The sequence below is a fragment of the Bradyrhizobium stylosanthis genome (assembly GCF_001641335.1).
Classification (GTDB): domain Bacteria; phylum Pseudomonadota; class Alphaproteobacteria; order Rhizobiales; family Xanthobacteraceae; genus Bradyrhizobium; species Bradyrhizobium stylosanthis.
On record NZ_LVEM01000005.1, the window covers coordinates 340,382 to 396,640 of the forward strand.

Annotated in this window: 53 protein-coding genes, 1 tRNA gene and 1 other RNA gene (2 of these 55 only partly in view); 21 read left to right on the top strand and 34 right to left on the bottom strand. The window is 65.5% G+C overall.

Going from position 1 to position 56,259, the window contains the following annotated elements; all coding sequences use genetic code 11:
- Positions 1-1,717, top strand: the 3' portion of a protein-coding gene (locus A7X65_RS32870; protein ID WP_063693141.1) for a CHAT domain-containing tetratricopeptide repeat protein. It extends 872 nt beyond the left edge of the window; 1,717 of the gene's 2,589 nt are visible here — the last part of the coding sequence; its start codon lies off the left edge, out of view; its stop codon occupies positions 1,715-1,717.
- A gap of 284 nt (positions 1,718-2,001) precedes the next feature.
- The gene (locus A7X65_RS32875; protein WP_063693143.1) at positions 2,002-3,618 is read left to right on the top strand and encodes a phosphoenolpyruvate carboxykinase; all 1,617 of its coding nucleotides are present in this window, start codon (positions 2,002-2,004) and stop codon (positions 3,616-3,618) included.
- 66 nt (positions 3,619-3,684) lie between these two features.
- Here A7X65_RS32875 and A7X65_RS32880 read toward each other — a convergent pair whose 3' ends face one another.
- The 3 genes from A7X65_RS32880 to A7X65_RS32890 are packed head-to-tail and all read right to left on the bottom strand — an operon-like array spanning position 3,685 to position 5,371.
- Positions 3,685-4,479, bottom strand: a complete 795-nt coding sequence (locus tag A7X65_RS32880) for a sulfite exporter TauE/SafE family protein (protein WP_063693849.1) — start codon at positions 4,477-4,479, stop codon at positions 3,685-3,687.
- A gap of 12 nt (positions 4,480-4,491) precedes the next feature.
- Positions 4,492-5,022: a rhodanese family protein gene (locus A7X65_RS32885; RefSeq protein ID WP_063693850.1), complete on the bottom strand. Its 531-nt coding sequence runs from the start codon at positions 5,020-5,022 to the stop codon at positions 4,492-4,494.
- Positions 5,023-5,044: 22 nt separating this feature from the next.
- A complete protein-coding gene (locus A7X65_RS32890; RefSeq protein WP_063693146.1) occupies positions 5,045-5,371 on the bottom strand; it encodes an ArsR/SmtB family transcription factor in 327 nt (108 codons plus the stop codon).
- Between the two features lie 81 nt (positions 5,372-5,452).
- Here A7X65_RS32890 and A7X65_RS32895 point away from each other — a divergent pair, with 81 nt between their 5' ends.
- Positions 5,453-6,352 carry an MBL fold metallo-hydrolase gene (locus tag A7X65_RS32895; RefSeq protein WP_063693148.1) on the top strand — a complete coding sequence of 300 codons (900 nt, stop codon included), beginning with the start codon at positions 5,453-5,455 and terminating at the stop codon, positions 6,350-6,352.
- A gap of 40 nt (positions 6,353-6,392) precedes the next feature.
- Here the strand turns inward: A7X65_RS32895 and A7X65_RS32900 are convergent, their stop codons facing one another.
- The 3 genes from A7X65_RS32900 to A7X65_RS32910 all read right to left on the bottom strand — a co-directional run bounded on the left by A7X65_RS32900 (position 6,393) and on the right by A7X65_RS32910 (position 10,168).
- Positions 6,393-7,208, bottom strand: a complete 816-nt coding sequence (locus tag A7X65_RS32900; RefSeq protein WP_063693150.1) for an acyl-CoA thioesterase — start codon at positions 7,206-7,208, stop codon at positions 6,393-6,395.
- A 4-nt stretch (positions 7,209-7,212) separates the two neighbouring features.
- Entirely contained in the window at positions 7,213-7,554 is a 342-nt protein-coding gene (locus A7X65_RS32905; protein ID WP_063693152.1) for a hypothetical protein, read from the bottom strand.
- 97 nt (positions 7,555-7,651) lie between these two features.
- Complete coding sequence (locus A7X65_RS32910; RefSeq protein ID WP_063693153.1) at positions 7,652-10,168, bottom strand: glycogen/starch/alpha-glucan phosphorylase; 2,517 nt, start codon at positions 10,166-10,168, stop codon at positions 7,652-7,654.
- A gap of 220 nt (positions 10,169-10,388) precedes the next feature.
- Between A7X65_RS32910 and A7X65_RS32915 the strand changes: the two genes are divergently transcribed.
- On the top strand, positions 10,389-10,619 hold the full coding sequence (locus A7X65_RS32915) for a hypothetical protein (RefSeq protein WP_063693155.1): 231 nt from the start codon (positions 10,389-10,391) through the stop codon (positions 10,617-10,619).
- A 72-nt stretch (positions 10,620-10,691) separates the two neighbouring features.
- Here A7X65_RS32915 and A7X65_RS32920 read toward each other — a convergent pair whose 3' ends face one another.
- A complete protein-coding gene (locus tag A7X65_RS32920; RefSeq protein WP_063693157.1) occupies positions 10,692-10,982 on the bottom strand; it encodes a GIY-YIG nuclease family protein in 291 nt (96 codons plus the stop codon).
- A 205-nt stretch (positions 10,983-11,187) separates the two neighbouring features.
- On the opposite strand from A7X65_RS32920, the gene A7X65_RS32925 reads away from it, so the two are divergent.
- On the top strand, positions 11,188-11,619 hold the full coding sequence (locus tag A7X65_RS32925; protein WP_063693159.1) for a hypothetical protein: 432 nt from the start codon (positions 11,188-11,190) through the stop codon (positions 11,617-11,619).
- Positions 11,620-11,746: 127 nt separating this feature from the next.
- Here the strand turns inward: A7X65_RS32925 and A7X65_RS32930 are convergent, their stop codons facing one another.
- Positions 11,747-12,523 (bottom strand): DUF2865 domain-containing protein, encoded by a 777-nt coding sequence (locus A7X65_RS32930; RefSeq protein WP_063693162.1) that lies wholly within the window; start codon positions 12,521-12,523, stop codon positions 11,747-11,749.
- Positions 12,524-12,769: 246 nt separating this feature from the next.
- A complete protein-coding gene (pyrE, locus tag A7X65_RS32935) occupies positions 12,770-13,333 on the bottom strand; it encodes an orotate phosphoribosyltransferase (protein WP_063693164.1) in 564 nt (187 codons plus the stop codon).
- A gap of 204 nt (positions 13,334-13,537) precedes the next feature.
- Here pyrE and A7X65_RS32940 point away from each other — a divergent pair, with 204 nt between their 5' ends.
- Positions 13,538-14,164, top strand: a complete 627-nt coding sequence (locus A7X65_RS32940; protein WP_063693166.1) for a glutathione S-transferase family protein — start codon at positions 13,538-13,540, stop codon at positions 14,162-14,164.
- Between the two features lie 166 nt (positions 14,165-14,330).
- Here the strand turns inward: A7X65_RS32940 and A7X65_RS32945 are convergent, their stop codons facing one another.
- From A7X65_RS32945 to A7X65_RS32955, 3 genes are all read right to left on the bottom strand, one after another.
- A complete protein-coding gene (locus tag A7X65_RS32945) occupies positions 14,331-14,966 on the bottom strand; it encodes a LysE family translocator (protein WP_063693169.1) in 636 nt (211 codons plus the stop codon).
- A 256-nt stretch (positions 14,967-15,222) separates the two neighbouring features.
- Positions 15,223-18,303 (bottom strand): DNA polymerase I, encoded by a 3,081-nt coding sequence (polA, locus tag A7X65_RS32950; RefSeq protein WP_063693171.1) that lies wholly within the window; start codon positions 18,301-18,303, stop codon positions 15,223-15,225.
- Positions 18,304-18,522: 219 nt separating this feature from the next.
- Positions 18,523-19,590, bottom strand: a complete 1,068-nt coding sequence (locus tag A7X65_RS32955) for an acyltransferase family protein (RefSeq protein ID WP_063693173.1) — start codon at positions 19,588-19,590, stop codon at positions 18,523-18,525.
- A 194-nt stretch (positions 19,591-19,784) separates the two neighbouring features.
- On the opposite strand from A7X65_RS32955, the gene A7X65_RS32960 reads away from it, so the two are divergent.
- The 4 genes from A7X65_RS32960 (at position 19,785) to A7X65_RS32975 (ending at position 26,046) form a co-directional block, all read left to right on the top strand.
- A complete protein-coding gene (locus tag A7X65_RS32960; RefSeq protein ID WP_063693175.1) occupies positions 19,785-21,095 on the top strand; it encodes a UDP-glucose dehydrogenase family protein in 1,311 nt (436 codons plus the stop codon).
- A 131-nt stretch (positions 21,096-21,226) separates the two neighbouring features.
- Positions 21,227-23,701, top strand: coding sequence for an ATP-dependent helicase HrpB (gene hrpB / locus A7X65_RS32965; protein WP_063693176.1), 2,475 nt, complete (start codon positions 21,227-21,229; stop codon positions 23,699-23,701).
- A 127-nt stretch (positions 23,702-23,828) separates the two neighbouring features.
- Entirely contained in the window at positions 23,829-24,341 is a 513-nt protein-coding gene (locus A7X65_RS32970; RefSeq protein WP_063693178.1) for a TIGR02281 family clan AA aspartic protease, read from the top strand.
- 205 nt (positions 24,342-24,546) lie between these two features.
- Positions 24,547-26,046: a phosphomannomutase/phosphoglucomutase gene (locus A7X65_RS32975; protein ID WP_063693180.1), complete on the top strand. Its 1,500-nt coding sequence runs from the start codon at positions 24,547-24,549 to the stop codon at positions 26,044-26,046.
- A 184-nt stretch (positions 26,047-26,230) separates the two neighbouring features.
- Here the strand turns inward: A7X65_RS32975 and A7X65_RS32980 are convergent, their stop codons facing one another.
- The 9 genes from A7X65_RS32980 to A7X65_RS33020 form a co-directional block, all read right to left on the bottom strand.
- Positions 26,231-26,740, bottom strand: coding sequence for an Lrp/AsnC family transcriptional regulator (locus A7X65_RS32980; RefSeq protein ID WP_063693182.1), 510 nt, complete (start codon positions 26,738-26,740; stop codon positions 26,231-26,233).
- 97 nt (positions 26,741-26,837) lie between these two features.
- The gene (locus A7X65_RS32985) at positions 26,838-27,761 is read right to left on the bottom strand and encodes a sugar kinase (protein WP_063693183.1); all 924 of its coding nucleotides are present in this window, start codon (positions 27,759-27,761) and stop codon (positions 26,838-26,840) included.
- Between the two features lie 6 nt (positions 27,762-27,767).
- On the bottom strand, positions 27,768-28,706 hold the full coding sequence (gene nudC / locus A7X65_RS32990; RefSeq protein WP_063693185.1) for an NAD(+) diphosphatase: 939 nt from the start codon (positions 28,704-28,706) through the stop codon (positions 27,768-27,770).
- Positions 28,707-28,719: 13 nt separating this feature from the next.
- Positions 28,720-29,139 carry an HIT domain-containing protein gene (locus A7X65_RS32995; protein WP_063693187.1) on the bottom strand — a complete coding sequence of 140 codons (420 nt, stop codon included), beginning with the start codon at positions 29,137-29,139 and terminating at the stop codon, positions 28,720-28,722.
- Between the two features lie 273 nt (positions 29,140-29,412).
- Positions 29,413-30,540: a muconate cycloisomerase family protein gene (locus A7X65_RS33000; RefSeq protein WP_063693190.1), complete on the bottom strand. Its 1,128-nt coding sequence runs from the start codon at positions 30,538-30,540 to the stop codon at positions 29,413-29,415.
- Positions 30,537-31,292, bottom strand: coding sequence for an SDR family NAD(P)-dependent oxidoreductase (locus tag A7X65_RS33005; RefSeq protein ID WP_063693192.1), 756 nt, complete (start codon positions 31,290-31,292; stop codon positions 30,537-30,539). The genes A7X65_RS33000 and A7X65_RS33005 overlap by 4 nt, the downstream gene beginning before the upstream one ends.
- Positions 31,292-32,086 carry an amino acid ABC transporter ATP-binding protein gene (locus A7X65_RS33010; protein ID WP_063693195.1) on the bottom strand — a complete coding sequence of 265 codons (795 nt, stop codon included), beginning with the start codon at positions 32,084-32,086 and terminating at the stop codon, positions 31,292-31,294. Before A7X65_RS33010 ends, A7X65_RS33005 begins: the two co-directional genes overlap by 1 nt.
- Positions 32,083-32,745 (bottom strand): amino acid ABC transporter permease, encoded by a 663-nt coding sequence (locus tag A7X65_RS33015; protein WP_063693198.1) that lies wholly within the window; start codon positions 32,743-32,745, stop codon positions 32,083-32,085. The genes A7X65_RS33010 and A7X65_RS33015 overlap by 4 nt, the downstream gene beginning before the upstream one ends.
- 144 nt (positions 32,746-32,889) lie before the next feature.
- A complete protein-coding gene (locus A7X65_RS33020) occupies positions 32,890-33,738 on the bottom strand; it encodes a transporter substrate-binding domain-containing protein (RefSeq protein WP_063693201.1) in 849 nt (282 codons plus the stop codon).
- 183 nt (positions 33,739-33,921) lie between these two features.
- Between A7X65_RS33020 and ffs the strand changes: the two genes are divergently transcribed.
- From ffs to A7X65_RS33045, 5 genes are all read left to right on the top strand, one after another.
- Positions 33,922-34,018: signal recognition particle sRNA small type (gene ffs / locus A7X65_RS33025), an RNA gene on the top strand.
- A 94-nt stretch (positions 34,019-34,112) separates the two neighbouring features.
- Positions 34,113-35,951 carry a DNA polymerase III subunit gamma/tau gene (locus A7X65_RS33030; protein ID WP_063693204.1) on the top strand — a complete coding sequence of 613 codons (1,839 nt, stop codon included), beginning with the start codon at positions 34,113-34,115 and terminating at the stop codon, positions 35,949-35,951.
- Between the two features lie 112 nt (positions 35,952-36,063).
- Positions 36,064-36,393 carry a YbaB/EbfC family nucleoid-associated protein gene (locus tag A7X65_RS33035; protein WP_063693207.1) on the top strand — a complete coding sequence of 110 codons (330 nt, stop codon included), beginning with the start codon at positions 36,064-36,066 and terminating at the stop codon, positions 36,391-36,393.
- Position 36,394: 1 nt separating this feature from the next.
- Positions 36,395-36,997 (top strand): recombination mediator RecR, encoded by a 603-nt coding sequence (gene recR / locus A7X65_RS33040; RefSeq protein ID WP_027561562.1) that lies wholly within the window; start codon positions 36,395-36,397, stop codon positions 36,995-36,997.
- Positions 36,998-37,023: 26 nt separating this feature from the next.
- On the top strand, positions 37,024-37,461 hold the full coding sequence (locus tag A7X65_RS33045) for a hypothetical protein (RefSeq protein ID WP_063693210.1): 438 nt from the start codon (positions 37,024-37,026) through the stop codon (positions 37,459-37,461).
- 130 nt (positions 37,462-37,591) lie between these two features.
- Here A7X65_RS33045 and A7X65_RS33050 read toward each other — a convergent pair whose 3' ends face one another.
- Together A7X65_RS33050 and A7X65_RS33055 are read right to left on the bottom strand one after the other, a co-directional pair.
- Positions 37,592-38,956 (bottom strand): AmpG family muropeptide MFS transporter, encoded by a 1,365-nt coding sequence (locus A7X65_RS33050; RefSeq protein ID WP_063693213.1) that lies wholly within the window; start codon positions 38,954-38,956, stop codon positions 37,592-37,594.
- A gap of 177 nt (positions 38,957-39,133) precedes the next feature.
- Positions 39,134-40,333 carry a DNA recombination protein RmuC gene (locus tag A7X65_RS33055; protein ID WP_063693215.1) on the bottom strand — a complete coding sequence of 400 codons (1,200 nt, stop codon included), beginning with the start codon at positions 40,331-40,333 and terminating at the stop codon, positions 39,134-39,136.
- 171 nt (positions 40,334-40,504) lie between these two features.
- Here A7X65_RS33055 and def point away from each other — a divergent pair, with 171 nt between their 5' ends.
- The 3 genes from def to truA all read left to right on the top strand — a co-directional run bounded on the left by def (position 40,505) and on the right by truA (position 42,835).
- Positions 40,505-41,029 (top strand): peptide deformylase, encoded by a 525-nt coding sequence (def, locus tag A7X65_RS33060; protein WP_063693218.1) that lies wholly within the window; start codon positions 40,505-40,507, stop codon positions 41,027-41,029.
- 138 nt (positions 41,030-41,167) lie between these two features.
- Positions 41,168-42,091, top strand: a complete 924-nt coding sequence (fmt, locus tag A7X65_RS33065) for a methionyl-tRNA formyltransferase (RefSeq protein ID WP_063693221.1) — start codon at positions 41,168-41,170, stop codon at positions 42,089-42,091.
- A 6-nt stretch (positions 42,092-42,097) separates the two neighbouring features.
- A complete protein-coding gene (gene truA / locus A7X65_RS33070; RefSeq protein ID WP_063693224.1) occupies positions 42,098-42,835 on the top strand; it encodes a tRNA pseudouridine(38-40) synthase TruA in 738 nt (245 codons plus the stop codon).
- 138 nt (positions 42,836-42,973) lie between these two features.
- Here the strand turns inward: truA and dapE are convergent, their stop codons facing one another.
- From dapE to rpmH, 11 genes are all read right to left on the bottom strand, one after another.
- Positions 42,974-44,140, bottom strand: coding sequence for a succinyl-diaminopimelate desuccinylase (gene dapE, locus A7X65_RS33075; RefSeq protein WP_063693227.1), 1,167 nt, complete (start codon positions 44,138-44,140; stop codon positions 42,974-42,976).
- Positions 44,137-44,790: a DUF805 domain-containing protein gene (locus A7X65_RS33080; protein ID WP_063693230.1), complete on the bottom strand. Its 654-nt coding sequence runs from the start codon at positions 44,788-44,790 to the stop codon at positions 44,137-44,139. Before A7X65_RS33080 ends, dapE begins: the two co-directional genes overlap by 4 nt.
- A 240-nt stretch (positions 44,791-45,030) precedes the next feature.
- Positions 45,031-45,876, bottom strand: a complete 846-nt coding sequence (gene dapD / locus A7X65_RS33085) for a 2,3,4,5-tetrahydropyridine-2,6-dicarboxylate N-succinyltransferase (protein ID WP_018646792.1) — start codon at positions 45,874-45,876, stop codon at positions 45,031-45,033.
- Between the two features lie 228 nt (positions 45,877-46,104).
- Positions 46,105-46,797, bottom strand: a complete 693-nt coding sequence (locus A7X65_RS33090; protein WP_063693232.1) for a pyrimidine 5'-nucleotidase — start codon at positions 46,795-46,797, stop codon at positions 46,105-46,107.
- Positions 46,798-46,991: 194 nt separating this feature from the next.
- The gene (locus tag A7X65_RS33095) at positions 46,992-47,978 is read right to left on the bottom strand and encodes a DUF1036 domain-containing protein (RefSeq protein ID WP_063693235.1); all 987 of its coding nucleotides are present in this window, start codon (positions 47,976-47,978) and stop codon (positions 46,992-46,994) included.
- Between the two features lie 182 nt (positions 47,979-48,160).
- Positions 48,161-49,048, bottom strand: a complete 888-nt coding sequence (gene argB, locus A7X65_RS33100) for an acetylglutamate kinase (protein ID WP_063693238.1) — start codon at positions 49,046-49,048, stop codon at positions 48,161-48,163.
- 239 nt (positions 49,049-49,287) lie between these two features.
- Positions 49,288-49,656, bottom strand: coding sequence for a DUF423 domain-containing protein (locus tag A7X65_RS33105; protein WP_063693240.1), 369 nt, complete (start codon positions 49,654-49,656; stop codon positions 49,288-49,290).
- A complete protein-coding gene (yihA, locus tag A7X65_RS33110) occupies positions 49,656-50,309 on the bottom strand; it encodes a ribosome biogenesis GTP-binding protein YihA/YsxC (RefSeq protein WP_063693244.1) in 654 nt (217 codons plus the stop codon). Before yihA ends, A7X65_RS33105 begins: the two co-directional genes overlap by 1 nt.
- A 167-nt stretch (positions 50,310-50,476) precedes the next feature.
- A complete protein-coding gene (gene yidC / locus A7X65_RS33115; RefSeq protein ID WP_063693247.1) occupies positions 50,477-52,339 on the bottom strand; it encodes a membrane protein insertase YidC in 1,863 nt (620 codons plus the stop codon).
- Positions 52,340-52,355: 16 nt separating this feature from the next.
- A complete protein-coding gene (gene rnpA, locus A7X65_RS33120) occupies positions 52,356-52,766 on the bottom strand; it encodes a ribonuclease P protein component (RefSeq protein ID WP_063693249.1) in 411 nt (136 codons plus the stop codon).
- A gap of 27 nt (positions 52,767-52,793) precedes the next feature.
- Positions 52,794-52,928 carry a 50S ribosomal protein L34 gene (rpmH, locus tag A7X65_RS33125; RefSeq protein ID WP_008542748.1) on the bottom strand — a complete coding sequence of 45 codons (135 nt, stop codon included), beginning with the start codon at positions 52,926-52,928 and terminating at the stop codon, positions 52,794-52,796.
- A 347-nt stretch (positions 52,929-53,275) separates the two neighbouring features.
- Here rpmH and A7X65_RS33130 point away from each other — a divergent pair, with 347 nt between their 5' ends.
- From A7X65_RS33130 to A7X65_RS33140, 3 genes are all read left to right on the top strand, one after another.
- Positions 53,276-54,775 carry a sensor histidine kinase gene (locus tag A7X65_RS33130; protein WP_208608635.1) on the top strand — a complete coding sequence of 500 codons (1,500 nt, stop codon included), beginning with the start codon at positions 53,276-53,278 and terminating at the stop codon, positions 54,773-54,775.
- Between the two features lie 320 nt (positions 54,776-55,095).
- Positions 55,096-55,172: transfer RNA gene (locus A7X65_RS33135), tRNA-Arg, on the top strand.
- Positions 55,173-55,434: 262 nt separating this feature from the next.
- A protein-coding gene (locus tag A7X65_RS33140) for an ABC transporter substrate-binding protein (RefSeq protein ID WP_208608640.1) crosses the window boundary here: on the top strand, positions 55,435-56,259 show its 5' portion. The gene runs 381 nt beyond the window's last position; 825 of the gene's 1,206 nt are visible here — the first part of the coding sequence; its start codon is at positions 55,435-55,437; its stop codon lies off the right edge, out of view.

Consider the following 56,259-nt stretch of genomic DNA (forward strand, 5'->3'; position numbering starts at 1 on the left):
CTCCGGCCGCACCGCCGACGCGCTGCCGCTGGCGGACAAGACGCTTGCCAGCGGCCGCGCGCAGTTGCGCATCGTGCTGCCGATCCTGTTCTCCGCACGGCAGCAGCATTTGCTGTCCGACGACAAGGCGCTCGACAATGCGCTGGCCGCGATCCAGCGCGGCACGCAATCCTCCGCGGCATCGGCCGTCAACAAGCTCGCGGTGCGGCTCGCCGCCGGCAGCGACCGGCTCGCCGAGCTCGTACGCAGGGATCAGGATCTCGGAGCCGAAGCCGAGGCGCTCGACAAGGCGATCATCGCGGCGGTGTCCAAGCAGGCCGGGCAGCGCGACGCCGCGGGCGAGCAGCGCAGCCGCGCGCGGATCGCAGCGATCGGAAACGAGCGTGTCGGCTTGCAGAAGACGCTCGCCGTCGAGTTTCCCGATTATGCCTCGCTCTCCAACCCGCTGCCGCTGGCGGTGAAGGACATCCAGCCGCTGCTGTCGGCCGATGAGGCGATGACGGTCTATGCGGTCGTCGACAACAAGAGCTACGTCATCGCAATCACGCGCGAGGGCGCCGACTGGAAAGAGGTTCCGCTCGGTGCGGACGCGTTGACGCAGAAGGTGACGGCGTTCCGCAAGGGATTGGATGTCGGCAAGGCACGCGACGCCTCCGGCAAATCCGGATTGTTCGATCTCGCGCTCGCCAACGAACTCTATATTGCGCTGCTCGGCCCGGTCGAGGCGCTGACGAAGGACAAGCGCAATCTGCTGGTGGTGCCGTCGGCAGCGCTGACTGCATTGCCGTTTCATCTTCTCGTCACGGAGACGCCGCAAGCTGCGATCCCCGACACGCTCGAAGGCTATCGCAGCGCCGCCTGGCTGCTCCGCCGTCAGGCCGTTTCGGTGCTGCCCTCGGTGATCAGCCTGAAATCGCTGCGCGCGTTCGCGCGCCGGGATCAGGGCCTGAAGCCGATGACCGGTTTTGGCGATCCGGTGTTCAACCCGGCGCTGGAAGCGCCTGCCGATCGTCGTGCTGCAGGCGGCAAGATCGCCGCACGCAATATCGCGACGATCGCCTATAGCGACTTCTGGCGCGGTGCCGGCGTCGATCGCGCGCAGCTTGCGAAGGCGCTGCCGCAACTGCCTGACACCGCCGACGAGCTCAACGCGGTGGCGAAGGATGTCGGCGCGGGCGAGGTCGATATCCATCTCGGCCGCGATGCCAGCGAAACGACGCTCAAGCGTGCAGCGCTTGCTCAATACAGCATCATCTATTTCGCCACGCACGGCCTCGTTGCGGGCGACGTCAAAGGATTGGGCGAGCCGTCGCTTGCGCTCTCCATTCCCGATCAGCCTTCCGAGATCGACGACGGTCTTCTGACCGCGAGCGAGGTCGCGCAGCTCAAGCTCAATGCGGATTGGGTCGTGCTGTCGGCCTGCAACACCATCGCCGGCGACAAGCCGGGTGCGGAGGCGCTGTCGGGCCTCGCACGTTCGTTCTTCTATGCGGGCGCCCGTGCGCTGCTGGTCTCGCATTGGGCAGTGGATTCGGAAGCTGCCACCCGCCTGACCACATCGACTTTCGCTCTGCTCAAAAACGAACCAAAAATCGGTCGTGCCGAAGCTTTGCGCCGCGCGATGTTAACGTATGTCGATGACACCTCGTCGCCGCGCAACGCTTACCCTGCGATGTGGGGCCCGTTCGCGCTGATCGGCGAAGGAGAGGTACGATAGCCCGCCGCACGGATTGTGCGTCGCAATAACCTTGGGAAACGCAGAATTGCGCATTTGGTTGCGCGATCATTTGTATTTTTTCGATGTGCCCGCTCAAGGCTGACATGCGCGACGTTTGGCGCGGTCCTTGAATAAACCAAATCCTGCGGGATCAGCTTGGCAACGCCAGCGTTCACCATTATTAGGTCGTCCAGCCGAGGCCGGACGGCCTGCAATTCACGGTGACTGCGATGGCGCCCAAGCTTGGCCGCGCTGAGTGTCGCGGGTTCTAGGAGGATTTTTTCGTGCAAGAGACGGGCGTGCGCAACGGTGCCTTCGGCGCCGACAAATTCGGCTTAAAGAATCTCAAGCAGGTTCACTGGAACCTGGGTGCGCCGCAACTCTATCAATACTCGCTGTCCGCAGGCGAGGCGGTGCTGTCCGCAGACGGCGCGCTCTGCGCCGACACCGGTGAGTTCACCGGCCGCAGCCCCAAGGACAAGTTCACGGTGCGTGACGCCACCACCGACAAGAAGATGTGGTGGGCCGGCAACCAGTCGATCACCGCGGAGCAGTTCGAGACGCTCTACCAGGACTTCCTCAAGCACGCCGAAGGCAAGCGCCTGTTCGCGCAGGACCTCTATGGCGGCGCCGATCCGGCCTACCGGATCAAGACGCGCGTCTTCACCGAACTCGCCTGGCACTCGCTGTTCATCCGTACGCTGCTGATTCGTCCTGAGGCGATCGAGCTATCGACCTTCGTGCCGGAGCTCACCATCATCGACATGCCGAGCTTCCGCGCCGATCCGAAGCGCCATGGCTGCAAGTCCGAGAACGTCGTCGCGATCGACTTCGCCCGCAAGATCGTGCTGATCGGCGGCTCCTACTATGCCGGCGAGATGAAGAAGTCGGTCTTCACCACGCTGAACTACTATCTGCCCGAGCGCGGCGTGATGCCGATGCACTGCTCGGCCAATGTCGGCGCCAAGGGCGATGCCGCGATCTTCTTCGGCCTGTCCGGCACCGGCAAGACCACGCTGTCGGCCGACCCGAACCGCACGCTGATCGGCGATGACGAGCACGGCTGGGGCCCGAACGGCGTCTTCAATTTCGAAGGCGGCTGCTACGCCAAGTGCATCAAGCTCTCGCAGGAAGCCGAGCCCGAGATCTATGCGGCCTCGACCCGCTTCGGCGCGGTGCTCGAGAACTGCGTGCTCGACGAAGACACCCGCGTCGTCGATTTCGACGACGGCTCCAAGACCGAGAACACGCGCTCGGCCTATCCGCTCGACTTCATCCCGAACGCCTCGCGTACCGGCCGCGCGCCGCAGCCGAAGAACGTGGTGATGCTCGCCGCCGACGCCTTCGGCGTGCTGCCGCCGATCGCAAAGCTCTCGCCCGCGCAGGCGATGTATCACTTCCTGTCCGGCTACACCGCCAAGGTCGCCGGTACCGAGCGCGGTCTCGGCAACGAGCCGCAGCCGGAGTTCTCGACCTGCTTCGGCTCGCCCTTCCTGCCGCTCGACCCCAGCGTCTACGGCAACATGCTGCGCGACCTCATCGCCCAGCACAATGTCGATTGTTGGCTGGTCAACACCGGCTGGACCGGCGGCAAGTACGGCGTCGGCTCGCGCATGCCGATCAAGGTGACCCGCGCGCTGCTCACCGCAGCGCTCGACGGTTCGCTCCGCAACGTCGAATTCCGCACCGACAAATATTTCGGCTTCGCGGTCCCGACCGCGCTGCCGGGCGTGCCGGCCGAGATCCTCAACCCGGTCAACACCTGGAAGGACAAGGACGAGTTCGACAAGACCGCCCGCGCGCTCGTCGGCATGTTCCAGAAGAACTTTGCCAAGTTCGAAGCCCAGGTCGACGCCGAGGTGCGTGCGGCTGCTCCGGACGTGAAGCTGGCGGCGGAGTAAGGTCGCATCGCATCGCTTGAATACGGAAGGGCGGCTCATCGAGCCGCCCTTTTTCGCAGGCGCCGGCTACAGATAAGGCAGCGCGCCGCGAACGCAGACATAGCCGCCGGCAGCGATGACGACGATCGAAAAGACCGACTGCAGCACCTTGCCCTGCGGGCCGATGATCCTGCCTATCGCCATCCCGGTCAGGCCGCCGAGCAGCCCGCCGGCGATAAACAGGCTGGCCAGCCGCCAATCGATCAGACCTGACATCGCATAACTTGCGGCGGTCGACGCGCCGAAGGCGACGACCGCCACGAGCGACGTTCCGATGGCGTAGATCAGGGGCATGCCGGTCGCGAGCATCAGGCCGGGAACGATCAGGAAGCCGCCGCCGATGCCGAAGAAGCCGGCGAGCAACCCAACGGCGACACCCATGCCGGCAAGCATCGGCAGCAGCCGTGATGCAGTCGCCGGCGTCAGACGGACGGATGGATCGCCTCCGCCGGCGCGCCTCTTCAGCATCAGGGCGCCGATGCCGATCATCAGCATCCCGAACAGCACGAGCAGTTTCCCGCCGTCGAGCTGCTTGGCGAAGTGAGAACCGATGAATGTACCGCCGACGCCGGCGACCGCGAACACCAGGGCGCAGGGCCAGCGAACGTTGCCGGCCCTCCAATGCGCGATCATGTTGGCGAAGGCGCTGATCGCCACCGCTACCGCGCTGGTGCCGATTGCCACATGCGGCGAGGCAACGCCGACGCCATAGACGAGGAGCGGCACCGCAAGGATGGAGCCGCCGCCGCCAACAAGCGCCAGAACGAATCCGACGGCGGCGCCGGACAGCATTGTTGCCATGTCGGGGGCGGTAACAAGCATCACAGGCACTCCTCAGGCTGCGGCCCGGGGGGCGAGGCGATTCCATGGCGCGAAGGCAAGAAGCCGCGCCATCATGCAGGAGCCGCTGACACCGGAAAAAACCAGTCCGGCGCCGACGGAGGCCGCCAGCGCGTAGAACGCCGGATGCGCGAACAGGCCGAGCGCGGTGCCTGCGATCACGAGGGAACCTGCGGTGATCTGGACCTGCCGCATGATTTCGATCGGCTGGCTCCGGTTGTCGACCACCGGCAGCCCGGCGCTTCGCCAGGCATCGATCCCGCCGTCGAGGATGTAGGCTTCGCAATCCGAGCTCCGGGCAAGGCGATCGGCATTGCTGTGCGTGCGGTTGCCGCTGCGGCAATGGAAGATCACGGCCTTTGCGTTCGGCGCGATCTCGACCTTCTCCAGCCGCGACAGCGGCGCGTGTACGGCGGCTGCAATCCTGCTGCGCGCATGCTCGTCAGCCTCCCTGATGTCGACGAGGACGGCGCCGGCCTCGATCAGGTCCTTTGCCTTTGCGGGAGAGATGCGGGGAAGCGACATGTTGAACTCCACTGTTGTCAATTCAGCTTGAAGGCGTGCGGCAGTACAGGCGGTGCAGTTCCGCCATCAGTTGTTCGATGCGGGGGTCGGCGATGCGGTACCAGAGGGTCTGGCTGTCGCGGCGGAAGGTCACGATGTTCTCATCGCGCATCTTCGCCAGGTGCTGCGACAGCGCCGATTGGCTGAGGCCGACGGCATCGACCAGCGTACCCACCGTCATCTCGCTGGCCTCGACCAGTTTGCAGAGGATCATCAGCCGCCGTTCGTTGCCGAGCGCGCGCAAGACGTCGGCGACCTCCATTGCATTGGCTGCAAAGTCCTGAAGGTTCATCGTCCTGGAGCGTGGCATCGGCGCCTCTTAAATTAGATATTGCTAATTTAGCAATCTCTAATATTATGTCAAGAGCAATCCCATTCAGGAGCTTGAACCATGACCAGAGCGCCTCTCCCCGCCATCCAGGCTTTCTTTGACCCGCCGACCAACACGATCAGCTATCTGGTCGTCGATCCCGTGACGCGCCGTGCCGCTGTGATCGATCCGGTCCTGGATTTCGACCACCGCGATGGCACGGTCGACGTGCGTTCGGTGGATGCCATTCTCGCTGCCGCGCAAGAGCAGGGTGTGACGATCGAATGGGCGCTGGAGACCCACGCGCATGCCGACCATCTCTCCGGCGCGCCGTACATCAAGTCCAGGACCGGCGCGGCGATCGGAATTGGCGAGCATATCCGAGACGTGCAGCGGATCTTTCGCCCGGTGTTCAATGCCGACGATCTACGCACGGACGGCAGCGATTTCGACCACCTGTTTGCCGATGGCGAGACCTTCCGGATCGGCGAGCTGACGGTTGAAGTCATGCACACGCCCGGACACACGCCGGCGGACATCGCGTACAGGGTCGGCAATGCCGTCTTCGTCGGCGACACTCTCTTCATGCCGGACTACGGCACCGCGCGCGCCGACTTTCCCGGCGGCGACGCCGCGCAGCTCTATCGTTCGATCCAGCGTCTGCTCGCATTGCCGCCGGAGACGCAGCTCTATATGTGCCACGACTACAAGGCGCCGGGTCGCGATCACTACGCCTGGCAAACCACGGTGCGTGAGCAGCGCGAGGGCAATGTCCACCTGAAGGGCGGGGTTACCGAGGCCGAGTACGTGGCTAAGCGCAAGGCGCGCGATGCGACGCTTTCGGCGCCGACGCTGCTCTTGCCGTCAATCCAGGTGAACATCCGTGCCGGCCGGTTTCCAAAAGCCCAGCAGAATGGCGTTCATTACCTGCTGTTGCCGGTTCGCCCGAAGACTCCGGCGGCCTCGGCCGTCCTGGGGTGACGGACCGTCATCGCGCCTGCGCGCGCGTGCGACGCGAAGTTCACGCCTTGAAATACGCGATCTGCGTCGTGGTCGCGAGCAGCCGGCCGTTCGGCGACCACAGCTCGGCGTTCTGGTCGGCGTAGCTCTTGTGCATGATCTTGGAATCCGCCGTCGCCAGCACGCGGGTGATGTCCTCGGCCGCGAGCTCTGCGCTGTCGGTGTGGAAATAGGTCGTCAGCGACACCGTGCCGAACGGCACCAGCTCGCGCCGCGCGTGGAAGATGCGGCCGAAGAAGGCGTCCGACATCGACATCAGCGAGGGCATGTCGAGCTTGCGCGGCTCGCGGTCGCTGATCCAGAGCTTCGAATAGGTGCTGTCGAGCTCGGCCTGCGGCGAGCCGATCCGCATCTCGCCCTCGACGAAGCGGAATTCATACTGGTTGGCCCAGGACGCCTTGATCTTCGGGAACGGCAGCGTCTGCTCGAACGGTTTGGCGTCGGGGGCCTTCGCCACCCGGTGCTCCCAGGACGGCTTGCGCTCGGCGAACACGGCGGTGGCGAGCGTTGCGACTTCGCCGCCGCCCTGGCTGAGCTCGACGCTCCAGTGCTGGCTGGAGCGGTTGGCCTTCACCAGCCGCACGTCGAGATCGAACGGCCCCTTCGCGATCGGCGCGCAGTAATTCACGGTCAGGGCGAGCGGATCGCCGGCGGCCTGCGGATGCTCGATCAGCGCGCGCAGGATCGTCGCGGCCGTGGCGCCGCCGAAGGGGCCGACAAAGGCCCAGTAATCGTCGCTGGTGTGCCCCTGCCAGCTGGCGTCACCCGCGGTGATGCGGGTCGCGTCGTCGAACGGGTGCGGGAGCTTGGCGTGCATGACATCAGACCCTTACTGCGCTTCCGTCCCAGCGGCGAAACTCCATCGTCTCGTCAACGGGACCATATTTTTGCGAATCCGCAAGATCGTCTGCCGGGTCGTCCGTGACCCAGACCTCTGCCGCCGCGCCATTGATGAGCTTCATTGCGATGACGCTCTTGCCGCTGGTTAGATCCGCGACGAAGTCGGCGATGGCGGGCTCCTCGTCCTTCCCGGAAAGGCTGGCGAGGATGCTGCCATGCGTGTGCCAGGGGAAACCGTCGAACCCCAACGTCCAATCCCCGTCGGGACAAATGACGAGCAATCGAAGCTGCCCATCCGGGCTGACATACTCGCCGACAGGCACGATCCACTCCGGCCAGGAAAATCCGACGCCGTAATATGACGCCTATCCTGCCAAATCAATGACCTCGCAGGTAACGCCGATTTCACGGTGCGGAAAATCAGCCGGCGACGTCGCGCAGGTTCGGCAGCAGCGGCGTGGTCGGGTTGACCGGGACGTTCCAGATCTCCTCGGCATATTCGCGGATGGTGCGGTCGGAGGAGAACCAGGCCATGCGCGCGACATTGAGGATGGAGGCGCGCGTCCAGGCCGGTGCGACCTGCCAGCGTGCATCGACGCTGCGCTGGGCTTCGTAATAGGAATCGAAGTCGGCGCTGACCATGTAATGGTCGAGATAGCGCAGCGCGTGCGCGATGGATTCGAAGCGGCCGGGATCTCCGGGCGAAAACTCGCCGGTGCCGATCGCATTGATGGCGCGCTGCAGCTTCGGCGAGTTGCGGATGATGTCGGAAGCGTCCAGTCCCTGCTTGCGGCGGATCATCACGTCGCCGGCCTCCATGCCGAAGATCGCGATGTTCTCAGCTCCGACATGGTCGCGGATCTCGATATTGGCGCCGTCGAGCGTGCCGATGGTGATGGCGCCGTTCAGCGCCAGCTTCATGTTTCCGGTGCCGGAGGCTTCCATGCCGGCGGTGGAGATCTGCTCGGACAAATCGGCCGCGGGGATGATCACTTCCGCGAGGCTGACATTGTAGTCGGGCAGGAAAGCGACCTTCAGCTTGCCGCCGATCGCGGGATCGTTGTTGACGACCTCGGCGACGTCGTTGATCAGCTTGATGATCAGCTTGGCGTATTTGTAGCTCGCCGCCGCCTTGCCGGCGAAGATCTTCACCCGCGGCACCCAATTGCCGTTGGGGTCGTCCTTGATCGCCTGGTACAGCGCGACGGTCTCGATGACGTTGAGGAGCTGGCGCTTGTATTCGTGGATGCGCTTGATCTGTACGTCGAACAGCGCAGTCGGGTCGACCTTGATGCCGAGCCGCTCGCCGATCAGGCGAGCCAGCGCGGTCTTGTTGTGAAGCTTGACGCTGCGGAACTTTTTCTGGAATTCGACGTCGCTGGCGCGCGCCTCGATCAGCGAGAGCTGGGTCGGGTCGTCGAGCACGGCGTCGCCGCAGGTCTCGCGCAACAGGTCGGTGAGCTTGGGGTTCGCCAGCATCAGCCAGCGGCGGAAGGTGATGCCGTTGGTCTTGTTGGTGATGCGCCCGGGGTAGAGATGGTTGAGGTCGTGGAACACGGTCTCGCGCATCAGGTCTGAATGCATCGCCGAGACGCCGTTGATACGATGCGAGCCGACGAAGGCGAGCTGGCCCATGCGCACGCGGCGGCCGCTCTTCTCGTCGATCAGCGAAACCGAGGCGCGGAAGTCGATGTCGCCGGGGGCGCGCGCTTCGGCGAGCGCCAGATGCTGCACGTTGATGCGGTAGATGATCTCGAGATGCCGCGGCAGGAGGCGCTCGAACAATTCGACGGGCCAGGTCTCCAGCGCTTCGGGCAGCAGCGTGTGGTTGGTGTAGGACAGCGTGGCGACGGTGATCTTCCAGGCCTCGTCCCAGCGGAAATTGTGCAGGTCGACGAGGATCCGCATCAGCTCGGTGACGGCAAGGCTCGGATGGGTGTCGTTGAGCTGCACCGCGACCTTGGACGACAGGCTGCGCAGCTGGCCGTCGGAGGCGAGATGCCGCTTGACCAGGTCCTGCAGCGAAGCCGACACGAAGAAATATTCCTGCCGCAGCCGCAGCTCGCGGCCCGCCGGGCTCTCGTCGTTCGGATAGAGGAATTTGCAGATCGCTTCCGCGCGCGCCTGCTCGGAGCTGGCGCTGACGTAGTCGCCCCGGTTGAAGGCATCGAGCTTGAGCGGATCGGGCGAGCGCGCCGACCACAGCCGCAGCGCGTTGACGTGCTGGCCGCGCCAGCCGACGATCGGCGTGTCATAGGCGATCGCCTGCACGGTCTCGGCCGGATGCCAGATCGCGCGGTCGCGGCCCTTGTCGTCGACATGCTCGACGCCGCCGCCGAAATTGATGTCGTAGATCACTTCCGGCCGCTGCAATTCCCAGGGATTGCCGAAGCTCAGCCATTCGTCGGGATATTCCTGCTGCCAGCCTTGATTGATGATCTGGCGGAACAGGCCGTAATCGTAGCGGATGCCGTAGCCGATCGCGGGGATCGACAGCGTCGCCATGCTCTCCATGAAGCAGGCGGCAAGCCGTCCGAGGCCGCCATTGCCGAGCGCCGCATCCGGCTCGCATTTGCGCAGCTCCGGCAGCGAGACGCCGAGATCGCCGAGTGCGACCTCGAAGATCTTGAGCAGGCCCATGTTGTTCAGCGCGTCGGTGAAGAGACGGCCGATCAGGAATTCGAGCGAGAGATAATAGACGCGCTTGCGTCCGGCATCGTAGCTGCGCTTCTCGGCCGAGAGCCAGCGATGCACGATACGGTCGCGCAGCGCGAGCGCGGCGGCCTGGTACCAGTCGTGCTTCGTCGCCATGCCGGCGTCCTTGCCGATGGCAAGGCGCAGCTTCGCCAGGATCGCGCCCTTGATCTCGGCCAGCGCGAGCTCATCGATGGGCTGGCCGGGAGCGGGAAAATTTGGCTGGAACGATTGATCTTGCAAGGCCGTCACTTCCTGGTCGAAACGAACACCACAACCCACGCGTCTTGTAACCCTAAGCGTCCTGCCGCTGCACCGGAACCATCGCTGGCGCGGCCGTGCACTGCGCTGGCGTAAATTTATGCAAGGAATGGGCCGTTTGGGAACCCGGAAGGGCACGGAGTAACGCAGGTTTCGTGCTAGACTGGACGAAGATTCAGCCATCAGTGTGGAGGACGGGCCCATGAGACTGCTGATCGAAATCGCTGCCGCGGCGCTTCTCGTCATCTGCATCGCCACCTCGAGCGCCGCCTTCGCCGCCGGCAAGGGCCGCAGCGCCGATGGCCTGACCTGCGGCTTCAGCCTTCCCCAGAACGCATCTCCCGCCCAGCGCTGCGCCGCGATCAAGCGCCAATGCGGCGGCAAGTTTTTCGCGAATGCGTGCGGGGACAGGCTGGTGTCGGCGGCGAGTTGAGGGGGGTGGGAGAAAGCGAAACTCTCACCCCATCGTCGTCCTGGCGAAAGCCAGGACCCATTACCCCGACGGCTAGATTAGGCCCGACCGGTCATTCCAGTCAGGGTTTTCCTCTTCGATCAGCTTGATCTTCCAGTCGCGCTTCCAGAACTTGAGCTGCTTCTCGCGCGCGATGGCCTCCTGCGGTGTCGCAAATGCCTCGACGTGAACGAGGCGGAAGACCCCGTACTTCCGCACGAACTCCGAGCCGCGGCCCGAACGGTGCAGCTCAAGTCTCGCACGGATGTCGTTGGTGACGCCGATATAGATCGTCCCGTGATGCCGGCTCGCGAGGATATAGACGTAGTAGCTGCCTGTGCTCATCGGTGGCTCACGCTCGCAAAAGCAACGCTGACCGGGCTAATGGGTCCTGGCTTTCGCCAGGACGACGGCTTCAACAACCAATTCTTTAGCATCTCCTCGGCATCGGAACAAATTAAGAACACTTTAGCAAGTCTTTGATATATCATTGTGATTCGGCGCGTTGCCGACACAATATCTAGCGTTTGCCCGATGTCGCGAGGACTACATGTCCACCATTGCCTTCGACCAGTTCGCCCTCACCCGGATCGCCGATTTCGCGCGCTCGCTGTCGCGTCTGCACCAGGCGGCGCGGCGGCAGCGGATCGATGACGACCAGTTCGACCGCGAATTCAACGCGGTGTGCCAGTCGATCTGGGGCTACACCATCGACGATATCAGCGACGATCTGTTCGCCGTCGAGGATCATCTGTTTCTCGATACGCTGGACGAAGCGCATGCGCGCATCTTCGCGGCCGAGCAGGGTTATGACCTCGTGGACGAGGCGGGCATGCTCACCGACTGGTGGGGTTTCTGCTGGATGATCCTGGCCGAGAAGCGCGGCCTGCTGACGGCGGAAAACCGCGCCGCGGCGCGTGCGGCCATCGAGGAGAAATATCTGGCGGCGCCGAACGTGATCGGGGTGATCATCGGGCGGTGACGGTCTCGCTCCTCATCCTGAGGAGCGCGCTTGCGCGCGTCTCGAAGGATGAAGGCCGAACTGCAGCAGCCGGACCTGCATGGTTCGAGACGCCGCGCAGGGGCGCGGCTCCTCACCATGAGGATGACTAATCCAGCCCCGCCCGCTTCGCCGGCTTGGCCGCCGCCTTCGGCACGGTCACATCGGGCAGCGGCTCGCGCACGATCTCGGTCTGCGCCGGCGCATCCGCCGATACGGTCTCCGCGCGCACCGGCGCCACCTTCATCTCGCCGAGGCGGGCGCGGACCTGCGCGGTGAGGCCGGGATAGGAGGCGACCGGGGTGAAGTCGGCGGCCTGGTCGTTGCCGACGCGGATGCCGGTATAGGCGACGAGGCCGTCGCTGGTCGCGATGACATCGCCGGCCTTCAGCGAGGAATCCAGCGCCAGATCGACCGGGGCGAGGCCGACCGGCTCGCGGCCGTTGCAGGTGCAGTCCGATCGCAGCGCCTTGCGATAGGCGAACGCGTTCTCGCTGTCGGCGTAACGCTCGCCGGTCTGCGCATAGGCGCCGTCGATCGAGGAGCCGAAATAGACCTTGGTCGCGCTGGCGGGACAGAACGCCTGACACATCTGCGCCGGCGACACGAGGCCGCGCATCAGCGGAAAATACTTGCCGTCGCAGGTGCGCACGCAGAACGCCGGGCCAGAGCCGCCGGCCGCGGCCGAACGTGTCGGCGGCACATATTGCGGGGTAGCGGCATTCTGCTGGCCGGTGAAGGGATCGGCGTAGGAGTTCGCCTGCGGCACCTCGCGCTGCGGGCGCTGCTGCTGCGTGCCGCCGAACAGGAAGTCGAACAGGCCTTCGGCCGAGACCGGGGCCGGAGCCGCAAGCAGCGGAGCTGCAAGGGTGGCGGCCACAAGCATCGCGCGACGCCGCCGGCGCGCATGGGACACGATGTTACGCAAGGCTCACTCCACCCAACGCTACTGAACCGGGCCGGGACCTTGAGGTCTCAGCACATGATTCACCATAAGCCGCGATGGTAAATGAGCAGTTGCGCGGAGGCGGTTTCAAGTCGGGCCGGTGACCTCTTTAAGGCCGGGCACAGCTTCCGACGGATGGTGGCTTCCGGGCAACGCCCGGGAACAGCGGCACGAGGTTTCGTGCCGCTACGCTTTCAGAAATTCCGATGCCTTGTACAGCGAGCGGAACGGCAGGCCGGCCGCGCCGAACGTGTCGGTGGCGCCTTCCTCGCGGTCGACCATGGTCAGCACCAGCACCACATCGGCGCCGGTCTCGCGCACGGATTCCACCGCCTTCATCGCCGAGCCGCCGGTCGTGGTGACGTCCTCGACGATCACGACGCGCTTGCCCGCCAGCGTCTCGCCCCTGGGCAGGCCCTCTATTGCGAGCTTGGCGCCATGCTCCTTCGGCTTCTTGCGCACGAAGAAGGCCGCGATCGGATGGCCCTTGATCCAGGAGATCTGCGCCAGCGCGCCGGCGAGCGGCACCGCGCCCATCTCGAGCCCGCCGATGAAATCGAGCTGGTCGTCCTTCAGCGCCTCGTAGGTCAGCTCGGCCAACAGCGTCGCGCCCTCGGGGTCGAGCATGGTCGGCTTGAGGTTGAAGTAGAAATCGCTCTTGCGGCCCGACGCGAGCGTCACCTCGCCCCGGCCGAATGAGCGCCGGCGGATGATCTCGAACAGGCGGGCGCGGGAAGCGGATTTCGACACGGCGGTCCCTCGAACAGCTTTCTTGAAGGTGGCGGAATTTATCCGCGACGGCGGCGACATTCCAGAGGGGGTGGGCCCCGCAAGACCACCGTCAACAGGGCATCGCCCGCGGCGGCCGGACAGCCACCATGCCCGACCGCCGGTTGTAACACCGCAAGGTCCTGGGCTAGTGGGATGCCAGACAATGCGGGAAGGAACAGCCCTATGACCATCGAGCTCCACACCTGGAATACGCCCAACGGCCGCAAGATTTCGGTCGCGCTGGAGGAAATGGGGCTGCCCTACAAGGTCATTCCGGTGAACATTACCAAGGGCGAGCAGATGGCGCCGGGGTTCCTCAAGCTGTCGCCCAACAACAAGATTCCCGCGATCGTCGACCCCGAGGGTCCCGACGGCAAGCCCGTCAGCATCTTCGAGTCCGGGGCGATCCTGCTCTATCTCGGCGAAAAGACCGGCAAATTCCTGCCGAAATCGCTTTCCGCCCGCATCCCGGTCTATGAATGGCTGATGTGGCAGATGGGCGGCTTCGGCCCGATGCCCGGTCAGGTGCATCATTTCATCGCACTCGAGAACGAGCAGGACCGCGCCTATGGCCTGAAGCGCTACATGGCCGAGACCCGCCGGCTCTACGGCGTGCTGGACCGCCGCCTGGCAGACCGTGACTTCGTCGCCGGCGAGCTCTCGGTCGCCGATTTCGCCATCCTGGGCTGGGCCTGGCGTCACCCTCGCCACAAGGTTGATCTGGCCGACTTCCCCAACGTCAAGCGCTGGTACGAGGCGCTGATGGCGCGCCCGGCCGTGAAGCGCGGCATGGACGCCAAGCTGGATTAGTCGCTCGGCTGTCGCACCTCGTGCCCCGGACGCAGTGCAGCGCGTAAGCGGTGCACTGCAGAGCCGGGGCCTATGCCTCTCCGATTCTCGTTCTGGGCTTTCTGGGTCCCGGCTCTACGCTGCAGCGCGTCCGGGACACGGGCGGACTGTGGTTCGCGGCGTCCGCTCACACCTTCTTCGCTTCGACCGCCATCCGCACCGCGAGCCCGGCCAGCACCGTGCCCATGAGCCAGCGCTGCACCAGCATCCAGCTCGGCCGGCTCGCCAGGAACAGCGCAATCGATCCGGCGGCGAGCGCGATGATCGCATTGACGCTGACGCTGATCGCGATCTGGATCGCGCCCAGCACCACCGACTGCGTCAGCATGCTGCCGGCGGCGGGATCGATGAACTGCGGCAGCAGCGCCAGATACAGCATCGCGATCTTCGGGTTGAGCAGATTGGTGACGAGGCCCATCGCGAACAATTTGCGTGGGCTGTCGATCGCGAGCTTCTTCACCTCGAACGGCGAGCGCCCGCCCGGCTTCACCGCCTGCCAGGCGAGCCAGAGCATGTAGCCGGCGCCGGCAAAGCGCAGCGCGTCATAGGCAAAGGGAATCGCGAGCAGCAGCGCCGTGATGCCGAACGCCGCGCACAGCATGTAGAACACGAAGCCGAGCGCCACGCCGCCGAGCGACACGATGCCCGCCGCCGGGCCCTGCGTGATCGAGCGCGAGATCAGGTAGATCATGTTCGGCCCGGGCGTGAGCACGAGACCGAGGCAGACGAGCGCGAAGCCGAGCAGGGCGGTGGTGTGGGGCATGGCTGAACCGTTGCGGGAGATGGCACGGTTCTAGTCTGCGCGGGATCGCGGTGCCATCGCGCAATTGCTCGGAGGACAATTGGGTTGTCGCCGCGTACTCGCTGTACTCCCTCGCCCCGTTCTTACGGGGAGAGGGTTGGGGTGAGGGGCCTCTCTCCCCGGGTGAGATCGTTGTGAGACCTGTACCCCCTCACCCGGAATCCGCGCTACGCGCGAATTCCGACCTCTCCCCGCAGGCGGGGAGAGGTAAGAAAGGTCAGTGCGCCTCGTCCCAATTGTTCGCTGCGCGCGCATCCACGTGCAGCGGCACCGAGAGCAGCACGGCCGGGAACGGCGCGTCCTGCATCACGCGCTGCACGACGGGGAGCGTCGCCTCGACCTCGGCGTCGGGCACCTCGAAGATCAGTTCGTCATGCACCTGCAGCAGCATCTGCGCCGAGAGCTTCTTCTCGGCGAGCGCGTCCTCCACCCGCGTCATGGCGCGGCGGATGATGTCGGCTGCGGTGCCTTGCAGCCGCGCGTTGATCGCGGCGCGCTCGTTGAAGGCGCGCACCGAGGCGTTCGAGGCCTTGATGTCGGGGTAGTGGCACTTGCGGCCGAACAGCGTGGTAACATAGCCGTGGCTGCGGCAGAAATCGCGCGTCTCGTCCATGTAGGCGCGGATGCCGGGGAAGCGCTCGAAATATTTCTTGATGTAGGCGGAGGCCTCCTCGCGCGCGATGCCGAGCTGGTTGGCGAGGCCGAACGCGGAGATGCCGTAGATGATGCCGAAATTGATCGCTTTCGCGCGGCGGCGGATCTCGCTCGGCATGCCCTTGATCGGCACGCCGAACATTTCGGAGGCGGTCATCGCGTGAATGTCGAGCCCGTCGCGGAACGCCTGCTTCAGCACGGGGATGTCGGCGATTTCCGCCAGCAGCCGCAGCTCGATCTGCGAATAGTCGGCGGAGACCAGCTTGTGCCCCTTCGTCGCGATGAAGGCGCGGCGGATCTTGCGGCCGTCCTCGGTACGCACCGGGATGTTCTGCAAGTTCGGCTCGTTCGACGACAGCCGGCCCGTCGTGGTCGCGGCCAGCGCGTAGGTCGTATGCACGCGGTGCGTCTGCGGGTTGACGTAGGTCGGCAGCGCGTCGGTGTAGGTCGATTTCAGCTTCGAGACCTGCCGCCACTCCAGGATCTTCTTCGGGAAGTCGTGGCCCTGCTCGGCGAGATCGTCCAGCACCTGCGCGGTGGTGGACCACGCACCGGTCTTGGTCTTGGTACCGCCTGAGAGGCCCATCTTGCCGAACAGGATGTCGCCGATCTGCTTGGGGCTGCCGACATTGACGGGCTCGCCCGCGATCTCCTGGATCTCGGCCGCGACGCGCGCGGCGGTCTGGGCGAAGTCGCCTGACAGGCGCGACAGCACCTGGCGGTCGATCGAGATGCCGCGCCGCTCCATGCGCGCGAGCACGGAGACCAGTGGCCGCTCCAGCGTCTCGTAGACGGTCGTCATGTGCTCGCCGACGAGGCGCGGCTTCAGCACGCGCCAGACGCGCACGGTCATGTCGGCGCCTTCGGCCGACAGCGGTGCGGCCTTCTCGATCGGCACCTGGTCGAACGTGATCTTGTTCTTGCCGCTGCCGAGCAGCTCGCTCTCCTTCAGCATGGCGTGGCCGAACCAGCGCTCGGACAGCGATTCCAGCGCGTGCGAGCCGCGGCCGGCGTCGAGCACGTAGGAGATCAGCAGCGCATCGTCGATGTTGCGCAGGGTGATGCCGTGCTGTGCCAGCATCACGGCGGTGAACTTGACGTCGAAGCCGATCTTGAGGATGCCCGCCGATTCCAGCACCGGCCGCAGCGCTTCGATGGCGTCGGCATGCTTGACCTGGTCGGGCGCAAGGCCCGCGTCGAACAGGCCGCCATCGCCGCCGGACTGCTTGTGCGCCAGCGGCACATAGCAGGCCTCGTTCGGCGCCAGCGCCAGCGCGATGCCGCAGAGATCGGCCTGCATCGGGTCGATGCTGTTCGCCTTGATCTCGATCGCGACATGGCCGGTGTCATGGATGCGCGCGATGAAGGCGTTCAGCTCCTTCAGCGACTTGATCGCCTGATATTTGGCCCGATCGACCGGCAGCTTGCGCAGCGCCTCCTCGCGCGCCGCAGCGAGCGAGACCGGCGCGCCCTTCGGGCTCGCGGCCTTGTCTTCCTTGTTGGCCGATTTGTTGGGCGCGCCCGCGCGGGCCTGTGGCGCGGTGCCTGTTCCCGGCGCGGGCGTGACGTCCGAGGGCGGCAGCGGCGAGAACACGCTGGCGCCGCTGGCATAGCCGGGATCGGCGTCCACATTGGAGGGATCGACCTGCGCATAGTCGGCGACACGCCGGGTCAGCGTGGTGAATTCCATCGCCTTCAGGAACGCGATTAGCTTGCGCGCGTCCGGCTCCTGGACGGCGAGATCGTCCAGCGGCACGTCCAGCGCGACCTTGTCGTCGAGCAGCACGAGCTGCCGCGAGATGCGCGCCTTCTCGGCGTTTTCGAGCAGGGCCTCACGCCGCTTCGGCTGCTTGATCTCGGTGGCGCGGAACAGGAGCTGTTCGAGGTCGCCATATTCGGTGATCAACTGCGCCGCGGTCTTGATGCCGATGCCGGGCACGCCGGGCACGTTGTCGGTGGAATCGCCGGCGAGCGCCTGCACTTCCACCACCTTCTCCGGCGGCACGCCGAACTTCTCGATCACCTCGGGGATGCCGATGCGGCGATCCTTCATGGTGTCGTACATCATGATCTTGTCGTTCACGAGCTGCATCAGATCCTTGTCGGAGGACACGATGGTCGTGGTGGCGCCGCGCGCGGAAGCCTGCCGCGCATAGGTCGCGATGAGATCGTCGGCCTCGAAGCCGACTTGCTCCAGGCAGGGCAGGTCGAAGGCGCGCACCGCTTCGCGGATCAGCGCGAATTGCGGGATCAGATCGTCCGGGGCCGGCGGCCGGTGTGCCTTGTACTCGGGATAGATCTTGTTGCGGAAGGTGACCTCCGACTTGTCGAACACGATCGCCAGATGCGTCGGCCGATTGTCCTCCGGCATGTCGCGCAGCAGCTTCCACAGCATGTTGCAGAAGCCGAGCACCGCGTTGACCTGCAGGCCGTCGGACTTGCGGTTCAGCGGCGGCAGCGCGTGATAGGCGCGGAAGATGTAGCCGGAACCGTCCACCAGGAAGATATGGTCACCCTTGCCGGCCGCCTTCGCCGCGACCGGTTTGGCAGCAGCTGTCGCAGCAGCGGGCATTTTCTCGGCGGCAGCCTTTGGCGCGGCCTTGGTGTCAGCTTTGGCGGTGGTCTTCGGGGATGTCTTGGGCATGGCCGCAATGTATGAATTTTTGCGGGGTTTGACAGCCTTTGGAGGGGGATTTTTGGCGGGATTCCCACATCTCTCGTCGTCCCGGCGAAGGCCGGGACCCATAACCACAGGGCGTAGTTTGGCGAAGATTCGGAGTTACCATCGACCGCTATAACTAAGTTTTCGGAGTATGGGTCCCGGCCTTCGCCGGGACGACGGCGTGGAGAATGCGTCGCTCCGCTACTCCGCCGCCTGCAGCACCGGCCCTGCCTTCTTCGGCGCGATCCAGAACGCGTCCGGCCGCTCGAAGAGGAAGCGCGCGTTGAACAGCAAGGCAACCTTCCAGATCGCAAGCGCGCCGAGCACGCCGGCGATGGTGACGATCAGCGACACCGTGCCGATATCGGGGATGATGCCGGTGCGCAGCAGCAGCGTGCGCGTCGCGGCCATCGGCAGGAAGAAGGCGAGATAGATCACGATCGAATGCTCGCCGCAGAAGCGGAAGAAGTTGAGCCATTGCGCGCGCGCCAGCAGCGTGCCCATCGTGATGATGGCACAGGCGCCGGCGAAGCCGAGCGCGAGCGACACGGTCTTCCATTCGCTGGCGCCAATTGAAACGAGGCCGGCATTGACCAGTGCCCAGGCCGCGAGCGCCGCAAGCGCCCACGCCGGATGATTGCGCGCGCGATCCGACAGCGCGAACACGTAAGGCGCGAACAGATAGCCCGAGTAGAAATAGACGAAGCGCGAGCAGAATTCGTCGATCGCGGTCCACCCCGTCGAGATGCGCGCCGTCTCCAGCGCGGCGGCGATGAGCCAGATCGCGAGCGGCGGAAATTTGCGTGTCAGTTTTGTGACGACGAAGAACACCGGCAGCAGGTAGATGAACCAGAGCGTGCCGAACGGCTCGATGAAGGATTCGAGATACAGCAGGCCCACCTCGCGCCAGCTCGACTCGGCCGCGAAGGCCGGCGCCTTGAAGCCGAACTGGATTGTCACCCAGACGACATAGAAATAGGCGAAATGCATCACCTTGCGGTCGAGATAGGTGCGCCAGTCGCGGTCGATCACGAGCGGCAGGAACAGGCCCGAAATCAGGAAGAAATCCGGCATCCGGAACGGCTTTGCGAAGGCCACGGCGACATGCATGAAACCGGTCTTGCCGGCGGCGAGCTCGACCCCCAGCACCGAATGCATCATCACCACCATGACGATGCAGATGCCCTTGGCGTAGTCGACCCAGTCGACACGCGCGGCAGCGGAGGCCCTGGGAAGCCCGTTTGCGGCGATTGTGCCTGATGCAGCCATGGTGTCCCTTTTCGAGGCGTGTTCCGCCCGGCCCTGTATGGGCGCGGGGCAGTTTGCAGCGCCCCGGTTTCCGACTTCTTTACCGGTTCAATTCGCGTGCCGGTTTTTACGTCGCAGACGGTTCCCTTCCACCGGGAAAATGCTAAACCGCCCCGCGTTGGGGTTTCGTTAACCAAGCAGGAACAGGGTTTTTCATGCGAATCGCGATGATCGGAACGGGCTATGTGGGACTGGTGTCCGGAGCCTGCTTTGCGGATTTCGGTCACGACGTCACCTGCGTCGACAAGGACGAGAGGAAGATCGCAGCCCTTCACCGTGGCGAGATCCCGATCTACGAGCCCGGCCTCGACGAGCTGGTCGCAACCAACGTGAAGGCCAAGCGGCTCGACTTCACCACCGACCTCTCCAAGCCGGTCGCCGACGCTGACGCCGTGTTCATCGCGGTCGGCACGCCGTCGCGCCGCGGCGACGGTCATGCCGACCTGTCCTACGTCTACGCCGCCGCGAAAGAGATCGCGCAGTCGCTGTCCGGCTTCACCGTCGTCGTGACGAAGTCGACCGTGCCCGTCGGCACCGGCGACGAGGTCGAGCGCATCATTCGCGAGACCAATCCGAAGGCCGACGTCGTCGTTGCCTCCAACCCCGAGTTCCTGCGCGAAGGCGCGGCGATCCGCGACTTCAAGTTTCCGGATCGCGTCGTGGTCGGCACCTCCGACGAGCGCGGCCGCAAGGTGATGGGCGACATCTATCGCCCGCTGTCGCTGAACCAGGCGCCGCTGATGTTCACCGCGCGCCGCACCGCCGAGATGATCAAATACGCCGCGAACGCGTTCCTCGCGACCAAGATCACCTTCATCAACGAGATCGCCGATCTCTCCGAGAAGGTCGGCGCCAATGTGCAGGAGGTCGCGCGCGGCATTGGCCTCGACAATCGCATCGGCACCAAGTTCCTGCATGCCGGCCCCGGCTTCGGCGGCTCGTGCTTCCCGAAGGACACCAAGGCGCTGATCAAGATCGCGCAGGATTACGACGTGAGTTTGCGCATCGTCGAATCCGTGCTGGCGGTCAACGAGAACCGCAAGCGCGCGATGGCGCGGAAGGTCGGCCAGGCGCTCGGCGGCTCCTTGCGCGGCAAGACCATCGCGGTGCTCGGCCTCACCTTCAAGCCCGACACCGACGACATGCGTGATGCGCCGTCGATCCCGCTCGTCACCGGCCTCATCGACATGGGCGCGAAGGTGAAGGCCTTCGACCCCGTCGGCATGGAGCAGGCCAAGGGTGAGCTGCCCAACATCAACTATTGCGAGGATGCCTATTCCTGTGCGCAAGGAGCCGACGCGCTGGTCGTCGTCACCGAATGGGTGCAGTTCCGCGGTCTCGATCTCGACCGGCTGAAGAGCGTCATGGCACAGCCCGTCGTCGTCGACCTCCGCAACATCTACAGCCCCGAAGACATGCGCGCCGCCGGCTTCACCTATGAGAGCGTCGGCCGTCCGTCGGCGTAGGGCTGATAATTCGCCACAGCGCATAATTCCGTCATGGCCGGGCTTGTCCCGGCTATCCACGTCTTGTTCACTCGCAGGTGAAAGAACGTGGATGTCCGGGACAAGCCCGGGCATGACGACCGGATGATTCCTTGCCCCGCACCTTCGACACGCCCCTCCCGATCGATGCCGTGCTCGACGACCTCTCGCGCACGCTGGAGGTGCATAACGCGGCCGTGCTGGTGGCGCCTCCGGGCGCCGGCAAGACCACGCGCGTCCCGCTGGCGCTGCTCGATGCGCCTTGGGCGAAAGGCAAAAAGATCATCGTGCTGGAGCCGCGCCGTATCGCCGCGCGCGCCAGCGCCGACCGCATGGCCAAATCGCTCGGCGAGCGTGCCGGCGAGACCGTCGGTTATCGCGTCCGCTTCGGCTCGAAAATCTCGCGGGCGACGCGTATCGAGGTGGTCACCGAAGGCATCTTCACCCGCCAGATCCTCGACGACCCCGAAATGTCGGGCGTTGCCGCTATCCTGTTCGACGAATTCCACGAGCGCTCGCTCGACGCCGACATGGGCCTCGCGCTGGCGCGCGACGCACAAACGGGCCTGCGCGAGGACCTGCGCATCCTCGTGATGTCGGCGACGCTCGACGGCGCGCGCGTGGCAAAACTGCTGGGCGATGCGCCTGTGGTCGAGAGCGAGGGCCGCGCTTTTCCGGTCGAGACGCGCTATCTCGGCCGCAAGGCCGATGCGCCGATCGAGCGGCAGATGGCGGATGCCATCGCGTCCGCGCTGCGCGCCGACAGCGGCTCGGTGCTGGCGTTCCTGCCGGGCGCCGCGGAGATCCGCCGCACCCAGAATTTCCTCAGCGAGCGCGTGCAGGATGCCTCGATCGAGATCGTGCCGCTGTTCGGCGCGCTCGATGCCGCCGTGCAGGACCGCGCCATTTCTCCCGCACCCAAGGGCATGCGCAAGGTCGTGCTGGCGACCTCGATCGCGGAGACCTCGCTCACCATCGAGGGCGTGCGCATCGTGGTCGATTCCGGTTTGGCCCGCGTGCCGCGCTATGAGCCCGACATCGGCCTGACGCGGCTCGAGACCGTGCGCGCCGCACGCGCGGCGGTGGACCAGCGCCGCGGCCGTGCCGGCCGTACCGAGCCCGGGGTCTGCTACCGGCTCTGGGACGAGCCGCAGACAGCTTCGCTCGCGCCCTACACCCAACCGGAAATCCTCAGCGCCGACCTGTCCTCGCTCGTGCTCGATCTCGCGCAATGGGGCGTTGCCGATCCCGGCGCGCTGTCGTTTCTCGATCCGCCGCCCGCACCCGCCTGGAAGGAAGCCAAAAGCCTGCTGTCCGAGCTCAACGCGCTCGATGGCGACGGCCGCATCACCGCGGAAGGCAAGAGCCTGCGCGCGCTGGCGCTGCCGCCGCGGCTGGCGCGCATGATCGTGGATTCGCATCGCGCCGGCGAGGGCGAAGCCGCCGCCGAGATCGCGGCCATCATCACCGAGCGCGGGCTTGGCGGCGACAGCGTCGATCTCGAGCATCGCCGCGACCAGTTCCGCCGAGATCGCTCGCCGCGTGCCGCGAGCGCGCGCGATCTGGCGCGGCGCTGGGCCTCGCAGGTGGCGGCCTCGGAGAAGGCGGGGCAGCAGGACGATCTCTCCACTGGCCTGATGCTGGCCTACGCCTTTCCGGATCGTGTCGCGCGCAATCGCGGCAATGGCAGTTTTGTCCTGGCCAACGGCCGCGGCGCCGCGGTCGAGCAGACCTCCTCGCTCGCCCGCGCACCCTATATCGCGATCGGCGAGATGACGGGAACGGCGGCGAGCGGCCGCATCCTGCTCGCCGCGCAGATCACCGAGGGCGAGATCGAACGCCATTTCGCCGAGCATATCGAGAGTGCCGACGAGATCACGTTCGATCGCGGCGCGATGGCGCTGCGCGCACGGCGCAAGCGCGTACTTCATGCGATCACGCTGTCGGAGGCGACGCTTGCCGTGTCGCCTTCGGAGGACACCGCGCGCATTTTCGCAGACGGCCTGATTGCGGCAGGCCTCGACCGGCTGCCGTGGTCGAAAGCCGCCAAGCAGTGGCGCGACCGCGTCATATTCCTGCGCAAGGCCGAGGGCGACAGCTGGCCTGATCTCACGAACGACGGGCTGATCGCGCGGCGCGACGATTGGCTTGTGCCGGCGCTCTACGACAAGATCGCGCTGAAGGACATCTCGCCCGGCGATCTCTCCGACGCGCTGATGGCGCTGTTGCCGTGGGACATGCGGGCGCGGCTCGACCGCGAGGCGCCGACGCATTTCGAGGCGCCGACGGGAAGCGTGCTCGCGATCGACTACGAGGCCGAGCAGGGGCCGACGATTGCGGTACGGCTGCAGGAATTGTTCGGCCTCAACACCCATCCGTCGATCGCCGCCGGCAAGGTGCCGCTGGTGCTGGAATTGTTGTCGCCGGCGCAGCGCCCGGTGCAGGTCACACGGGACCTGCCCGGCTTCTGGCGCGGCAGTTATGCGGCGGTCCGCTCGGACCTGCGCGGCCGCTACCCGCGCCATCCCTGGCCCGACGACCCCGCGAGCGCGCTGCCGACCCGGCGGGCGAAGCCGCGCGGGACGTGACTTTGTAATCCGGCATTAACCGTCCGCTCATCCTTTTCGCCAAAATGGCGAAGTTCTGGCCGCGGCGTTGCTCGCGGGTAGAGGGGTTGCGTGGTGAAATCGGGCTTTCCGGCTCGGAAGTGGTGTGATGCGTAACATTATGATCTTCGCGGCCATCATGATCGGCCTCGGCACATTCATGGCGCAGATGGCGGACAGGATGAGCTCGGCGTCCGCGACGTCGGCTCCGCGCACGACGGTCGCGATGGCAACCACGGCGCCGGCCGGGAGCCGCAGCCTCGCGATCTCCCGCGACGGCCGCGGGCACTTCCAGACCGAAGGCCGGATCGACGGCCAGCGCATCGGCTTCATGATCGACACAGGTGCCTCCGTCGTCGCGCTGAACGAAAAATCGGCCGCCCGTTTTGGCCTCCGTCCCTCGCGCAGCGAATACAACGCCACCGTCTCCACCGCCAACGGCACCATCAAGGCCGCCCGCACCCGCATCGCCATGCTCGATGTCGGCGGCCTCATCGTGCGCGACGTCGATGCCATGGTGCTGCCCGACGAGGCGCTGTCGGAAAACCTGCTCGGTCTCTCCTTCCTGTCCCGCCTGAAGCGCTTCGAATACGCCAACGGCCAGATGGTGCTGGAGCAGTAAGCCGCTTCGATAGCTGCTGATCGGGCCGGCGAACGGTCATTCGCACGAATTGTGTTGGACCGCGGGCGAAACTCTCGCGCAGGCTGCTGTCGGCCGTTACCAAACTGCCGCAATTATCGGCCATAAGCCTTCATTCCTGCCTTCCGCTGCGGCCCGGCATTCGCTATGGCTGCATCAATTCCTGCCCTTTCACGAGACCGTCTCAATGTTTCCCAAGCCGAAATCCGTCTTGCTGCCCAACACCTATGCCTTCGAATCCGAGCCGATGGTGAAGCCCACCGGTTTCCGCGAATACGACGCGCGCTGGTTGTTCCAGAAGGAGATCAACCTGATGGGTGTGCAGGCGCTCGGCATGGGGCTGGGCGCGCTGATCGCGGAGCTCGGCGTCAAGCAGGAGATCGTCACCGGCCACGATTTCCGCGGCTATTCGGCCTCGATCAAATACGCGCTGATCTCCGGCCTGATGGCGGCGGGCTGCAAGGTGCATGACATCGGTCTCGCCGTGACGCCGATGGCCTATTTCGCGCAGTTCGACCTCGACGTGCCCTGCGTCGCCATGGTCACGGCCTCGCACAACGACAATGGCTGGACCGGCGTGAAGATGGGCGCCAACCGCCCGCTGACCTTCGGCCCCGACGAGATGACGCGGCTGAAGGAGATCGTCCTCAACGCCGAGTTCAAGAACAAGGCCGGCGGCGCCTACCAGTTTCACGAGAACTATCCGGCACGCTATATCGCCGACCTCACCAATCGTCCGAAGCTCAAGCGCAAGCTCAAGGTTGTCGCGGCCTGCGGCAACGGCACCGCCGGCGCGTTTGCACCGCAGGTGCTGGAAGCGATCGGCTGCGAGGTGATCCCGCTCGATACCGAGCTCGATCACACCTTCCCGAAATACAACCCGAATCCGGAAGACATGGAGATGCTGCACGCGATCCGCGATGCGGTGCTGCATCACAAGGCCGATGTCGGCCTCGGCTTCGACGGTGACGGCGACCGCTGCGGCGTCGTCGACAACACCGGTGAGGAGATCTTCGCCGACAAGGTCGGCGTGATGCTGGCGCGCGACATGTCGGCGATCCACAAGGACGCGCATTTCATCGTCGACGTGAAGTCGACCGGCCTCTTCATCACCGATCCCGTGCTGCAGAAGCAGGGCGCGAAGACCGCTTACTGGAAGACCGGCCATTCCTACATGAAGCGCCGCACCAACGAGACCGGCGCGCTCGCCGGCTTCGAGAAGTCCGGCCACTTCTTCTTCAACAAGCCCTATGGCCGCGGCTATGATGACGGCCTCGTCTCCGCGATCGCGATCTGCGACATGCTCGATCGCGCGCCTGGCAAGTCGATGGCCGATCTGAAGGACGCGCTGCCGAAGACCTGGTCGTCGCCGACCATGTCGCCGCATTGCGCCGACGAGACCAAATACGGCGTCATCGACAAGGTGGTGAAGCACTTCGAGGGCCTGCAGGCCAAGGGCGCCAAGATCGGCGGCCAGTCGATCCGCGACCTCGTCACCGTCAACGGCGTGCGCGTCACGGTGGAAGACGGGAGCTGGGGTCTGGTGCGCGCCTCCTCCAACAAGCCCGAGCTCGTGGTCGTGGTCGAGAGCCCGGTCTCCGAGCAGCGCATGCACGACATGTTCGAGATGGTGAACAGCGTGCTGCGCACGCATCCCGAGGTCGGCGAGTACAATCAGACGATTTGAGGTGAGAGGCGAGAACGCCTCGAGTCACAACTTCCACCGTCATGCCCGGCCTTGTGCCGGGCATCCACGTTCTTCTCTCTGTGCCGATCGGCGTGGATGGCCGGGACATAGGCGAGCGGAAGCGACGCCGTCCTTCGGACGGCTATGCCCGGCCATGACGACGACCAATGAGGCAGCGTAAAGTCTAAGCCGCCACCACCGCCGGGATCGGCAGCGCGGTCACCGACTTGATCTTCTCCATCGCGAAGCGCGAGGTGACGTTCTTCAGCGGCACGGCGCTGATCAGCTTCTTGTAGAAGATGTCATAGGCCTGCATGTCCGCGACCACGACGCGCAGCATGTAATCGACGTCGCCGGCCATGCGGTAGAACTCCATCACCTCGGGCATGGCGCTGACGGCTTCGGCGAATTTCTTGAGCCAGGCGTCGGAATGGTCGGAGCTTTCCACAGAGACGAACACGGAGATGCCGAGCCCGATCTTGTTCTGGTCGACCAGGGCGACCCGCTTCAGGATCACGCCATCGGCCTCCAGGCGCTGGATACGCTTCCAGCACGGGGTCGAGGACAGCCCGACGCGGTCGCCGATCTCGGCGACGGAGAGGGAGGCATCTTCCTGGAGTACCATCAGAATCTTGCGGTCGATGGCGTCGAGGCGGCGGCTGGTCTCGGGGATCTGGACGGCGACATCAGTCATTTGAAGAACTTTGTTCCAATTCAGGGGCTGATTTCCCTGATATAGAGAAAATCTTTCCACAGCAAGCCCATAATCTCGGCGTGTCAATGGAATTCCTCTAGGGCGTTCTTCGTAAAAGTCCTTCAACTTCAATGCGTTGAGGCGCAGCCAAGCCGCCGCCATGGCGAGTGCATTTCAGCGCTGCGGCGGCCGCGGCGAATCGCAGCGCCTCCCGCACCCCCTCGCCCTCGGCGAGGCGGAGCGTGAAGGCGCCGTGGAAGACATCGCCGGCGCCGAGCGTATCGACCGCCTGGACCGGAAAGGCCGCCGTCTCCTCCAGCGCGCCGGCGTCGTTCAGCCAGATCGTGCCTTGCGGGCCGCGGGTGGCGGCGAGGAAGGCGGGAGTGAGGGCGGCGAGGCGCTTCAGCGCCGCGCCATCCTCGGCGATGCCGGCGGTCTCCTGCACCTGTTCGCTGGCGAACAGCAGGTGCGAGGCGGCGGTGAGCAGTTCGTCCTGCAACGACATCGCGCGATCGACGCCGACGACGACGGGAATGCCGCGCCGGCGCGCCTCGGTGCAGAGATCGATGCAGAAGGCACCGCAGCGGCTCTCGATCAGAACCGCCTGGCAATCGGCGAGCAGCGCGTCGGCGTCGGGCAGCTGCACGGTCCAGAGCGCGGGATCGCGATAAATGGTCAGCGTCCGTTCGCCCGTTGCGTCGATGGTGATCGCAGAGACGGGCGTGGTCGCGTCCCGCATGCGCACGATATGCGTGGTGTCGATGCCCTCGGTGGCCATCCGCTCGAGAATGAAGCCGCTCGAGGCCTCCCGCGCATCGCCCATCGGACCTGCGAACGCGACACGTCCGCCAAGCCGCGCCATTGCGATGGCGGCGTTGAGCGCGTTGCCGCCGCAGATCTCGGCGAGATGCGTGGCGTTCGCCTTGCTGCCGCGCGCGGGCACGGCCTCGACCCGGAAGGTGAGATCGCGCACGGGAATGCCGATGCAGAGGATGCGCGGCGCGGTCTCAGGTAGCGCCATCGGCGGTCAGCTCTTGTCGTGCACCCAGCGGCCGAGCAGATGATGGGCGATGGCGAAGGGGTGCGGACCGGCGAGCCCGTCCGGATGCGTCCGCGTCAGCATCTTCGACGCCTCATCGCGCGAGAACCAGCGCGCGTCTTCCAGCTCGGAGTGATCGACGACGATGTCCTCGCTCACGGCCCGCGCGCTGCAGCCGATCATCAGCGACGACGGATAGGGCCAGGGCTGGGTCATGTAATACTGCACGTCGGTGCAGCGGATGCCGGATTCCTCGAGGATCTCACGGCGCGCCGCGTCCTCGATGGTTTCGGCGGCCTCGACGAAGCCGGCGAGGCAGGAATACATGCCGGGCGGGAAGTGCTTCTGACGGCCGAGCAGGCACTTGTCGCCGGAGGCGACGTGCATGATCACGACCGGGTCGGTGCGCGGGAAATGCTCAGCCTTGCAAGCAGGGCACTCGCGCTTCCAGCCGCCTTCCTTCATGGCGCTGCGGGTGCCGCAATTGGCGCAATAGCCGTGGCGCTGGTGCCAGCCGACCATCGACTTCGCCATCGCGATCGCGGAGAGCTCGTCGGGATGGACCGCGCCCTGCATCGCCATGCCGCGCAGCTCGGTGACGGTATAGTCCTCGCGGCCGATCAGCTTTTCGGCTGCGGCCTGCGGCATGCCCATGCCGAACACCGCGGCGCCGTCGCGCAGGCCCAGGAAGATCGTGCCGGGATTGGCGCCGCACTTCGTTGCTTCGTCGATCGAGAGCAGTGCGCGCACCTTGTCGCCCTCGCGCTTCACCAGCAGCGAGTCGCGGTAGACGACATAGGCGCGCGAGGAGGGCTTCTGCTCCATCGCGAACAGCTTTTCGTCGTCGCGGCGCAGATGCGCGGCGCGGTCGAGGACGTTGGTGACGAACGCCGGCTGCCCCAGCGGAAATGCGTCGAATGGTGACATTTTTGCTATTCTTTCAACCCAACCAGATTTTTCGGCGAAGCGCGCTGATGAAATTCTGAACCTCCGCGGCATCGTGTGCCAGAGGCGGCATCACGCCCCAGACCGGCCGCGGCCAGGCCGCGTCACCGGTGCGCCGCGCGATGATGTGGACGTGCAGCTGCGGCACGAGGTTGCCGAGCGCAGCGACATTGAGCTTGTCGCATTTGGTGATCTCCTTCAGCGCGCGCGAGACGCGGGAGATCTCGGTCATCAGCTGCGCCTGCTGCACCTCGTCGAGATCGATGATCTCGACCGCATCCGCCCGCCGCGGCACCAGCAGCAGCCAGGGATAATGCGCGTCCTTGATGACCAGCACCTTGGACAGCGGCAGATCGCCGATGTCGATGGTGTCCTCTTTCAGGCGGGAGTGCAGCGACCAGGCGGGATCAGACATATGCGTTTCCGGACGGCCCGATCAGGAACGGGCTTGTTGGGCCGGACCATACGATAGGGATTCCCTGAGGGGAAGGATGCGGACCGCGGGGGCGGCATGCTCCGCCGTCGTCCCGGCCTAGCGCGCAATTGCGCGCGGGGGGCCGGGACCCATACCGCGAGGTCTATCGATTGCGGTTGGTGCTAGTCCCGAACGGCGAGTCTCCGCATAACATCTCCCTGTGGTTATGGGTCCCGGCCTTCGCCGGGACGACACTGAGAGTGCGCTGACTTCCTACGCCTCCGCCAGCACCCGCGCATTGGCGCGGACCGAAGCTTCGCTGACGCGGATGCCGAGACCGGGGCCGTCGGGTACCACGACATGACCTCCGCGGTTGGCGACGCGCTCTTCCAGCACGTCCTCGGTCAGCACGTGATGCGGCATGTAGAACTCGCAGCCGAGCGAGATGCCGGGTGTCGCCGCGATCAGCTGCGTGCCGGCGGCCAGACCAATGCCGCCTTCCCACAGCGTGCCGCCATAGCCGGGCAGGCCGGCGATGTCGGCGATCGCCATGATCGCCTGCGCCTCGAACAGGCCGCCGGCCTTCATCAGCTTGATCGAGACCGCATCAGCCGCCTCGCGGCGGACCACCTCCATCATGTCGCGGCGGTCGAAGCAGCTCTCGTCGGCGAGCACGGGCGTCTCCAGCGCGGCGGTGAGCTGCGCCATCACGTCGAGATATTTCCGCGGCACCGGCTGCTCGATGAAGGTCGGCGCGAACTCTTCGACATCGCGCAGGATCTTGATGGCGCCGAACGGCGCCAGCGCCTGGTTGTAGTCGACGCGCAGATCCACCTTGTCGCCAAACTCCTTCCGTATCGCTTCGAGATGATCGAGGTCCTCGCGATGCGGCTTCACACCGGTCTTGACCTTGTAGATGACGTTTCCCTCAGGAACCATTTTCCGCATGCGCTCGAGATCGGCGGCAAAATCCGGATCGGCGATCGAGAAGGAGAGGGGAATGGTATCGCGGACGCGGCCGCCGAGCAGGTCGGCGACCGAGAGCCCCGACGACTTGCCGACGATGTCGAGCAGCGCCGTCTCGATTCCGACCTTGGCTTCGGCGTGTCCGACCAGCGCGCGGTCGAGCTCGGCCATCAGCGCGCGGATGCGGCGCACGGGCTTTCCGAGCACGATGGGGCGCAGATAGATGTCGAGCGCCGCGAATGCCGCCTCGGGCGTGCCGGTGAACACCTCCCACGGCGCCGCTTCGCCCCAGCCGATCACACCGTCGCTCGACGTCAGCTCGATCAGGACGCGCTTCACCGTGCCCTTGACGTTCCCGACGCCCTGCAGGCGCGCCATCTTGATCGGGCTTTCGATCAGGAACAGCCTGATGCGTGCGACGGTTGCTTCGGTCATGTCAGGCCTCCATTGACGTGCCAGACCTGGCCGGTGACGTAGGATGCTTTGGGGGATGCGAGGAACGCGATGATCTCGGCGACCTCTTCCGGCCGCCCGCGGCGGCGCATCGGAATCAGCGCTTCGGTCGCTGCGATCTGCTCGGGCGAGAGCCGGCTCTCGCTCGGCTTGTCCTTGACGATGAGACCGGGCGACACCGCATTCACGGTGATGCCGTCCTTCGCAAGCTCGATCGCGGTGAGGCGCACCAGCGCTTCCAGTGCGGAGCGGCTGGCTGCCGTCGCCGCGAAGGGCGCGAATTCCGGGCGGATCGCGTGCGCGACGAAGGACGACACCGCCACGATCCGCGCATCGCGCCCGGCGCGCAGCAGTGGCAGTGCGGCGCCGACGAGCCGCGTGAAGGCGAGTGCCGATTCATCCATGGCCTTGCGGAACTCATCCGCAGGCGTGCCGATCGCGCTGCCGCGGCGGGCGTGACCGCCGACGAGCACCAACCCGTCGAGCCGCCCGAACGCCGCTTGCGCAGCGGCGACGGCATCGCTGGCCGCAGCCTCTTCGGCGAGATCGCCGAGGCACTTTGCCACCACGGCGCCTTTCGCTTCGGTCTCCGCCGCGGTGGCGTCGAGGCCTTCGGCATTGGAGCGTGTGTGCAGCAACAGCGCGGTGCCGGGCGCCGCGAGCAGCTTTGCGGTGGCGCGGCCGATGCCGCTGGCGGCACCGGTGACGAGATAGGCGCGATCGATATTGGGCATCACGATGTTGCGTTGGCCGGCGGCAGCGCGCCGGTGCGGTGGAAATGGCTGAGGAAGGCGCGCGTCGCGGCTTCCGTGGGATTGTCGATCACCTGCCGCGCCGGGCCTTCCTCGACGACGACACCGTCGCGCATGAAGATCAGGCGGTCGGCAACCTCGCGGGCGAACGCGATCTCGTGAGTCACGATCACCATGGTCATGCCTTCGGACGCGAGCTGCTGGATTACGTTCAGAACCTCGCCGACGAGCTCTGGATCGAGCGCGGAGGTGGCCTCGTCGAACAGCATCACGTCCGGCTCCATCGCCAGCGCGCGAGCGATCGCAACGCGCTGCTTCTGACCGCCCGAGAGCGTCGCCGGATATTGGTCGGCCTTCTCGGCAAGCCCCACCTTGGCGAGCTGCGCCCGCGCGAGCTTTTCGGCATCGGCCTTGGCCATGCGCCGCACCGTGACCGGGCCCTCCATCACGTTCTGGAGCGTCGTCATGTGCGGGAACAGATTGAAATGCTGGAACACCATGCCGGTGGTGGCGCGGAATTTTGCGAGGGTCCTCACATCGGGGAGTTTCGCCCCCTCACCGAACGCAAAGCGCGTGTCGCCGACGCGGACGCTGCCGCCGTCTGGCACGACCAGCAGGTTGATGCAGCGGAGCAGTGTCGATTTTCCCGAGCCCGACGGGCCGATCAGCGCGACGACGCCGCCCTTGGCGACGTCGAGATTGATGTTCTTGAGGACCTCGTTGCTGCCAAAGCTCTTGCGAAGGCTGCGGATCTCGATCTTGGACGTGTCGCTCATTCGCTCACCGCCAGTCGCTTCTCGCCCCGGCGGACGATGATGGTCAGCGGGATCAGGATCGCCGCATAGGCAACCGCGACCGCGGTGTAGGTCTCCAGCGGGCGGTAGCTGTCATGGGCGGCGACCTGGCTCTGGTAGACGAGATCGGGCACCGCCAGCACCGAGACCAGCGAAGTATTCTTGAACTGGATGATCGACTGGTTCATCAGCGCCGGGATCATGCGCTTGATCGCCTGCGGCAGCACGATGCGCCGCATGCTCTGGCCGGGCGTCATGCCGAGCGCGGCGCCGGCTTCGGACTGGCCCTTGTCGATCGAGATGATGCCGCCGCGGATGATCTCAGAATAGAACGAGCCGCCGTAGAGCGACAGCGCCAGCGCCGACGCCGTGATCGGTGTCATCTCGACGCCGGCGAGGATCGGCAGCGCGTAATAGAACCAGATCAGCTGCACCAGGATCGGCGTGCAGCGGAACGCCTCGATGAAGGTGAGGGCGAGGAGCCGGATCGGCTTGAAGCGCGACAGGCTGCCGAAGGCGCCGAACAGGCCGAAGACGAGGCCGAGCACGACGATGACCACGGTGAAGCCGACGGTGACGCCGAGCCCGTTGAGAAAGAGCCAGCGATAGCTCCAGAGGATGCCGAAGTCCCACTGATACATGCGTGTTTTGACTCGTCCGACGTCGGTTCAGAAAACTCGTCGTCATGCCCGGGCTTGTCCCGGGCATCCACGTTCTTCGTGCCGCGGGTAGGGCGTGGATGGCCGGGACAAGCCCGGCCATGACGGCGTGGATGCCAAGCGCTCTTACAGCGACACGCCCGGCGGAATGTCCGCTTCCGTCACGCCCACCAGCTCCATGTTGGTGATGATGGCGTTGCGGATGAAGCCGAGGCCCTTGTTGAAGTCGATCCAGGTGTTGACGTAGTCGCGGAAGGTCTTGTCGTTCTCGCGGCGGAAGCCGGCGTTCGACGTCGTCGCGAAGATCGGCGTCGGCAGCACGAACTGGCCGAGCGAGGGGTTCTTCTTCAGCACGGTGAGCGACAGCATGGTGATCAGGCACTGCGCGTCGACGCGGCCGGTCTGCAGCGCGGCGGTGGCATCGTCCGCGGTCTTCAGGCGCGAGATCTGCGCCTTCGGCGTCAGGCGGCTGACGACCTGGTCGTGCGAGGAGCCCTGGTCCACTGCGATCTTGATGTCGGGCGAGTTCAGCTCGGCCCAGCTCTTCGGCTTGAAGTCCTTCTTGCAGAGGATGCCGAAAGCGTTGTTGAAGACCGGCACCGAGAAGTCGACCACCAGCGCGCGCTTCGGCGTCGGGTTGAGGCCGAAAAAGATGTCGATCTTGTTGGACTGCAGGTCGAGCACCGAATTGCCCCAGGTGGTCTCGGTGATCTCGAGCTCGGCCTCCATGTCGTCGGCGAGGCCCTTTGCGATGTCGATGTAGAAGCCCTTCCACTGGCCGGTGGAGAGGTCCTTCATGTAATAGGGGGCGCCGCCGCCGACTGCGCCGATCCGCATCTTCTTGGTCCGGCGGATGCGGGCGAAGGTCGATTCGTTCGGGTCGGCCGCGGTCTGGGCCACCGCCGGCGCAGCCAGCGCGGCCGCGGTCACGGCGCCAAGCCCGACAATCGATGCAACATCACGACGTGTAACCATTGGGATCAATCGCTTTTCTGGTTGGGTGGAGTTCCGGCAGCGTTCTTAGCAAGGTGGTGCCAGCAGAGAAAGCACAGCCTATCGGCTGGGCAGGTCCGGATTTGCCCGGATGCTGGGCAAGATCAAGCGGTTCTGGCCGATACCCGCTTGCTTTCCGCTCCCTTTGGCCCCAAATAGGGACCGGGAGATTGGCGGTGGACGAGCCACTCGCCAACCGGGTCAGGTCCGGAAGGAAGCAGCCCTAACGAGGTCCGGATCGGGTCGCTCGTCAGTCTCCTACCTGTTTTTCCGAGCGAATTGCGCCGGCGGGCTTCCCGCCAGCGCGCTCCTTTCCGCAAAAGCCGGCCGAGAGAGATTTCATTGCGGATCGACCGATGACCGACGCTGGCGCCCCTCCCAATCCTGACAGCGCCGGCCCGGCTGGCAATGCGCCTTACCGGGTTCTGGCGCGGAAATACCGCCCCTCCAGCTTCGACGACCTGATCGGCCAGGAGGCCGTGGTCCGCACTGTCTCCAATGCATTCGAGACCGGCCGCATTCCGCAGGCCTGGATCCTCACCGGCGTCCGCGGCGTCGGCAAGACCACCACAGCGCGCATTCTGGCCCGGGCGCTCAACTACGAGATGCCGGACGGCTCGGTGAAGGGGCCGACCATCCACATGCCGACCCTCGGCGTGCATTGCCAGGCGATCATGGAAAGCCGGCACATGGACGTGCTGGAGATGGACGCGGCCTCGCACACCGGCGTCGACGACGTCCGCCAGATCAATGACAGCGTGCGCTATGCGCCGGCCAGCGCCCGCTACAAGGTCTACATCATCGACGAAGTCCACATGCTGTCGACGGCGGCGTTCAACGCCTTCCTGAAGACGCTGGAGGAACCGCCGGAGCACGCCAAGTTCGTGTTCGCGACGACGGAGATCCGCAAGGTTCCGGTCACGGTGCTGTCGCGCTGCCAGCGCTTCGACCTGCGCCGCGTCGAGGCCGACGTGCTGATGAAGCACCTCGCCAGCATCGCCGCGAAGGAGAGCGTCGAGATCGAGCCGGAAGCGCTCGGCATCATCGCCCGCGCCGCCGAAGGCTCGGTGCGCGACTCCTTGTCGCTGCTCGACCAGGCCATCGCGCATGCGGCCGGCGCCGTGAAGGCGGATGCGGTCAGGCAGATGCTGGGCCTTGCCGACCGCACCCGCGTCATCGACCTGTTCGAGTCGCTGGCGCGCGGCGACATCGCGGCTGCCTTCAAGGAGTTCCGCGACCAGTACGATGTCGGTGCTGATCCGATCGTCGTGCTCTCGGACCTTGCCGAATTCGTCAATTTCGTCACCCGCGTGAAGATCGTGCCGGCGACCGCCGACAACGTCGCCTATGGCGAGACCGAGCGCGTGCGCGCCAAGGATTTCGCCTCGAAGATCTCGATGCGCGTGCTGTCGCGGATGTGGCAGATGCTGCTCAAGGGCATCACCGAGGTGCAGGCGGCAACGCGGCCCGCGGCCGCGGCCGAGATGGTGCTGGTGCGCATCGCCTATGTCGCCGACCTGCCGACGCCGGACGAAGCGATCAAAATGCTGGAGCAGAACGGCGGCGGCTCGCCGGTCGCGAGCGGCGGCGGTGCTGCGCGCAGCAGCGCACCGGCTGCGCCCATGGCCTCCGCAGCGCCGGTTGCGTCCGTGGCGCCGGTTCGCATGCCGACATCGTCGCCATCGGCATTCGGCGGCGCTGCCCGTCCGCAGATGGCGGCACCCGCGCCGGATCCGCAAGGGGCCGCGCCCCAGCTCCGCATCACCAGCTTCACCCAGCTTGTCGCGCTTGCCAGCCAGAAGCGCGACGTCATGACCAAGGCCGCGCTGGAAGGCGACATGCGGCTCGTTCGTTTCGAGGAGGGCCGGCTCGAAATCGCGCTCGAGCCGAACGCCTCGAAGACCATGATTACCGAGCTCGCGCGAAAGTTCGAGATGTGGACCGGCCGGCGCTGGACCGTGATCGTCTCCAACGAGCAGGGCCAGCCGACGCTGCGCTCGGTGAACCAGGCCGCCAAGCAGGAACATGCCCGTACCGCCGAGGCCGATCCGCGCGTGCAGGAGGTGCTGTCGCGCTTCCCCGGATCGAAGGTCGTCGAGGTCCGCAGGCTTGCCCCCGAGGCGCCGGAATCCAATATTAACGCGGACTATGGCAGCGACGATCCGCCCGACGGTTCCGACGGCGACGATCTCTAGAGCATGATCCGGACCCGCCGCGTAGCGCAAAGCGGTTTTCCGATGGGATCATGCTCAAAACAACAAGCGAAGGCGCGATGATGGTTGATCGCGCCAATCAAGGACAGCACCGATGGTCGATATTTTCGGCATGATGAAGCAGGCGCAGCAGCTGCAATCCAAGATGCAGGAGATGCAGGATCAGCTCGCGAGCGTCGAGGTCGAGGGCGTCTCCGGCGGCGGTCTCGTCACCGTGCGCATGACCGCCAAGATGGACGTGAAGGGCATCAAGATCGATCCTTCGCTGATGAAGGCGGAAGAGCGCGAGGTGCTGGAAGACCTGCTCGTCACCGCGCTCGGCGATGCCCGCCGCAAGGCGGAGACGGCGGTGCAGGACAAGATGCAGTCGCTCACCGGCGGGCTCGGCCTGCCGCCGGGACTGTCAGGGTTGTTCGGCCAGTAATATGGGCGCTGTTGCAGGTCCCGAGATCGAGCGGCTGGTCCAGCTTCTCGCGCGGCTGCCGGGCCTTGGTCCGCGCTCGGCGCGGCGCGCGGCGCTGCACCTGATCAAGAAGCGCGAAGCGCTGATGATGCCGCTGTCCTCGGCGCTTCAGGTCGCGCTCGACAAGGTCCAGGTCTGCAAGACCTGCGGCAATATCGACACGCAAAATCCCTGCACGGTCTGCACCGACCCGAAGCGCGATCCCGCCATTATCGTCGTGGTCGCCGACGTCGCCGACCTCTGGGCGCTGGAGCGGGCCAATGCGACGCAAGGCCGCTACCATGTGCTGGGCGCGACATTGTCGCCGCTCGACGGCGTCGGACCGCAGGATCTCACCATCGATGCGTTGGTGGCGCGCGCGCATGCCGCCGAGGTGCACGAGATCATTCTTGCGCTGAATGCGACGGTCGACGGCCAGACCACGGCGCACTACATCACCGACCTGCTTCAGGACGCCAACGTAAAAGTAACCCGGCTGGCCCATGGTGTCCCGGTCGGCGGCGAGCTTGATTATCTCGATGAGGGTACGCTATCGGCCGCCATGCGGCAGCGGACACTCTTCTAGCCATACAGACTTACGGAACGGACGACATGACGAAACTTTTCGCCACACGCCTGGCTTTGGCCGTGACGATGTTCGCGCTGGTGACGCCGGCCATCGCCGCGCAGCAGGACGACGGTGCGCCGCCGCCGTCGAAGCCCGGCAAGCCGATCAATGCCGGCGAAGTGCTCTCGGGCGAGCTGAACGCGATGAAGGTGCGCGACGTCAAGAACGCCGGCAAGCGGGTTGCGATGTACCAGATCACCTCCGAGCCGCGCCGCCTGCCGGCGCCGAACGGGCTGTGCAATCTCGAGACCGGTCCGGAAACCTTCCAGCTCGTCACCTCCAGCGACGCGCAGGCCGCGCAGCTGAAATCGTTCGTCGGCAAGGCGATCTCGGTCAAGGTGGACGAAGTCGCCTGCGCCAGCGATCCCGGCCAGATGAGCGAGGCCGTGATCACGAAGTGGAGCCTGATCAAGAAGCAGTAGGGCGGCGCCGTCGCCTCACGACGAACTGCCGTAGGATGGGCAAAGCGAAGCGTGCCCACGCGCTTTTGGCGACCGAGAGAGATCGTGGGCACGGCGCGTTGCGCCTTTGCCCACCCTACGGCACCGAGCCCTATACCCTCACCGGCTCCAGCGCCTCGAAATGCCCGCGCTTCTGCAGCCAGGCCAGCAGCACCAGGCTCGGGATCGCCACCAGCACGCAGATCATGAAGAACGCCGGCCAGCCGGTTGCGGCAGCCACGTAGCCTGCGCCGGCCGAAAGATAAGTCCGCCCCACCGCCGCCAGCGCGGTGAGCAGCGCATATTGCGTCGCCGTGTGCAGCGGGTTCTGGCACAGCGCCGACAGATAGGCGACGAAGATCACGGTGCCGATGGCGCTGGTGAAGTTCTCGGCGCAGATGGCGAGCGCCAGCGCCCATTGATTGGTGCCGACAATTGCGAGCCAGGAGAACGACAGATTGGCGAGCGCCTGCACCACGCCGCCGATCCAGAGCGAGCTCGCCAGCGAGTAACGGCGCGCGACGAACCCGCCGGCAAAGCCGCCGATCAGCGTTGCAGCGAGGCCGACGCCCTTCACGATCGCCGCATAGTCGTTGCGGGTGAAGCCGAGGTCGATCACGAACGGCGCGGTCATGGTGCCGGAAAAGGCGTCGGTGAACTTGAACAGCACCACGAAGGCGAGGGCGGCGAGCGCGTCTTTCCGCGACAGGAATTCCGAGAAGGCGCCGATTGCCGCGTGCAGCACACGCGTGAATGCGGTGTCCTCCTGCGTTGCAGCGTCGGCCGTTTTCGACTGCTCCGGCTCAGTCGCAACGAGCGCCGTGATCGTCCCGATCAGCACCATCGCCGCCATCACCACATAGCCCCACATCCAGGCTGACGGACGGGGAATCCCGCTGCCCTCGAAGCCTGAGACGATGAACAGCGCGCCCGCGGTCGAGACCAGCATGCCGATGCGGTAAGCGGCGACGTAGGCGGCCATGCCGGCGGCCTGCTCGCTCTCGGGCAGGCTCTCCACGCGGAAGGCATCGACCACGATGTCCTGAGTCGCGGATGTCATGGCGACCAACAGCGCGGCGAGTGCGACATAGAACGGCGAGCGCGCGGGATCGGTCATCGCCAGCAGCAGGATCGCGACGATCAGCAGCAGCTGCGAGAACACCAGCCAGCCACGCCGCCGCCCGAAGGCGCGGGTGAACAGCGGCACATGCAGCGCATCCACCAGCGGCGCCCACAGGAATTTCAGCGTGTAGGGCGTGCCGACCAGCGCGAACTTTCCGATCGTTTCGAGGTCGACCCCGGCCTCGCGCATCCACACCAAGAGCGTCGAGCCCGACAGCGCCAGCGGCAGCCCCGAGGAGAAGCCGAGGAACAGCACGATCAGCACGCGCGGTTGCAGGTAAACGGCCAGACTCTCGCGCCAGGAGGTCGCAGGAGCGGCAGTCGCGTCGGAGGAGGTCGCGTCGGGTGCGGTCATGGGGTCGTGTTAGCAGATTCTGGCCGTGATGCCTCGTCTCCCTCTCCCCGTTCTTACGGGGAGAGGGCGGGGTGAGGGGCCTCTCTCCACACATGCGGTGGCCGCGAGACCTGTACCCCCTCACCCGGATTGCTGCGCAATCCGACCTCTCCCCGCAGGCGGGGAGAGGTAAGCAGATCACTCCCCCGCCTGAAGCTTCCGCGGGAACAGCTCCGGCGAGCCGGTCGCCACCAGCCGCGGGCCTTCCGCCGCATCGTTCTTGCTGAAATCGAGCTCCTCGATCCGGCCGGCGCGTTTCTCGATCTTGTCGGCGGAGATCAGGATCTGGCGGACGTCCTCGTTCGCATCGGAAAAATGTTTCTGCAGCTTGACCACGCGATCCCTGAGGCGACCCAAATCGTCGCCGAGCTTGATCACTTCGGTCTGGATCTGGTCGGCGGCATCGCGCATGCGCGCGTCCTTCATGATCTGCTGCATCACCTGGATCGCCAGCATCAGCAGCGAAGGCGACACCAGCACGACACGGGCGCGGTAGGCCTTCTGGATCACGTCGTCGAAGCCGTCGTGGATTTCCGCGTAGACGGATTCCGACGGCACGAACATCAGCGCCATCTCCTGGGTCTCGCCGGTGACGAGATACTTTTCCGCGATGTCGCTGACATGCTTCATCACGTCGCCGCGCAGCCGCTGCGTGGCCACGCGTCGCTCCTCGTCGGTGCGGGCGTCGTGCAGCGCGGTCATCGCCTCCAGCGGGAATTTCGCATCGATGCAGAGCGGGCGCTGGTCGGGCAGGAACACCACGCAATCGGGCCGCTTTCCCGTCGAGAGCGTGAACTGGAACTCGTAGGAGCCTTTGGGGAGACCGTCCTGGACGATCGCCTCCATCCGCGCCTGTCCGAAGGCGCCGCGCGACTGCTTGTTGGCGAGCACGTCGCGCAGGGTCGTCACCTGCGTGGTGAGGTCGGTGAGGTTCTTGTGCGCGTTGTCGATGATGCCGAGCCGCTCGTGTAGGGCGCGCAGGCTCTCCATGGTGTTGCGGGTCGAATGTTCCATGGACTGGCCGACCCTGTGGGTCACCGAATCCAGCCGCTCGTTGACCGCCCGCGCCATCTCGGCCTGGCGGCCGGCCAGGGCCTGGGTCATGGCGTCGGCTCGGCCGGCGGCCTCGCTCTGGGCGTGCAGCACCTGGGCGAGGCGCTCCTCGAGCTCGTCGGCCCGGATTGCGTTCGCCATGGCGAGTTCCGCGCCGCGCCGCCCGGATCTGGCGATCACGACCGCAATCACCACCAGCAGGATGAGGACGAGGGCCCCGAAGCCGATCAGCGCATCGATCGTGCGCACCGGCCAGTCGCCCAGCATGAAAATGATCTCGTTCATGGCAGCCCTTCTAGCCGATTCGCGGGAATCCGCGAACGAAGAGGGAACGGCGGCGGTTAACGGCCCCCTAATTTTTATGGTTAACCAAAGGTGAAGTTTTATGGTTAGCGGAGGGTTAACGGGGTTCCTCGCCGCATTGACCGCATCCGGCGCGGGGCTTAAATCGCGGCCATGGCCCTCAGAGAAATCATCATCCTGCCCGACAAGCAGCTGCGTCTGGTCTCCAAGCCGATCGAGAAGGTCACGCCGGAGATCCGCAAGCTTGCCGACGACATGTTCGAGACCATGTACGACGCGCCCGGCATTGGCCTGGCCGCGATCCAGATCGCGCAGCCGCTGCGGCTGATCACCATGGACCTCGCCAAGCGCGACGAGAACGGCGAGACCACGCCGTTGCCGCGCGTCTTCATCAATCCGGAAATCGTCGCCTCGTCCGAGGAGCTCTCGGTCTATGAGGAGGGCTGTCTCTCGATCCCCGAATATTACGAGGAGGTCGAACGGCCCGCGAAGGTGCGCGTGCGCTTCACCGACCTCGACGGCAAGGTGCACGAGGAGGATGCCGAGGGCCTCTACGCCACCTGCATCCAGCACGAGATCGACCATCTCAACGGCGTGCTGTTCGTCGACTATCTGTCGAAGCTCAAGCGCGACCGTGTGATGAAGAAGTTCGAGAAAGCCGCCAAGCGCGCGGAGTAGCCAAGCCCTCCGCCGTCATGCCCGGGCTTGTCCCGGGCATCCACGTTCTCTCGCGCCGCGGGCAGGAAGAACGTGGATGGCCGGGACAAGCCCGGCCATGACGAGTACCTTGCTCGCGTCCGAGGATTGTCTCGCCACATGCCCCTCCGCCTCATCTTCATGGGCACGCCCGATTTCTCCGTGCCGACGCTGCTCGAGCTGGTCGCGCATGGCCACGAGATCGCGGCCGTCTATACGCGTGCACCGAAGCCGGGCGGGCGACGCGGCCTGCAATTGCAGCCGACCCCGGTCGAGGAGGCTGCGCGAAAACTCGGTGTGCCCGTTTTGACGCCGAAGACGCTGAAGACCGAGGAAGCACTGGAAGAATTTCGCAGCTTCGACGCCGATGCCGCCGTCGTCGTCGCCTACGGCATGATCCTGCCGCAGGCGATCCTCGATGCGCCGAAACTCGGCTGCTACAATCTGCACGCTTCGCTCTTGCCGCGCTGGCGCGGTGCCGCGCCCATCAACCGCGCGATCATGGAAGGCGATGCCGAGAGCGGCGTCATGGTGATGAAGATGGATGTCGGCCTCGATACCGGCGACGTCGCCATGGCCGAGCGGCTGGCGATCACCGACACCATGACCGCGCTCGATCTGCACGACCGTCTCTCTTGCCTCGGCGCCGACCTGATGGTCCGCGCCATGGCGGCGCTCGGGCGCGGCGGGCTGCAGCTGAAAAAGCAGAGCGAGGACGGCGTCACCTATGCGGCCAAGATCGACAAGGCCGAGGCGCGGGTCGACTGGACCAAGCCCGCGCACGCCGTGCTGCGCCACATCCACGGCCTGTCGCCGTTTCCCGGCGCCTGGGCCGAGCTCGACAATGCGCGCGTGAAGATCCTGCGCTGCGAGCTCGCCAAGGGATCGGGCGAGCCGGGCGCGGTGCTCGACGATCAGCTCACCATCGCTTGCGGCGAAGGCGCGATCCGCATCATTGAGCTCCAGCGCGAAGGCAAGGCGCGGATGCAGGCCGCGGACTTCCTGCGCGGCGTGCCGCTGAAGGCGGGCGCGAGGTTCAACTGATCAGCGATGCCCCGCTACAAGCTCATCATCGAATATGACGGCGCGCCGTTCTTCGGCTGGCAAGTCCAGGACACGCTGCCCTCGGTGCAGGGTGCGCTGGAGGCCGCCGTCAAGGCGATGACGGGTGCGGATTTGCGGGTGCACGGTGCGGGCCGCACCGATGCCGGCGTGCATGCGCGCGGCCAGGTCGCGCATGTCGATATCGAGAAGCAGTTTCCGCCCGGGCGTTTTCGCGACGGGCTCAATGCGCATCTGCGCCCGCATCCGATCGCGGTGCTGGAAGCCGAGATCGTGCCCGACAGCTTCGAGGCGCGCTTCTCGGCCGTGAAGCGCCACTACCGCTACCGCATCGTCAACACCCGCGCCAACCTCGCGCTCGACGTCGGCCACGCCTGGCGCGTGCCGCGCAAGCTCGATGCCGAGGCGATGCACGCGGCGGGACAGCGCCTGCTCGGCAAGCACGATTTCACGACGTTCCGCGACACCGAGTGCCAGGCCAAATCGCCGGAGAAGACGCTCGACCAGCTCGACGTGATCCGCGACGGCCGCGAGATCACGGTGATCACCTCGGCGCGCTCGTTCCTGCACAGCCAGGTGCGCTCGATGGTGGGATCGCTGGTCTGGGTCGGCGAGGGCCGTTGGACCGCGGACGATCTCTCCGCAGCGCTGGAAGCGCGCAACCGGACGGCTTGCGGTATCGTCGCGCCGCCGGACGGACTGTATCTGATGCAGGTGGATTACTAGGGCCTGATTGTCGGCCCTGGCGTCATGGCCGGGCTTGTCCCGGCCATCCACGATCTTTCTTGCTATAAGCGCCGAAGAACGTGGATGCCCGGGACAAGCCCGGGCATGACGGCGGAGGGTTTGGTGAGAGTTAGCCCCCTACCCAAAATACCGCGCCAAAATCCCGCGATAGACCTTCGTCAGCTTCTCCAGATCGGCCACCGGCACGCGCTCGTTGACCTGGTGCATGGTCTGGCCGACCAGGCCGAACTCGATCACCGGGCAGTAGCTGGAGATGAAGCGTGCATCCGAGGTCCCGCCTGAAGTCGACAGCTCCGGCTTGCGGCCCGTGACTTCCTCGATCGCGGACACCGCGAGATCGGTGAACGGGCCGGGCTTGGTTACGAACACGTTGGAGTTCGAGGGTTCCCAGACGATGCGGGCCTTGATGCGGTTGCCGCAGGCCTTGGCGAGGCGCGTCTCGACCAGCTCGCGCAAGGAGGCCTGGGTGTGATTGTCGTTGTAGCGGATGTTGAATTTTGCGCGGGCCTCGCCGGGGATGACGTTGCTCGCCTTGTTGCCGACATCCACCGAGGTGAATTCGAGATTGGAGGCCTGGAACTGCGCGCTGCCATGGTCGAGCGGCTCGTCGGAGATCGCCACGATCAGGCGCGAGATATCCGGCACCGGATTGGCGGCGCGGTGCGGATAGGCGACGTGGCCCTGCACGCCGTCGACATAGAGCGTGCCGGATTGCGAGCCGCGGCGGCCGACCTTGATGGTGTCGCCGAGTGTCTCGACATTGGAGGGCTCGCCCAGCACGCAATGGTCGAACTTCTCGCCGCGCTCGGCGGCCCATTTCAGGAGCTTGATGGTGCCGTTGATGGAGACGTCTTCCTCGTCGCCCGTGATCAGGAACGAGATCGAGCCCGCACCGTCGGCGCGCGGCTTGCCGTCATTGGCGGCGAGATGCTCCAGCACGGCTGCGACCGAGCAGGCGATGCCGCCCTTCATGTCGACGGCGCCGCGGCCATGCAGGACGCCGTCCTTCACCTCGCCGGAGAACGCGCCGACGCTCCAGGCGGTCTCGTCGCCCGGCGGCACCACGTCGGTGTGGCCGGCGAAGGTGATGTGCGGGCCTTCGGTGCCGATGCGCGCATAGAGATTGTCGACGTCGGCGGTGCCGTCCTCGCTGAAGGTCACGCGGTGGCAGGTGAACCCGGCCGCACCGAGGGCTTTTTCAAGCACTCCCAGCGCACCGGCATCGGCCGGGGTTACCGAGGGGCAGCGGATGAGATCGCGGGCAATCGAGAGGGCATCGGTCATGCGCCCCGATTAACATGCATGCCGCCGGGTGGGCTAGCGCTGGGCGGGACAATTTCGATCTCGCGCTGCTGGTCCCAGTTTTTCGCAGGGGACGCGGCGGATGCCGAATCGTCCTCGATATCGAGAAGCGGATCGGGACCGAAGCGGTTGTGGCCCGCGGTGCCGGGCCGGCAGTACATTTCGACGAGGCCCCACAGCCACAAGAGGGCGCCGGCCAGGTTGAACGAAAACACCCAGCTTGATTTGGGCAGCAGGTCCGCGAACTGGCTGAACAGGCCGGGGACGAAGAAGAACGGAATGATCCACCAGCCGCTCCTGTCGCGATCGTGCAGCCGCTTGATCGCCGTCGCGAGATAGATCCAGAAGAACAGCGCCATGCCGGAGGTCTTGAGGATCGCGGTCGCGAGATCGGCGGATGCCAGCGAGCGCGAGGTGCGGGGATCGAGCAGCCCAAAGAGGCCGTCGAGGCCGAAGTCGAAATCGAGCTCGATGCCGAGCTTGAGCGTGGACCTCGTCCCTCCGATGATCCCGATGACCTGACCGGCGATCTCCAGCAAGCCTGCCAGCAGCGCGACGATCAGCAGCGCCTGCCACAGCAAAGCGCGGTTGATGCGGCCGTCGAAGCGGAACAGATACCAGGTCCAGTCCATGCGCAGGGCTCCGGACGGTCGGGGCCGCCCGAAGATTGGTCGCGATGGAGGGAGGGTGGGTTCGATGTGGCGGACTGGTGCCGCTGGCTACCTCGCCCCGCTTGCGGGGAGAGGTCGGATTGCATCGAAGATGCAATCCGGGTGAGGGGGTACAGGTCTCACGGACATCTCATCCGTGGAGAGAGGCCCTTCACCCCAACCCTCTCCCCGTAAGAACGGGGAGAGGGAGAGGAGAGAGTCTCAATCCCGCAGCAGCTCGTTGATGCTGGTCTTCGAGCGCGTGCGCTCGTCGACGCGCTTGACGATCACGGCGCAGGCGGTGCTGGGGCCGATCTGGCCGTTCTTCATCGGCTTGCCGGGCAGCGCGCCGGGCACCACCACCGAATATTCCGGCACCTCGCCCATGAAGACCTCGCCGGTCTCGCGGTCGACGATCTTGGTCGAGGCGCCCAGGAACACGCCCATCGCCAGCACCGCGCCCTTGCGCACGATCACGCCCTCGGCGACCTCGCTGCGCGCGCCGATGAAGCAGTCGTCCTCGATGATGACGGGCTCGGCCTGCAGCGGCTCGAGCACGCCGCCGATGCCGGCGCCGCCGGAGATGTGCACGCGCTTCCCGATCTGCGCGCAGGAGCCGACGGTCGCCCAGGTGTCCACCATGGTGCTCTCATCGACATAGGCGCCGAGATTGACGAAGGACGGCATCAGCACGACGTTCTTGGCGATGAAGGCCGAGCGGCGCACCACGGCGCCGGGCACCGCGCGAAAACCGGCGTCGCGAAAGCGGTTCGGGCCCCAGCCTTCGAACTTCGAGGGCACCTTGTCCCACCAGCTCGCCTTGCCGGGACCGCCGCCAATGACGTCCATGTCGTTGAGGCGGAAGGACAGCAGCACGGCCTTCTTCAGCCACTGATTGACCTTCCACTTGCCGTCGGCGCCGCGCTCGGCGACCCGCGCCTCGCCCTTGTCCAGGGTCTCCAGCGCCTGGTCCACGGCCTCGCGCACCTCGCCCTTGGTCGAGGTCGAAATGCCGTCACGCGCGTCGAAGGCGCTGTTGATGGTGGATTCGAGGGCGGACAGGGACATCGGGATTTCCTCTTCGTATCAGGGAATTTTGATGGGATTGGGCGCTTTTTCGGGATTTGGGGCGGGAGAGTCAAGGCTCCCTGGTCGTCCCGGCGAAGGCCGGGACCCATACCCACAGGGTGTAATTTGGCGAAGACTCGGAGTGGGCTCCCCGCGTCCAATGATCTCTTGGGGTTATGGGTCCCGGCCCCCCGTGCGCAATTGCGCACTAGGCCGGGACGACGGCGGTTACTGCGGCGACAACCCGCCCAAAAACCCCGCCAGATCGTCCGTGACGTGGTCGACATGGGCCGCGTCGCGGCCTTCCAGTTCCCAATCCTCGCGCACCACCTCTTTCGTCCCGTCCGGCACCACAAGCACCGTGGTCATGCCGAGCTCGTGGGGGACGGTGAGGTTGCGGGCGAGGTCCTCGAACATCGCGGCCCGGGTCGGATCGACCGAATGGTCGACGAGGAATTTCTGATAGGTCTGCGGCGAGGGCTTCGGCTCGAAGCCGGCGGCGATGATGTCGAACACGCCGTCGAAATGGCCGGCGAAGCCGAGCCGCGCCAGCACCGCATCGACATGGTCGACCGAGCCGTTGGTCAGGATCAGCTTTCGCCCCGGCAGTTTTGCGATGGCGGCCCCGAGCTGCGGGTTCGGCTCCAGCGGCGAATGGTCGATCTTGTGAACATAGGCCAGATAGTCGTCGGCCGAGACGCCATGCAGGGTCATCATGCCGCGCATGGTGGTGCCGAAGCGGCGGTAATAGTCCTTCTGGATATTTCGCGCTTCCTCAGGACCGACGCTCAGCCAGTTGCACACGAACTCGCCGATCCGCGCATCGACCTGCTGCCACAGATTGACGTGGTGCGGATACAGCGTGTTGTCGAGGTCGAACACCCAGGTGTCGACGTGGCCAAAGGTGCGGGGGGAGGTCATTGCGTCTCTCTCAACTCGTCGTCCCGGGGCGCGCGAAGCGCGAGCCCGGGACCCATAGCCCCAGGAAGGAGTTTGGCGAAGACTCGGGGCAACCTGCTTCGCGCCACAACCACTCCCTGGGGTTATGGGTCCCGGCCTTCGCCGGGACGACAGCGGAGCATGTCGCTGCTTGCCTGCTGATCATGGCGCCACCATCACGGCACCGCAAACCGCAGCGTCTTGCCGCCGCTGCTCATGTCCACCGCGCCGAAGCCGGCCGCCGCAAAGCCGCGTGCGCCGCAATCGGTCTGCTCATTGGTCTCGAACTTGGTCTCGCGCGTGCAGAGCTGCTTGTCGCCGCCCCAGTTCAGTGGCCTGTCCTTCAGCTTGATCACGCGGTTGTCGGCATCCATCGCTTCGGCGAAGCTGAAGATCTGCTTCGGCTGGCCGCTCACATCCGGGTGCAGGCACTTGCCGGGATCGATACGGTACCAGCCGCGGCTGGTCACGGACTTGCCGTCGTCGGTGGCGATCGCCGCCATCACCTTGTGCGGCGTGTCGTTGCACCAGGTCAGGCCGCTTGCGGACGGGGTCTGCGTCGCATCGACCATGGTCTTGAAGAAATTCGGCGACGACACCGTGTCGGCGGACAGCCCGCGGCTCTTCAGGAACGCAGCAAGCGCGGCCTGCGTCTTCGGCCCGTCGACGCCGTCGATCGCGCCGACGTCGTAGCCGATGATCACCAGCAGCCGCTGGATGCCGGCGAGCCGGGCCTGCTCGTCGTCATATTCGGAATCCTCGGCAAGATAAGTGACGAGGTTGCCGTCGTCGCCCTGTGTCGGCGTCACCTGCGTGAAGGCGACCTGCGTCTGGCCGCTGCGGCATTGCCGCGCGGCGGCGATGACGAAATTGTCCTGCGCCACGCACAGCATGTCGTTGCCGTTCTGCGGGATCGGGGAGGCGCCATAGATGCCGAGCGCGCGGGCGTTGAGCAGGATGCGGTCCGCGCTCAGCGTGCCCTGCACCACCACGCGGCAGGTGGCGGGATCGATCCTGAACCAGCCGCGCGTCGCGGTCGCCGCCTTGTCGTCGATGCCGATCGCGGCCTCGACCACATAGGACATGCGGTTGCAGATCTTGAGGTCGGCCAAGGCGGGCGCCGAGGAGAACAGGAACGAGACGGCCGCGGCCGGCAGCGTCATCAGGAAGCGGGTGAGGGGGGAGCGGCGGGGGCGTCGGACTCTCCGCTCGTCATGCCCGGCCAAAAGCGCGGAGCGCGTCTGAGCAGACGAGTGCCGGGCATCCACGTTCTTGGCGCGGGACAAAGGATCGTGGATGGCCGGGACAAGCCCGGCCATGACGGCTTTCTTTGTCCGCTCCCGCATCACTTGTGGATCAGCGTTCCCGTGCCCTGGTTGGTGAAGAGCTCGAGCAGCACCGCGTGCTGCATCTTGCCGTCGATGATGACGACGCCCTCGACGCCCTGCTCGAGCGCGTAGATGCAGGTCTCGACCTTCGGGATCATGCCGCCGGAAATGGTGCCGTCGGCGATCAGTTTTCGCGCGTCCTTGACCGAGAGCTGAGGGATCAGCTTCTTCGATTTGTCGAGCACGCCCGGCACGTCGGTGAGCAGCAACAGGCGCTTGGCCTTCAGCGCACCGGCCACCGCACCGGCAAAGGTGTCGGCGTTGACGTTCAGCGTCTGGCCGTCCTTCGAGGTCGCGAGCGGCGCCAGCACCGGGATCAGCTCGTAGCCGATCAGCTGGTTGAGCAGGGTGAGGTCCACCTTCTCGGGGTCGCCGACGAAGCCGAGATCGACCGCCTTCTCGATATGCGAGCCCGGATCGATGATGGTGCGCGTCGTCTTCGACGCCTTCACCATGTTGCCGTCCTTGCCGGACAGCCCCACGGCCTTGCCGCCGGCTTCGTTGATGTAGCCGACGATCTGCTTGTTGACGGAGCCGGCGAGCACCATCTCGACGATCTCGATGGTCGCGGCGTCGGTGATGCGCAGGCCAGCGGCGAATTCCGAGACGATGCCGAGGCGCTTGAGCATGGTCGCGATCTGCGGCCCGCCGCCATGCACGACGACTGGATTGATCGCGGTCTGCTCCAGCAGCACGATGTCGCGGGCAAAGTTCTTCGCGGTCTCCTCGTCGCCCATGGCATGGCCGCCATACTTGATGACGATGGTTTCCTCGTCATACTGCTGCATGTGCGGCAGCGCTTCGGACAGGATGCGGGCCTGGTCGAGCGGGGAGATGTCGGTCATGTCACGGATCTCGCTGGCGGGATACTCGGGCCGCGTTCTATCCGATTGGCGGGCGCGGCGCAAAGTGTGCGTTCTTCCCCTCTCCCCTTGTGGGAGAGGGTGGCTCGCCGCGTAGCGGCGAGACGGGTGAGGGGTCTCTATCCGCGAGTGACCCTCTCGTAGCGTCGGACGCGGAGACAGACCCCTCATCCGGCGCTTCGCGCCACCTTCTCCCACAAGGGGAGAAGGAAGAGGGGGCCCTATTTGTTGGGCGCCACCACTGCCGCGAGCGTCACCGCCAGCCAGCCCAGGATCATCACCGTTCCGCCGGTCGGCGCCGCCATCGGAAACAGCGCGTGGCCGGCATATTGCCGCAAGGTGAGGTCGCCCGCGAACAGCGCGGCACCGATCACGAAGCCAGCTGCCGCAACGAGGCCAATTCCGCCGTGCAGAAGGCCGCGCGCGAGCAATCCGATCGCCGCAAGTATGGCAGTTGCATGAAACAGCAGCATGGCGCTGGCGGAGGCGAGTCGGCTCGCATCTGCGCCGTGGGCGGATGCCGCCGCCAGCGCGACGCCGGCGGCGCCCATCAAACCGGCAAGCCCAATCAGCAGGCGGTGCGCCACCATCACGAAGCCCGCTCTTCCAGCAGCTTTGCCATCGCGGCGCGCAGGCTCTCCATGCCGGTCGAGCTGCGCGAGGAGGTCGCGAGCACGCTCGGGAATGCGGCCGGATGCTTGGCCAGCGCCGCCTCGGTCTCGGCGATGCGCGATTCTAGCTCGCCGGCCTTCACCTGGTCGGCCTTGGTGAGCACGATCTGGTAGCTGACGGCGGAGCGGTCGAGCGTCTTCAGGATCTCGAGATCGACGTCCTTGAGCCCATGCCGCGAGTCGATCAGAACATAGACGCGCGCGAGCGAGGCGCGGCCGAGCAGGAATTTGTGGATCAGCTCGGTCCAGGACGCGACCTGACTCTTCGGCGCCTTGGCATAGCCATAGCCGGGCATGTCGACGAGGCGCAGGTCCTTCTTGCCGGGGACCTCGAAGAAGATCAGCTCCTGGGTGCGGCCCGGCGTATGCGAGGTGCGCGCCAGCGCGTTGCGGCCCGTGAGCGCGTTGATCAGGCTGGACTTGCCGACATTGGAGCGGCCGGCAAAGGCGACCTCGAGCCCGTCCATCGGCGGCAGCGTCGCGATCGACGGCGAGGCCCAGATGAACTGCCAGTCCCGCGCGAACAGTTTTCGCCCGGCCTCGATCAGTCTGTCGTCTGACTTGTCGGTCATCTGAAAAGTCTATCCTCGCGTCATGGCCGGGCAAAAGCGCGAAGCGCGTCTTCGCACAGATGTCCCGGCCATCCACGTCGCTCTGCCGGGCCCCCTCCTAAACGTGGATGCCCGGGACAAGCCCGGGCATGACGCTGTGGAGGCACTTGCCTGACAGTATCGGACGGCTACGTCGCCTTCCTCGCGAACGTCGCCTTGAGATTGTCGAATAACTCCACCTTCACGCCGTTGCGGCGCATGATGAAGCTCTGCTGGAGCACCGAGAGCAGATTGTTCCAGGCCCAGTAGATCACGAGGCCCGCCGGGAAGCCGGCCAGCATGAAGGTGAAGATCAGCGGCATCCAGTTGAAGATGATCTGCTGCGTCGGATCCGGCGGCGTCGGGTTCAGCTTCATCTGGAACCACATCGTGATGCCCATGATGATCGGCCAGATGCCGAGCGCGAGGTAATGGCCGAACACGGGAATCGTCGTCGGATCGAACGGGATCAGCCCGAACAGGTTGAACAGATTGGTCGGATCCGGCGCCGAGAGGTCCTTGATCCAGCCGAAGAACGGCGCGTGCCGCATTTCGATGGTGACGAACAGCACCTTGTAGAGCGAGAAGAACACCGGGATCTGGATCACCACGGGAAGACAGCCGGCGACCGGATTGATCTTCTCCTTGCGGTAGATCTCCATCATCTCCTGCTGCTGCTTCACCTTGTCGTCGGGGAAGCGCTCCTTCAGCGCCTGCAGCTGCGGCTGGATCGACTTCATCTTCGCCATCGAGGCGTAGGACTTGTTCGCCAGCGGGAAGAACAAGAGCTTCACGATCACGGTCACGAGCAGGATCGAGATGCCGAAATTGCCGAAGAAGCGGTAGAAGAAGTCGAGGCCGAGGAACATCGGCTTGGTGATGAAGTAGAACCAGCCCCAGTCGATCAAGAGATCGAAGTGGTTGAGGCCGAGCTCCTTGTTGTAGCCGCCGAGACCGGCGAACGGGAACACGCCGACGACGCCGGCCTCCTTGGCGCCGGCGAACAGCCGCGCATTCGCGGTCGCGCTGCCGCCGATCGCGACGGTGACGGGGTCGAGCAGGTAGTCGGTCTGGTAGGTATGAAGGTTGCCGGACGGGTTCGACGAGAAGCGCGCCTGCAGCTTGGCATTGGTGTCGGGCAGCAGCGCCGACGCCCAGTACTTGTCGGTGATGCCGAGCCAGCCATTGGTGACGTTGTTGAAGTTCACCTGCTTGGCTTCGTCGACCTTCTTGTAGGCGTATTCCTGCAGCTTCTCGTCGCCGAGATAGCCGATCAGGCCTTCATGCAGGATGTAGTAGCCCGAGACCTGCGGCGCGCCGTGGCGCGAGATCAGCGCGAACGGATAGAGCGTGACCGGCGCGTTGCCGACATTGCTCACTTCGTCCTTGATGGTGAAGAGATAATGGTCGTCGACCGAGATGGTGCGGCGGAAGGTGAGGCCGTCGCCATTGTCCCACTTCAGCACGACCGGGGTCGTCGGCGTCAGGCTGCCGCTGCCGTCCTGCTGCCAGACGGTCTGGGCGTCGGGCATCTTCGCGGTCACGCCGGTCGCGGCCACCCAGCCGAACTCGGCGTAATAGGGTTCTGCGGTGCCCGAGGGCGAATAGAGGACGATCGGCGGCGATTTCGGGTCGACCGTCTCGCGGTACTGCACCAGCGCGAGGTCGTCGATGCGGCCGCCCTTCAGCGAGACGCTGCCGGCGAGGCGCGGCGTGTCGATCTTCACGCGCGGGCTGGCGGCGATCGCGGCGTCACGGGCCACGACCGGCTGCTGGCTCTGCTGGCTCTGCTGGCTCGCACCGGGCGTCGTGGGTTGCGCGCCGCCGGCCTGCGGCGTCGCGCCCGGCGTTGCGGAGGCGGTCGGCTGCGGCGTGGTCTTCTGCAGCTCGGCCTGCGCCTGCTGCTGGGCGCGCTGCTTCTCCATCGCCGGCACGTTGTAGAAATACTGCCAGGCGATCAGGACGAGGCCCGACAGAATGACGGCGAGGATGGTATTGCGATTGTCGGTCATCTCTAATGTCTCGTCATCAATCCGGTTTGCGGCTGGCAGGGGCAGTGGCGTCTGGCCTCTGGCCACGTCCCTTCGGGGGTCCCTTGTGAGTCCCCCTGGCCGTATGCCGCGCGGGCTTCGAGAAGGCTATGCGCAGATCGTCGAGCATGGTGGCGAAGTCGCGCGACAGCGCGTCCCTTCGGCCGACCAGTACATAATCATGATGGGGCTGCATCGACACCGGATCGAGCCGCTTCACCAATTCGCGAAGCCGGCGCCGGATGCGATTGCGCTCGGGGGCGTTGCCGTTCTTTTTGGTGACGGTGAAACCGATCCGGATCGGGCCGAAATCGTCGCGGCCGCAGCTTTGCAGGACGAACGCGGGACTATTCGCCCGCGCGCCATTGGCAACGGCGAGGAAATCCGCCCGCTGCCTCAGCCGATCCATGATGAAATCCCAAAAAGGGGGTCCGGCTCAGGCGCTCAGACGCTTGCGGCCGCGGGCGCGGCGAGCGGCGAGAACCTTGCGGCCGCCGGCAGTGGCGAGACGGGCACGGAAACCGTGACGGCGCTTGCGCACCAGTTTGCTGGGTTGATAAGTCCGCTTCACGGGTTTTTCTCCGCTGACCGGGCAATTTGCCTGTAGAATTGATGGTAAAGTCCGGAAGATGCGGCCCAAACGGGCCCTTTTCGGCCCCAAGAGAGCCGCTCCCGGCGTCACACCGGGTCATCGCGGACAATTTGCGCGGCTTATAAGGGAGCGTCTTGTTTTCGTCAACGCCGCACAAGCGCACGATTCCAGTGAATATCGCTGTTTGTGCGGGGTTTTTAACTCTGAAGGTGGCGACTCGCCCTATCAGCGCTTACATCCCACCTCGGCAGATTAGCGATCCGTAATTTGACCGGGGCTTGGGCGGACCGCATCCTTCATTCTTCAAGGCAGCGAGGGCGAATTTCGTGGCGGCGACAGACCTCCAGTCGGGCCAGGATCTGGACCAGCGGGACCCGCCCGTCGCGCGGCCGCGTGGGCCGGACGGTCTTGGCCTGTCGGGCAAGCTGCTGCTGCTCACCGTCCCCCTGGTGATGATCGCGGCCATCCTGCTCTACGTGCCCGCCATCGCCAACTTCTGGGTCAACCGCCTCAACGACCGCGTCGCGGCCGCCAACACGGCGGCGCTGGTGCTGGATGCTGCCCCGCTCGGCATGGTTCCCGATTCGCTCTCGCGCGAGATCCTGAAAATCATCAATGCGCGCGCCGTCGCCATCAAGATGGGCCAGCAGCGCCGGCTGCTCGCCAGCGACAATCTGCCGGCCGCGATCGAGCATGATGTCGACCTGCGCGACATGACCGCCTGGGAGGCGATCACCGGCTCGTTCCAGATGATGCTGGAGACCGGCAACCAGGCCATCCGCATCGTCGGTCCCGGCGTCGGCAATGCCCAGTTCGTCGAGATCGTGACCGACGAACTGCCGTTGCGGCAGTCGATGTACCGCTTCTCGCGCAACGTCGTGGTGGTCGCGCTGATCATCGGCGTCCTGACCGCGGGCCTCGTCTATCTCGCGCTCCATTATCTCTTCGTGCGGCCGATGCGGCGGCTGACTGCGAGCCTGGTCGGTTTCCACGAAAACCCTGAAAGTTCGGCGGGAATCATCGTTCCGAGCCAGCGCAGCGACGAGATCGGCGTCGCCGAACGCGAATTGTCGGACATGCAGCGCGACCTGATGTCGATGCTGCATCAGAAGAGCCGCCTCGCCGCGCTTGGCCTCGCGGTGTCCAAGATCAACCACGATCTGCGCAATCTGCTGGCGTCGGCCCAGCTGCTGTCGGACCAGCTCGCCAGCGTGCCGGATCCGCGGGTGCAGCGCTTTGCGCCGAAGCTCGTGCGCTCGCTCGAGCGCGCCATCGCCTTCTGCCAGTCGACGCTGTCCTATGGCCGCGCCCAGGAAGCCGCGCCCGACCGCCGCATGATCCTGATCGAGCCCGTGGTGCTGGAGGTGCGCGAGACCGCGGGCCTTGCCAGCGATGCCACGATCGTCTGGGTCGCCGCGATCGAGCGCGGGCTCGCGGTCGATGCCGATCCCGACCAGCTGTTCCGCGTGCTGCTCAACCTCGTCCGCAACGCCGCCCAGGCGCTGGAAAGCCACGCGACGGGCGATGGCGGGGCGCAGCAGATCCGGATCACCGGCAAACGCGAGGGTGCCGTCGCCATCCTGGAGGTCTCCGATACCGGCCCCGGCGTGCCCCAGAAGACGCGGGAACACCTGTTCGAGGCCTTCCAGACCTCCGGCCGCCCCGGTGGCAGCGGCCTTGGCCTCGCGATCGCCGCCGAGCTGGTCCGCGCCCATGGCGGTGACATCCACCTGGTCGAAGGCACCATCGGCGCCACTTTCCGGATCGTCATCCCCGACCGCCCCGTGGAACTCCTCTCCATCCGCAACGAGCGGCAGAGGGCGTAGGTCGGCCAGTGGCCGAGTTGGCGCATTTCCGGGCCCTGCGCCCCTTCTATCTTGTCATTCCGGGGCGCGACGAAGTCGCGAGCTCTGGTGCGCGGCTGCGCACCCGGGAATCCATAACCACCGGCTGGGGTTATGGATTCCGGGGCCTGGCCCTTCGGGCCATCCCGGAATGACAAAGCAACTGTCATCTCCCTGCAAAATCTCCGCATCCCGGACCTTGCCAATCGGGACAAGAGCGGTTAGTCAGAGCGCTCTTTCGCACCCCCTCCGGCCTTGCCGGGGGCCGCGTGTGGGTCATGCCCGCACTGTCAGCGAAAAACGCGCCCGTAGCTCAGCTGGATAGAGCATCAGACTACGAATCTGAGGGTCGGACGTTCGAATCGTTCCGGGCGCGCCATTCGGCTCTGATTTCCCGAGTTTGTCCCAGGTCCCATCCGGGCGCGCTATCGCGTGTTGCCGCAGATCCGCCATGGGCGCGGCAACAGCCCTCGTCAGTGTGTCAGCGACCAGCTTTCCTTTTCAATTTTCGTTTTCGCCGGATCATCTGGCTCGATCGCCATCTCTCGTCTGTTGATGCCGAACGTTGCTGGATAAGGTCTTGGCAAGAGGCGGCCGCTCCTGCGCGCGAGCTCTCATTGTCGAAAGCGATCCAGATGCGAATCGATCGATTCATTGCCGCGATGATCGGGAGCCTGATGGCTTTGGCAGCCGCGCAGGCACGGGCGCAAGTCTCGGATGACGTCGTCAGGATCGGGGTCATGAACGATCAATCCGGTCTTTATGCCGACATTGGCGGACCCGGCTCGGTGGCGGCGGCGAAAATGGCCGTCGAAGATGCCGGCGGTACGGTTTTGGGCAAACCGATCTCGGTCGTCTTCGCCGATCACCAGAACAAGCCTGATGTCGGTGCGGCCATTGCGCGCAGATGGTTCGAAGTCGACAAGGTCGACATGGCGATCGGGTTCGACAATTCCGCCGTCGCGCTCGCCGTGCAGCAACTCGCCGCGGATCAAAATCGTATCGTGATCGCAGGCGCCGTCGGCAGCACGGCGTTCACCGGGAAATCCTGCACCGAAACGTCGGCGTCGTGGGTCTACGACAGCTATGCGCTGACCACCAGCCTGGCGAAGGCCATCGTGGCGCAAGGCGGAGACACCTGGTTCTTCGTCACCGTCGATTACGCGTTCGGCCATTCCCTGGAGGAGAGTGCCGCGAACGCCGTGCGGTCGGCCGGCGGCAAAGTGCTCGGCAGCGTGCGGCATCCGCTCAATACGTCGGATTTCAGTTCGTATCTTCTGCGGGCGCAGGCGTCCGGCGCGAAGGTGATCGCGCTCGCGAACAGCGGCGGCGACATGGTCACTGCCATCAAGCAGGCGAAAGAATTCGGCATCACCGGACGTCAATCGGTGGCGGCCCTTCTGGTGTTCTTATCGGATGTCCAGAGCATGGGCATCGAGGCAGCCGCGGGGCTGAAGTTCGTCACG

Coding starts and splice junctions, on each gene's coding strand:
- A7X65_RS32885 (WP_063693850.1), bottom strand. CDS start 5,022: ATGTCGCTTCCCCGCATCTCTCCCGCAAAGGCAAAGGACCTGATCGAG.
- truA (WP_063693224.1), top strand. CDS start 42,098: ATGCCCCGCTACAAGCTCATCATCGAATATGACGGCGCGCCGTTCTTC.
- A7X65_RS32960 (WP_063693175.1), top strand. CDS start 19,785: ATGCGAATCGCGATGATCGGAACGGGCTATGTGGGACTGGTGTCCGGA.
- A7X65_RS32975 (WP_063693180.1), top strand. CDS start 24,547: ATGTTTCCCAAGCCGAAATCCGTCTTGCTGCCCAACACCTATGCCTTC.
- A7X65_RS32925 (WP_063693159.1), top strand. CDS start 11,188: ATGTCCACCATTGCCTTCGACCAGTTCGCCCTCACCCGGATCGCCGAT.
- def (WP_063693218.1), top strand. CDS start 40,505: ATGGCCCTCAGAGAAATCATCATCCTGCCCGACAAGCAGCTGCGTCTG.
- fmt (WP_063693221.1), top strand. CDS start 41,168: ATGCCCCTCCGCCTCATCTTCATGGGCACGCCCGATTTCTCCGTGCCG.
- A7X65_RS32930 (WP_063693162.1), bottom strand. CDS start 12,523: ATGCTTGTGGCCGCCACCCTTGCAGCTCCGCTGCTTGCGGCTCCGGCC.
- polA (WP_063693171.1), bottom strand. CDS start 18,303: ATGCCCAAGACATCCCCGAAGACCACCGCCAAAGCTGACACCAAGGCC.
- A7X65_RS32890 (WP_063693146.1), bottom strand. CDS start 5,371: ATGCCACGCTCCAGGACGATGAACCTTCAGGACTTTGCAGCCAATGCA.
- nudC (WP_063693185.1), bottom strand. CDS start 28,706: ATGTCACCATTCGACGCATTTCCGCTGGGGCAGCCGGCGTTCGTCACC.
- A7X65_RS32945 (WP_063693169.1), bottom strand. CDS start 14,966: ATGCCCCACACCACCGCCCTGCTCGGCTTCGCGCTCGTCTGCCTCGGT.
- dapE (WP_063693227.1), bottom strand. CDS start 44,140: ATGACCGATGCCCTCTCGATTGCCCGCGATCTCATCCGCTGCCCCTCG.
- A7X65_RS33045 (WP_063693210.1), top strand. CDS start 37,024: ATGACGAAACTTTTCGCCACACGCCTGGCTTTGGCCGTGACGATGTTC.
- argB (WP_063693238.1), bottom strand. CDS start 49,048: ATGACCGACATCTCCCCGCTCGACCAGGCCCGCATCCTGTCCGAAGCG.
- rnpA (WP_063693249.1), bottom strand. CDS start 52,766: ATGGATCGGCTGAGGCAGCGGGCGGATTTCCTCGCCGTTGCCAATGGC.
- A7X65_RS32880 (WP_063693849.1), bottom strand. CDS start 4,479: ATGCTTGTTACCGCCCCCGACATGGCAACAATGCTGTCCGGCGCCGCC.
- dapD (WP_018646792.1), bottom strand. CDS start 45,876: ATGTCCCTGTCCGCCCTCGAATCCACCATCAACAGCGCCTTCGACGCG.
- A7X65_RS32920 (WP_063693157.1), bottom strand. CDS start 10,982: ATGAGCACAGGCAGCTACTACGTCTATATCCTCGCGAGCCGGCATCAC.
- A7X65_RS33000 (WP_063693190.1), bottom strand. CDS start 30,540: ATGACCGAAGCAACCGTCGCACGCATCAGGCTGTTCCTGATCGAAAGC.
- A7X65_RS33035 (WP_063693207.1), top strand. CDS start 36,064: ATGGTCGATATTTTCGGCATGATGAAGCAGGCGCAGCAGCTGCAATCC.
- A7X65_RS33090 (WP_063693232.1), bottom strand. CDS start 46,797: ATGACCTCCCCCCGCACCTTTGGCCACGTCGACACCTGGGTGTTCGAC.
- A7X65_RS33105 (WP_063693240.1), bottom strand. CDS start 49,656: ATGGTGGCGCACCGCCTGCTGATTGGGCTTGCCGGTTTGATGGGCGCC.
- A7X65_RS33080 (WP_063693230.1), bottom strand. CDS start 44,790: ATGGACTGGACCTGGTATCTGTTCCGCTTCGACGGCCGCATCAACCGC.
- A7X65_RS32940 (WP_063693166.1), top strand. CDS start 13,538: ATGACCATCGAGCTCCACACCTGGAATACGCCCAACGGCCGCAAGATT.
- A7X65_RS32970 (WP_063693178.1), top strand. CDS start 23,829: ATGCGTAACATTATGATCTTCGCGGCCATCATGATCGGCCTCGGCACA.
- A7X65_RS33020 (WP_063693201.1), bottom strand. CDS start 33,738: ATGGTTACACGTCGTGATGTTGCATCGATTGTCGGGCTTGGCGCCGTG.
- A7X65_RS32895 (WP_063693148.1), top strand. CDS start 5,453: ATGACCAGAGCGCCTCTCCCCGCCATCCAGGCTTTCTTTGACCCGCCG.
- A7X65_RS32955 (WP_063693173.1), bottom strand. CDS start 19,590: ATGGCTGCATCAGGCACAATCGCCGCAAACGGGCTTCCCAGGGCCTCC.
- A7X65_RS32900 (WP_063693150.1), bottom strand. CDS start 7,208: ATGCACGCCAAGCTCCCGCACCCGTTCGACGACGCGACCCGCATCACC.
- A7X65_RS33095 (WP_063693235.1), bottom strand. CDS start 47,978: ATGACGCTGCCGGCCGCGGCCGTCTCGTTCCTGTTCTCCTCGGCGCCC.
- A7X65_RS32980 (WP_063693182.1), bottom strand. CDS start 26,740: ATGACTGATGTCGCCGTCCAGATCCCCGAGACCAGCCGCCGCCTCGAC.
- A7X65_RS32915 (WP_063693155.1), top strand. CDS start 10,389: ATGAGACTGCTGATCGAAATCGCTGCCGCGGCGCTTCTCGTCATCTGC.
- A7X65_RS33015 (WP_063693198.1), bottom strand. CDS start 32,745: ATGTATCAGTGGGACTTCGGCATCCTCTGGAGCTATCGCTGGCTCTTT.
- A7X65_RS33010 (WP_063693195.1), bottom strand. CDS start 32,086: ATGAGCGACACGTCCAAGATCGAGATCCGCAGCCTTCGCAAGAGCTTT.
- A7X65_RS33030 (WP_063693204.1), top strand. CDS start 34,113: ATGACCGACGCTGGCGCCCCTCCCAATCCTGACAGCGCCGGCCCGGCT.
- A7X65_RS33050 (WP_063693213.1), bottom strand. CDS start 38,956: ATGACCGCACCCGACGCGACCTCCTCCGACGCGACTGCCGCTCCTGCG.
- yihA (WP_063693244.1), bottom strand. CDS start 50,309: ATGACCGACAAGTCAGACGACAGACTGATCGAGGCCGGGCGAAAACTG.
- A7X65_RS33005 (WP_063693192.1), bottom strand. CDS start 31,292: ATGCCCAATATCGATCGCGCCTATCTCGTCACCGGTGCCGCCAGCGGC.
- A7X65_RS33055 (WP_063693215.1), bottom strand. CDS start 40,333: ATGAACGAGATCATTTTCATGCTGGGCGACTGGCCGGTGCGCACGATC.
- recR (WP_027561562.1), top strand. CDS start 36,395: ATGGGCGCTGTTGCAGGTCCCGAGATCGAGCGGCTGGTCCAGCTTCTC.
- A7X65_RS32985 (WP_063693183.1), bottom strand. CDS start 27,761: ATGGCGCTACCTGAGACCGCGCCGCGCATCCTCTGCATCGGCATTCCC.
- A7X65_RS32995 (WP_063693187.1), bottom strand. CDS start 29,139: ATGTCTGATCCCGCCTGGTCGCTGCACTCCCGCCTGAAAGAGGACACC.
- yidC (WP_063693247.1), bottom strand. CDS start 52,339: ATGACCGACAATCGCAATACCATCCTCGCCGTCATTCTGTCGGGCCTC.